Here is a 48,718-nt window from a genome sequence, read left to right on the forward strand (position 1 = left end):
GCGCCCCGTCCCAGCTGCGGCGCGGGACGGCGCTCGCACAGCGGTCGCACTGACCACCGTGGCGTTTCCAATACCAGAGGGGACGATTTCACGCATTATTGCCACCAGCTGCTTTGCGGGCTTGGATCAGCCAGGGAACGCTGCGTCGTAGACTGCGCGGAGCTCGGTGCTGTCGGCCCCGGTCACGCCGCAGCCGGTGATCGTTCCATCGACTGCGCCGACGAGGTAGCTCTGGCCAACCTCGAAAGGCACGCCCGAGAAGTCGGAGGTCACCGCATCGACTTGGGCTACTTCCACGCGGTCGGCGACGTCGCCGGTGAAGCGCTCCGTGACCTCCAACAAAATGGACTCGCCCTGGATCTGCAGCACCGTCGCGGCGAACGCCTGCTGCTGCGCCGCGACGGTCGCCGGCTCGAGCACGAGGCAGCTGCCGCTCGCGAGGCCTCCACCGCTGGGAGGCTGCAGCGTCTCGACGGTGGGTTCCTGGCCGCCGAGCACGAGGGGCGCGACGATTGCAGCGGCGATGGCGAGGCCGGCGGCGACACCGATTACCGGCCTCCACCGCCGAAAGTCGCGTCGCGGCGCCTCGGGGGTGACGGTCCTGGTGCTGGAAGACTCGTCGGTCATGATCTGCTCCATTCTGTGGTCGAGCCACGTCGGCGAGGCAGGGGGCAGCCCGCGGGCCGGATCGGCGGCGCGCAGCTGATCGCGCAGCGCACGGTCATCGTCGTGCATCTTCGCTCCCTTCGTCGTAAGTTATATGTCCGGTCGGGTTGCCGGATTTCACTAGCTCCTGCTTGAGTCGCGCCTTTGCACGGTGAAGTCGGATCGCCGCTGCGTTTGCGCTGATGCCGAGCACAACGGCAAGTTGCGGGCTCGTTAATTCGTCCCACGCCCACAGTCGCAGGATCTCGGCGTCGTTTCGGCGCAGGCCAGCAAGGGCTGCGGTCACGCGGGCCGCCTCGGCTGTGCCATCGACGGTGGATGCGGCGGGGCTCTCGTCCGCAGCGGCCGGTGGCGGGTCGATTGCGATGATGCGGCCGATGAGACGGGTGCGGCGACGCTCGGCACGTCGGGCGTTGCTGAGGCACTGCCGCGCGACGACGATCGCCCACGGCAGGGCGTCGTCGGGCACTTCGTCAAGGCGGCGCCAGCACACCAGCAGGGTGTCGCCGATCACGTCGTCGGCCGTCGCGGCGTCGGTACGGCGGTGCAGGTAGCGGCTCACCGGGTCGATGACGAGTGCGACGAGGTGGCGCATTCGCTTCTCGCGGTTGGTGTCGGTGTCCGTCACAACTCTCATACTGAGGTATGTCCGGCAGGGGCGCGGGGATTTCATACGGGGTTTTCTCGTGCCGTTCCACCTGTCGGCTTTCCGCCCCTGCTTATCCCAGTCGCGAAACGACCATCTTGATCAGCGGCCAGACACGTTCCACGGACTTGTGATTCACCCTCTCCGCGGCAGAATGCAGGGCCTGAAGCTCGGTGCCGATCGAGATGATATCGGCGACGGGCACCCTTCTGCTGAACATACCGAGCTCAAGTGAGCACTGAGACACCTCGACGTTGGGCTCCTTGCCGAGCACGTCACGGTAGGCCGCGGATGCCGTGGCCAGGAGTTGGGATTGCGGACGATACGGAAACTCCGGCGCGTCCAGGCCGTAGAGCTCACAGACGACACCACCGCCGGCGAGCGCCACGAGCGCTTGTACTCGCTCGATCAACTCGTGTTTCCTCGTGGTCAGGGCCGACGTGACCGTCGACATGATCCGTGCACCGTCAGCCGTCGGTCGCAACGTTCCGACATTGTTCGACGTTTCCACACGACCGGGGACGTGCAGATTCCAGCTGACCACCCCCTGCGGGATAAGCCGCAAAACGGTCATGAGCCGGAGTCCGGCGGCACGCGAAAATGCGACATTAGGACGTATCGCGTTCTTCAGTTCGACGCGAATGGCGGGGTCAGAAATCTGGTATTCACTCTTGAGATGTACATCGAGCTCGGCGATGAGAGCCTCGATCGAATCCGTGTCCGCGTCATTAAAGACGATGACAGCGGATGCATCGGCCGGGATCGCACTATTTTGAGCACCGCCAAACGGATCGGCAATGCGCACCTCATGCTCACCGGACAGCCTGTGGACCGCGCGGGCCAGCACCTGCAGAGCGTTCGCCCGCTCCAACTGAATGTCGAATTCGCAGTGACCACCATTGAGCCCGCGCACCTCCAGCGAGCGCGCGCGGGTCAAGGTATCCGGTATTGGTTCGAACTCCCCCGGGACATCGATTGTGAACGTCACGTCTCCGCTGCACCCCGCGAGGATCTCTTCGTCGGTTATCCAGTTGAAGTCAATCATGCGCCGCCCAGCGAGTTGCGTGACGTCGAACTGTCCGGCCCCCACCTTCCCCTTCTCTTCCATGGCTGTGAGTACTGCCTCCAGCGGCGGATGAGGAATGTCCGTCGATTCCAGCAGTGCGAGGATGTAGGACACTCCAATTCCGTTGTCCGCCCCCAGAGACGTTCCCGTTGCCGAGATGTACTCGCCGTCGACGACAAGGCTCAACGGTTGGTTCACGAAGTCGAAATCGACACCTTCGGCCTTTTCGCAGACCATATCCAGGTGGCCGTGCAAAATGAGCGGGGCTGCATTCTCCAGGCCTCCCTGCCCTGGCTTTTTAACGAGTACGCAGTGCAGGTCATCCTGGGTCGCCTCGAGTCCGAGCGTTCGCGCGAAATCCACGACCCAGTTGGCGACCTGTTCCTCGTTCCCTGACCCTCGCGGGATGCTCGTGAGCACTTCGAAGAATTGGAATACCTCGCGCGGTTCGAGGTCTCTGAGCACGCCAGAGTTGGTCGCTTCTATGACGTCCACTGCAGACATATGTGATCCCTCTCGTTTGTTACTTGACAATGCTTGATTTGTTGCGCGACATGGTGAGGGCAACTACCCCGATGATGACCGCGCCATAGACCAAGCTCTGTGCCTGGGCGTCGATGCCGACGGCGGTCGTCGCGATAGGAACCAGGGCAACGGTCAACGCTCCGAAAATTACTGTGAGCGGATTGACGACACCTCCGGAGATTGACGTTCCTCCGATCAGAGCTGCGGCGATGGCGGGAAGCAGCAGGTCGCTGCCCAGCCCGGTGGGAGACGCAGACCCCGCCTGCGCGATGATCGCGATGCCGGCGAGTCCGGCGGCGAACCCCGAGAGAGCGAAGGCCAGCACCTTGAGGGACCGGGTTCGAACCGCAGAGAAGATCGCGGCCGACTCGTTCTTGCCGATGGCCGTCATTCCGCGGCCGATGCGGGTATAACGCAAAAGCACCCAAAGGGAGACCGCAAGAAGCACGCCCATCCAGAATGTCATCGGCACATTCGCGATTCCGCTTTCGTACAGCGCGTGAACGCCCTCCCCGTTGCTGGCGACGTAGACGGTCGTGCGGCCGCTGGCCACGAGCGCAACTGCTTGAAAGATTCCCAGCGTGCCGAGTGTCAGGGCGAAGGACGGTACCTGCGCGTAGGCGACGATCAAACCGTTCACGGCTCCGAAAGCGGTGGTGGCCAGGAGCACGATTACCGGCGATAATCCCGCTACGGGCCCGAGTGTGAGCGCGAGCAGGATTGCTCCCAGCAAGCCAATCGCGGCATTCGACAGGTCAATCGACCCGACGTTGAGCACCATTGCCTGCCCCAGTGCCAGCAAAAGAATAGGGGCCGACGACGACGCGATTATCGCCAGTCCTCCGCTCCCGATGAAGGCTGGCGTGAGGATGGCAACGACGACGAGTATCGCGAGGAAGATGACGATTGGGCCAATCGCATGCCAGCCTCCGATGCGCTTCACGGACGGCAACTTTCCGCGGGCAGGGACGGCGACCTTCGTTCTCTCGCTGTCAATCTTGGTCATCACAGCATCCTTTCGAGCAGGTCCAGGGTCGCGGGATTGTCGTGCCCGAGGTCGAAGACGCCGGAGATCCGGCCGTCTCGCATCACCACGATGTCGTCGGCGATGTCTAGCGCCTCATCGATCGTGTCGGGAATGAGGATGATCGCGGTTCCTTCATCGCATACCGACCGAATCTGCGCATTCACTGTTTCGGCCGCGCCCGGGTCGAGACCTCGAAGCGGATGGTCCAGCACGAGAGCCTTCAAATGCGCGGAGTTCAACCACTTGGCGAGGACGACCTTCTGCTGGTTGCCGCCGGAAAAGTCCTGCAGCATGTGCTCCGGCTCGCGAGGCCGAATGTCGAGCTTCTCAAACCACGCACGTGCCAGAGACAGCCTGCGTCGGGGAAGCTCGAACGGCCCGAGGGCTGCGGAGCCGGGATGCGTGAGCGTGATGTTTTGATCCGCCGGCATTTCCCCCACCATTCCCTCTGTCTTGCGCTCCGCGGGGACGTAGCCCACACCAAGAGCAACGGCCTTCTTGATGGACAACTGGCGTCCGGAATAGCCCGCGACCGAGACCGATCCGGAATCGAAGCCTTCCGCCCCGAATATCGCTCGCGCCACGGACTCGCGGCCAGAGCCGCTGGTACCCAGGATGGCCAGGATTCGTCCGGGATAGGCATCGATCGACACATCCGCGTAGGAGCCTGCCCGGGTGAGGTCGTGGATCGAGATGACTGGACTATTCGCCGGATCGATACTGCGCCGGCTTCGAACGGCAGCGTGAGTTTCCCGACCGACCATAAGACGGAATAGTTCCTCTTCGGTTACGTCATCGACGGCGCGGTCGGCGATCAATTCACCGTCACGCATGACGACGACGCGATCGCAAATCCGCATCACCTCGTCGAGTCGGTGCGAGACGAAGATCACCGAGCCGATGTCGCGAAGCTTGGAGATTTCCCTCTCCAGGATCGCGGTCTCCGTCCTCTCCAAAATCGCGGTCGGTTCGTCGAGGATCACCAGAGGAGTCGTGTGACTGGCAGCACTCACCCGGATTGCTCGTGCGATCTCGACCATCTGGCGATCAACGAACGACAGGTCGCTGACCCGCGTCTTCGGATTCAAGTGCGATCCGATCAGGTCGAGAGCCTGTGCCGCGTCCGCGTAGAGGCGTCGCCAGTTGTAGAGCCCCAGCCGGTTGACACCGCCCCGGCCGATTGGGGTGTTCACCTCAATATTTTCGGCAATAGTGAGGTTCGTGAATAGGGATTGCTCTTGGTGAACAACCCCGATCCCCACGCGCAGGGCATCAGCTGGCCCGCGGAACTGGACTTCGCGTCCGTTGACGGCGATTGTCCCTTCATCGTGCCGATAGTTGCCCGACAAGATCTTCAGCAGCGTGGACTTGCCCGCGCCGTTCTCGCCGATAAGTCCAATGACCTCACCGGATTGGATGCTCAGGGACACTCCACGTACGGCACGATTAGATCCGAAGCTTTTGGAGACATTGTTCAGGTGAAGCACTGCAGGAGTTGTGGTCACGTCGCTCACTTCGCCACCCGCAATCTGTCACGCTGCGACCATGCGGCGAACACGATGGCTGCGACCAGAATCGCACCGGTGACGGCCGACTGATAGCTCGACTCAACACCGGAGAGGATGAGTCCGTTGTTGAGGATCGTCAGGAGGAATACGCCCAATACGGTGCGCAGGATCCCCCCTTTTCCGCCGGCGAGGTGAGTTCCTCCGATGACAACTGCAGGGATGACGATGAAGAGCACCCCGGAGCCGACTGTGGGCGACCCGATGTCGAGTTGAACAGTGGCGAGGATACCGCCGAGCCCACTCAGCACAGCGGCGATGGCAAAGACGGCGACCTTCACAGGGAAAGCGGGAAGGCCCGCCGAGCGAACGATCGTCTCGCTGTTTCCAATGGCAAGGGTCACGCGGCCGATCCGGGTGCTGCGTAGAACGAGTATGCCCAGACCGATGACGAGCAGCGCCACCCAGAAGGAGTTAGGAAGACCAAAACTGATTCGCGAGGTCCAGCCCTTGAGTCCTTCATCCTCGAGACGGGGGAGAAGGTCGGTTCCATAGAGCATGGTGGCGATTCCTAGCCCGACGTACCACATCCCCAGAGTGACGATAAATGAGGGAACCTTCAGTGCGGTGAAGATGAGACCGCTGGCGACTCCGAGCAGGAGTGCCACGCCGAGGGCGATAACCCAAGCCCACGGACCCAGGTCCGCTCCCCCGCGCGAGTTATTACTCAGGAGTATCCAGGTCATCCCGGTTGCCCCCATGACTCCCTCCACGGACAAGTCGATAGAGCCGAGGAGAATAACTAAAGTCGCGCCCACGGCCACAATCAAGGGGATGGCGGACTGGGTGAGTACGTTCTGAATGTTGGACGCGGTCAGAAAACGTTCATTGAGCAGGGAAAACACACTGATAAGAACGGCGAGGGCCACGAGTAAACTCAGTGGTTCGGCGAGACCGCGAAACCGAGCGCGGCGCTCGATGCCGGACTCGCGGATCCTGATCGCGGTGGTGGTTATGCCACCCGCGCCCTGTTCCGACAAGACTTTGTGAACCATGAGAAATCTCCTCGTTGATACCGATCACATAATGGTTATGTACCTGATCCGGCCCTCGTCGATCAGACGAGGGCCGGATCAGGTGGCCGCAATGCTACGGCTTGGGCAGGACTTCGGGTCCACCGCCGCCGATCAGAGTTGCCGGCTCGGTGTCCCACGGGCCCTTCTCGACGAGCTGGTCGACGAAATCAGCTGCAGCGGTGGGGGTGTCGTACTTTAGGTAGTCGCCCAGGGTTTCGGGCGTCACACACTTGATGTCAAAAAAACTCGTGCGCTTTTCCTTGGGCAGTTCAGACGGAACGATTTCTCCGGTCGCTGCCAGGTAGGCCGTATACAGACCGATAGCGGAGGCCATGTAGCCGCGGTGGAAGGTCTCGCCGACGATGGCGTTGTTACCATAGCCTTTCTCCATCAGTGCCACCGTGTCGGGGTACAGGCCGTCAGAGGCGAACTTCACCTTGTCCAGCAAACCCGCGTCGTCGAAGGCCTGGATCGCACCGAGCTGCATGCCGTCGTCGGCGCTCCAGACACCATTGATCTGGTCTCCGTACTTTGCAATCAAGTCCTTGGCATTCTGATTCGCGAGCTGCGGGTCCCAATTCGAGGGCTGGTTCTCGAGAATCTTGATCCCGGGGTAGTTTTCACGCATTTCAGCCTCAAAGCCGGCAACACGCGTCTGGCTCGTTGTGCTGTCCTGGACGCCGGGGAACATGATGACGTTGCCCTTGCCGCCGAGCGCATCACCGATCGCCTGAGCGTTGCAGCGGCCCGAGTCCACGCCGGGGTGCTTCTGGAAGGCCACAAAATTGTCGCCCGAGTCCCAAGGCTCGAAGTTGTCCGGCTTGTTCCACCAGATCGACACGTAGCCGCCGGCACGCTTCACAGCGTCCACGATCGTCGGGGTGTCTGAGCTCGCGACGGTGTTGACGAACATCACGACCTTCTTGCCCTGCGCCAGAATTGCCTGAATCTTTGAGATTTCAGTCTGCGACGAGCCCTGCGAGTCGATGATCTCGAGTGGAATGTCCAGTTTTTTGGAAAGAGCCTTTGCCCCCTCGATATTGGCGATGAAGTAGGGGTTGGTGGTGTTGATGACGGAGGCGACGAGAACCAGGTCCTCCTTGGCAATGGGGCCAGAGGAAGAAGATCCGCCGGCTCCGCTCGCGGTCGACGTGCACCCGGCGAGTGCGAGCGCAGCGACAGCGGCGATGGCGGCGAATCGAACGAGCGCACCGCGATTGTGTTTCAGAGACATCTTTGACTCCTTGTTGGTGGGTGAGGCTTGGACTACGTCCCATGCATTTTTATTCAGTGAAGCATTTTTGATTCATTGTGAGGATAGAGGCGATGAGGTGCGCACACAAGAAAATTTCGCTTGATAGTTCACCTGTAACCGATTCGTTAGAATCGGGCGCCGACAAAGCGTGCGTCAGTGCAAGGTGCGGAAGAAATCACGGACGTCGGTCACATAGATTTCCGGTTCCTCCAAAGGAGCAAAGTGACCACCGCTCTGGTGAACCCGGTATTGCTGGAGGTTGAAGTATTTCTCCGTCCAGGTTTTCGGCGGCTTGTATATCTCGCCCGGGTAGATCGAGACAGCGGTCGGTACTCCTACGACCGGGAACCGGTTGTGACTCGGAGTCCACGGGTTTCCTCGGCATTCCCAGTAGTACCGGGAGGACGTTCCGCCCGTTCCGGTGAGAAAGTACACCGCGGCGGTCGTGATCAGGTCGTCCTTTGGCCAGACATTCTCAAATGCCTCTGTGCCGCTACCTCGTTCCGCGAGGCCCCAGAAGTACCGCTTTTCGGTGATCCAAGCCAGCTGGGCTGCAGGTGAGTCGGCGACGAGCGCCGCGAGCGTCTGTGGCTTCGTCAATTGGAGCTCACCGTAGCCGCTTTCATTCTCGACGAACAACTTTCCCCGATCGAACCAGCCGGATTCGTCAGCGGAGTACTCGCTCGCCGCCGGCAATCCCAAAGCAGAATCGAACACGATGCCCTCGGGTTGGTCGGGATGTTGTGCGAGATAGTGCGACATCTGCGCGGGAAAGTGCGTATAGACGCCGATGACATCGGACTCGTACTTGTGCCCGTGCTGTTGTGCGATCAGCGCACCCCAATCCCCTCCCGCGGTGGCGTAGCGGTCATACCCGAGGATCTGCTTCATGAGTACGTTCTCAAGATCAGCGGTCTTCCAGAAATTCCACCCTGTCTCTGTGAGCGGCGAGGAGAACCCGTAGCCGGGCAGGGAGATGAGAACCACATCGAAGGAGTCAGACTCCACGCCGCCGAATTTAACCGGATCCGTGAGAGGCTCGATGATCTTGCGGACGTCCCAGAAAGTCCACGGCCAGCCATGGTGGAGAAGCAGCGGCTTCGGATTGGTTCCCTTGCCACGTACATGGATGAAGTGCAGGGGAACGCCCATCACGTCTACCTTGAAGTGTGGGAGTTCGTTCATCTGACGCTCCACAGCGCGCCAGTCGTACTCATTGATCCAGTAGTCGATGAGGGTGCGATGGTACTCGGTATTGTAGCCATAGCGCCAGTCTTCGTTCCCAAAGTCCTGGGGGAATCGAGTCCGTTTCAGTCGCTCCATCATGTCGTCAAGATCCGCGTCGGGGATGCGGATCTCGTACGGACGAACATCAAACGAGTCCAACAAACTAGAACCTCCTTGTTCCGTGTCGCACACGCGGGGTATTTTTTATTCAGTAACTGCGTGTATATTCATTTTATATCTCATCCGGCGTTCATCTGTCAACGAATCGCGGCAGTCCGGAAGCTACGAGCGGACTGGGCCCAAGTATCGTCGTCCGGTTTGGACGAAGCACTAGACCGTTTCGGATGCAATCATCTCGAGAAAGAGAAGTGAACCATGGTCACTGCCCTCGACAAGTATGCGGATATGAAGCCCAACTGGGACTACCCAGTCATAATCGAGTCTCATATCAACGGCATTCGTACGAAAGAAATGAACCCGAACACCCCGATTTCCTATGACGAGATTGCGGAAGACGCAATTCGCTGCTGGGAAGCCGGGGCCGGTGCGATCCACGCCCACAACACCAGTTTCGACCTCATGGGCGAAGACGCGTATAAGGACTACATGCGCACATGGGACAAGGTGTTGCAGAAGCACCCTGACATCACCTGGTACCCCACGACCTGCAACAACCTCCGCCTCAAAGGCGACGAGAACGGCCTTCAGCACGTCCCCTTCCTCGTCGAGAAGGCAAACGTTCGGATTGCCTGTGTCGACACCGGGCTCACCCTATTCGCTACAGAAACGGATGCCGAGGGCTATCTCGTTGGCCCCGAATTCGGGTTCAACTACGAACGCGTTGGCAGTCAAATCAAGATGCTGCGTGCGCACGGCACTCCCATGGTCTTCGGCGTCTACGAACCAGGCCACCTTCGCCACGCCATGCACTACGTCAACAAGGGGCTCTCTACGCCGGGCTCCATGTGGGATTTCTACCTCATCGGGGATTACGGTCTCACTGCCACAGATCCCATCGGAACGAACGGCATGAAGCCAAGTCTTGAGAGCCTGTACTACTACCTCTGGATGATCGAGGAAGCGAAAGTCAAACACCCCTGGTACATCTCGATCTGGGGTCAGGGCGCCCTCGACGACACCTCGATCCTCCGCAGGGCGATCGAGCTCGGGGGCCACATCAAGACTGGACTGGAACTGTTTTATGATCCGGCTCGCAATCCGACAAACCTGGAGCTCCTGCAGCAGGCCCAGGAAATCGCCAGGGAAGTCGGCCGGCCTATTGCAACGCCGGAAGAGGCGAGGGCTTTGTACAACATTCGATGATGCACAACTGACGGGGGTATTTCGCGCCGCCCCCTGCGCTCGAATGCAAAACTATTTACGCACGAGCATCGTCAATATGGGTTATCTGCGGAAACGCCCATTCCGAGTGTCGCTGTTGGAGCCCGGTCACAAGCTCGTGCACGATTTCGTCGAGTGTCCCCTGGACTCCCTCGCCACGGACGCTCCCCAAACTCGAAGGCGACCAGTCAAGCTTCATTGCACCGTAGACCGCGTCGACAACTGGCCGCAGTCGCTCGGGTTTTTCCAGCACGATGCATGCGGTGAGCAGCCTGGCACTGCGCATGGCGCGCTGAGCGATTCCTACGACCTTCACCTGCCCTCGCGCGTTGACGCTATGGTCGCCCGCACAATATTCCCCGTCGACGGGACCGACTCGAGCGTCGAGGCCGAGGTCGCCCAAGACATCTCGAAAACAACCAGCTCCCGCTTCAAAGGCCGCAATGTGATCACGGTAGAACTTCAAGGGGGCCATGAGATCGATGATCAGGCACGTCTGGTCGTACGCCACTGCTCGTCCCCCCGCGAGGCGGATCACCGGATCAAAGCCGAACCCACGAGCCGCCGCGGAGGCTGCGGCGAATTCAGGCATCAAGCTTTCCCGTCGGCTGAATGCCACGGTGGGAATCGGGCGATAGGCCCTAATCCGAGCATGAGCGTTGTTGTCTCCTTCTTGCATCTCGCGGAGCACGCGTAAGGACTCATCGATGTCGTCTTGCGCTGTGTTGCCGACCCGACCCAGTGATAATTCCGGTACGCGAGTGAGCAACTTCTGGTTCACCTCCGTCATCACGTGCAGGACTCAAACTCTGAATCGGGGAAGAGGTGATCGATAGATTGTTCGATCAGCCGGCGGATGCGCTTCTGCACCGAGAGGTGCGTTCCATCAAGACCAACCTCAAGGGACTGGTGTGGGATCGCCATCCGTCGACCTCCTTGCCCCAGGGAACTGACCTAACCTAAACCCGGAGTCTAGAGTGAAATGGATATTCTTGCAACCGACGAATCTTGATACAATTACGTAACTGAGTGAGAGGAAAAGCTGTGGCTACTGACCTTGAACCGCGCCGGTTCATGACAAAGGTGGCGCGGATGTACTACACCCACGGCATTCGACAGATCGAGATCGCTTCGACCTTGGGAATATCGCAGGCCCGTGTCTCTCGGTTGCTTCAAGCCGCCGAGCACGCGAAAATCGTGCGAACGATTGTCGTCATCCCCGAGGGCCTGCACGCGGAGGTCGAAGAAGATCTCCAGAAGCGCTACGGCTTGTCTCAGGTTCACATCGTGGAGGCGCTGGATCCAAACGACGAGGCCGGCATCAATCGCGACCTCGGAGAGGCCGCCGCGCTCATCCTCTCGGCAATGCAGTTATCAGGGAAAACTATTGGCTTCACTTCATGGAGCCGGTCACTGCGTTCACTCGTGGCTACCCTCGAACCGTCGAAAAAAAAGAAGTCCGGTGCCACTCGCATCGTCGAGATGCTCGGGGACGTCGGCCCACCGCAGTCGCAGCATGATTCCACCCGTTCCACGCAGCGCTTTGCCGACCTGATCGGCGGGACTCCCCTGTTCATCCGCGCCCCTGGAGTTCTGTCTTCTGCGGAAGTGCGTGAAGCAATGATTAGCTACGACGCACACACCCGCGAAGCGATCGCGGCGTTGGATGAGTTGGATGTTGCCCTTGTCGGTATCGGTACCTGCAATATCGATGCACCGTTGGAACCGGGCGGCAACTTTTTCACAGTAGAACAATTCGCAATGGCAAAGTCGCTCGGCGCCGTCGGACAGATCAACCTCAGGTTCATCGACGCGGAGGGAATCCCGCTCGAAAGCGAGCTTGATTCCCTGGTGATCGGTGTGACCTTGGCCCAGCTTCCCGCTCAGGGCGGACGATTTGCCGTCGCTGGTGGAAGGTCGAAATACGAGGCTGTGCGCGCGGCCCTGCGCGGTCACTGGATCGACACCCTGATCACGGATATGGAAACGGCAGAGCGACTCCTGCAGGAGTAAACGCCGGTGAGCGGTGGCCCGCACCGCGAGTCGCCGCCGCCGTCACCGAATGCACGCTGTTAGAGCGGCGCTTCCAGTTTCGTCTTCAACGCCGCGAGGAACTCGGCCGCAACCGCGCCATCCAGGGCGCGGTGATCTGACGTCAGGGTCAATTCGGCGATCGGGCGCCAAGCCCCGCCATCCTCCGTCCAGACATTTCGTCGGATCGTGGCTCCAACCGCGAGGATCGCGGCCTGGGGCGCATTCACGATGGCATCGAAGCGGGTCACGCCGAGCATGCCGAGATTCGAAATCGTAAACGTGCCTCCGGTGATGTCGTCGCGCCCCAGTCCGCCGGAACGTGCACGGCCGACAATGTCGCGCCTGCGCTGAGCGATCTCTTCGAGATCCAACTGATCAGCGTTGTGAATAATCGGTACGGTCAGACCTTTCTCTGTGGCGACCGCTATTCCGACGTGAGCTCGGGGGAAAGATATGACCGCTTCGCCGTCGACGTGGACATTCACTGCCGGCACCACGGTCAGAGCATGCGCGGTTGCGCGAACAAGCACGTCAGTCACTGTCGCCCCCGGCACGACGACCTTGGCACGCGATGCCTCCGTCATGTCGACCTCCACCGTGAGGTGGAACACCGGCGCTTCCCACGCCGTGACCATGCGCCGCGCTGCGGTTCGACGCATGCCCTTCAGCTCGGTGCGCTGACCCTCGTCGAGATCGAGTGCTTGCGTCATCACGCCCGCGCTTCGGTCAAGACGGCGCTCGTCGAGGCGCCGGCACAGCCGTACTCGCGCATCTTTGCGATCGTCGCTTCGATCATCTGGCGCTTTCCTTCAGACAGGGCATCTTCGAGCTGGCGGTCACCGTGCGCCCAGGTCTCTTCAATACCGCGGCGAAAGGCATGGCGCAGATCGGTATCGGCGTTCAGCTTGTGCACACCAGCCGCGATCGCGGCGCTGATATCCGACTCCGGCACTCCCGACGCTCCGTGCAGAACGAGGGGAACACCCGTCACATCCCGAATACGCTGGATTCGTTCGATGTCCAGGGGCAGGGGGGCACCGGACGTGATGCCGTGCATCACGCCTGCCGAGATCGCCAGGAAGTCGACGCCGGTTTCCGCGACGAATCTTTCGGCTTCGTCGACGTTGGTGTAGTGCGCCGACCAGTCGATACCGTTGGATGCATCGGGAATGCTGCCCAGTTCGGCTTCCACCGGAATGCCGAATGAATGTGCGACCTGAACGACGTAGCGGGTAGTTTTCAAGTTTTCTTCGAACGGGAGGTGGGAGCCGTCGAACATGATCGAGTCAAATCCGAGACGCACGGCTTCGAAGACCTCGTCGTAGGTACCGTGGTCGAGGTGGATGACCGCATCCGCTCCCGTACCGTCGAGTTCATGACGGGTCATGCGGTACGCGGCCTCGAGGCCCAGGTGAGGAACGATCGCCCGCCCGACCTGCAGGAACACTGGTGATTGAGCGCGAATCGACGCTTCGATCAGTGCTTGCGTGGTCTCAGGGTTGTGCATATTGAAACCACCTACTGCATAGCCGCCTGCTCGGGCGCGGGCAACATAGTTTTCGGCTGTCTTCGTGGTCATCATGATCCTCTCGGTTGGTTCAGTTGCGAGACCAGCACGTCAGTGCGCGGCCAGTATCGGGACAGATTTTGGAACCGTCCCGTTAGTCGGGTGAGGCGGTGCCGGCGGCATCATGCGGGCGGAACGCACAGCGGCCTGCCAACCGCCGTAGAGCTGGTCGCGACGATCGCTGCTCATACGAGGCTCGAATACTCGCTCCGCGCGCCATGTCTCGCGCACGAGATCTTGCGCGTTCCACAGACCCATTTCTGCCCCGGCGATATAAGCGACTCCGAGAGCGGTGCGTTCGAGGCCCTCCGGCCGAACAACCGGCATGCCGAGGATGTCTGCTTGGAACTGGCACAGGAAGTTGTTGCAGACTGCTTTTCCATCTACCTTCAGTGACGTCACGTTCATACCGCCGGCGCGCAACGCGTCAAGATTGTCGCGCGTCTGGTACGCCATGGCTTCAAGCGCCGCGCGAACGATTTGGTCGATGCCCGTGTCAAGGGTCAATCCAAAAATTGATGCGCGGACGTCTTTGTCCCAGTACGGGTCGCAGAGGCCGGCGAATGCGGGAACAAAGTAGACGCCCTGGGTGTCTGTGACCCGTTCTGCGATGCGCTCCATCTCCGCTATGGATCCAACTGCGCGCATCTTGTCACGCAGCCAATGCAGTGTCTGCCCGCTGTGGAATACCACCCCTTCGACTTCGTAGCTGGTGAGCCCAGGAATGTTCATCGCCACGCTGGTGGTCATTCCGGGCAGGAGCAGAGGGCTGCTCCCGACATTGGCGACGAGCACGCCAGCGGTTCCGAATGTGTTCTTGACGGAACCCTCGTCGAAGCATCCCTGCCCAAAGAGCCCGGCCTGTTGATCAGCGATGATCGCCTGGATGGGTATGTAATGGCCGGCACCGCCGGGCAGAATGCCGGGGTCAAGGTAGCCAAAGTGCGAATTGGAGGGACGCACCTCGGGGAGAAGCTCCTGAGGGATTCCGTAGACGTCGCACAGTCGGTCGTCCCACACGAGTTCGTCGATGTTGAGCAGTGCCGTTCGCGACGCTGATGTCGCATCGGTGACGTGCTCACGCCCGCCCGTGAGGTTCCAGACAAGCCAGGTGTCGACTGTTCCGGCAGCGTAGGCGCCCGTGCCGGCAAGTGCTTTAAGTTCCGGAACATTCTCGATGAACCAGGCCAGTTTGGGGGCTGAGAAAAACGAGTCGTTCCGGAGCCCGGTGCGCGTGCGGATCTCGGCGTCGAGCCCCAGGTCTGACCAGCGCTGCACGATCTCATCGGTCTGATGCGAAGACCACATGATCGCGTTATGAACGGGGATGGAGGTGGAACGATTCCAGATCAGACAGGTCTCCCGGTGAGTTGTCACCCCGACCGTTGCGATATCGCGCGCCGTCAGGCCCGACCGGGCCATGACCTCGTCGATCGCTGCCCGCATCGCAGTCCACAGCTGGGCCGGATCAAGCTCGACCCAGCCGTGGTTGGGAAAAAGGGGCGTGAGTGAATTTGATGCCTCCGCGACGATCCGCCCGTCCGTATCGACGAGTACGGCCCGCGCGCTGCTCGACCCTTCGTCGAGCGCGAGTACATAGCGGCCTGTCATAGGTCTGCCCCGCTCTGGAGGGCGACGTCGTCGACGGTCAACCCACTTTCCCGTTCTCCGGATGTCACGCGAACGGGAATTTGCGCTGCGGGTCGGCCGGGGACTGCCAGGTGGCCGAGCCATTCAACGTAGCCCTCGATCTCATTCTGGATACGGTCTTCATCCCAGCCGTTGATCGCCGCCATGATCGTCGCGATCCGCTCGGCGCCCTCGATGCCGTGATCCGGTTCAAACGCCAGCAGGAGACGTCTCGCCATGACGTCTGTGAGAGTTCGGGCGAATTCTTCGGTGATGGCGAAGACCACTTCAGCAGCCAGAGCCCCCGACTTCTCGTCGACGATCTCAGCGAGACTGGAATCGTCACTCACGAGAGCCACTATGTTCGCTGCCCGCACTCCGTACAGACCGAGGAGGCGCTTCGCCACTAGAGGTGGCAGAGCGCCGTTCGCGATGAACGCCTTCGAGAACGTCTCATAGTTTGCGACTCGAGCACCAGGAAGTGGACTGGTCAGAGTGATTGTTTTGACCTTCTTGGCGCCCAGACTGCGAAGCGCCAGGTCGACGGCGTCTTCTGAGAGCTGCCGAAACGTCGTGAGCTTACCCCCGATGACGGAAAAGAGGCCCTCGACGCCGTCTTCAGCGTGGTCGTGGATGATGTGACTGCGCGGAATCTTCCATTCGGGCACACCGGGAGCGTAGGGCAGTGGTCGCACTCCGCTATACGTGTAAAGAACATCGTTGGTACTCAGTTTTGCGCCCGGTACCAGAGTGTTGACCTCGTTGAGAAGGTAGTCGATTTCCGATTGTTCTGCGCGAGCAGAGTCTGGCTCCTCGTCGTAGAGGTTGTCTGTGCACCCGATGAGGTATCTGCCCATCCACGGTATGACGAGGACCAGACGGCCATCGGCCTGCGACTCGTAGTACACGACGTCGCGCGGCGCCCCGGGGAAGGGCGCCACGACGATATGGCTGCCTTTGGAGCCGCCGATGAATCGGGGTGAGCTGACTCCCCCAAAATCAGCCAGCAGGCGGTCGACCCACGGTCCAGCGGCGTTCATGACCACGCGTCCGCGCACGGAATGACGTTCTCCCGTCATTGAATCGGTGTACTCGACGCCGGTCACTCGAGAATCGGACTTCAACAGCCCATCGACTCGGGAGTGGGTGACGATGTCGGCCCCGTCACTTTTAGCTGCTACCGCCAGTTCAACACAGAGGCGCTCAGCATATTCAACCTGACCGTCGATGAAGACCGCGGAACCGGTCAGTCCGGCAGGTTCCATCCCGGTGAAGCGGGACAGCACCGCGCGCTTCGTCAGAATGCTGTGGTTGGGTTGCTTCTTGTCCCACGAGAGTACGTCGTAGGCGATCATGCCGAGGCGGATCAACCACGACGGCCGCTTGTTGCGGGCATAGAAAGGCATGAGAAGCGGCACAGGCTTTACCAGGTGGGGAGCGAGCTTGAAGAGGCGCTCGCGCTCCTTCAGGGATTCGCGAACCAGGGCGAAGTCCTTATGCTCCAGGTATCGGAGACCCCCGTGAATGAGTCGCCCCGACCACGCGGACACGCCGCTGCAAATATCTTCCTGGTCGATGACAATCGTTCGCAAGCCTCGCGCAGCAGCGTCGCGCGCAATGCCGAGTCCATTAATGCCAGCACCCACGACGACGAGGTCGTAGGGTGCGCGGGTGTCGCCGGCGTTCGCTAAAGATGCACTCATGGCTCCTCCTCTTTCGTTGTTTTCGTTGAGGCCCGCGTTTAGTCGGTTTCGATCACAGCGAGGATGGTGCGGACCTCGACTGAGGAACCTTCCTCGACCAAGATCTCAACCAGGGTTCCCGTGGCAGGTGACTCGAGGGTTTCCTCAACCTTCTCCGCCTCGACCTCCGCCAGAGGTTCGTCTTCATCGACGTGGTCGCCCACCTTCTTGAGCCACTCGACGATTGCCCCTTCACTCATTCCCATTCCCCACTGGGGAAGCAACACATCTATACGCGCCATTTGGTTCCTCTTTCGTTATTAAACTGCGGCTGCGACCGGCTGAAGCGCCGGCAGGTCAACGACGCGCCGAATGGCGGCCGCAATGGTGGCTTTCGTCGGGTACATCTGCTTTTCGAGCGAGGGGCTAAAGGGAATTTGCATGTCCGGTGCCGTCACACGAATAATCGGGGCTTTGAGAGAATCAAAGATTTCTTCCGCGACGAGCGCACTGATCTCTGCCGCTGCACCGCAGGTGCGGTGCGCCGGCTCGGCTACCACCAAGCGCCCAGTCTTTGCCACCGACCGCAAAATGGCGTCACGGTCGAGTGGAACGAGCGTTCTCGGATCAATGACCTCGACGGACACGCCTTCCTGTGCGAGTTCTTCCGCTGCAGCCACGGCCTCTGGTACTGAGCTCGAGATAGCGACGACGGTGACGTCCGTTCCTTCCCGCGCCGTGCGTGCGACCCCAAGCGGAATCCAAAACTCGTTCTCGTCGACGTCCTCCTTTGCACTCCACAGGAGGCAGGCTTCGAAGCTGAGGATTGGGTCGTCGGAGTCGACCGCGGAGCGGAGCAGCCCTTTTGCGTCTGCGGGCGTGGCAGGGGCAATGATTTTCAGTCCGGGGACGTTCATGAACATCGGGTACGGACGGTCCGAGTGGTGCGCGCCGGTGTTCAGTCCGTAGAACATGGCGGAGCGGAAGACTACGGGCATCGAGGCCTGGCCGCCGAACATGTACCGGTTTTTCGCCACCTGGTTCACGAACTGGTCCATGGCCATATAAAGGAAGCTCGAGTAGGAGAGGTCGACTATCGGGCGCAGCCCGGTCATCGCAGCACCAGCGGCCGCGCCAACAATGCCCTCCTCGGAGATCGGGGTATTGCGAATGCGGTTCTTGCCATACCGCTGCAGAAAATCACCCTTATCGCTGCGGGATTTGCCGCCGCCGGTAGTGCCATAGACATTCGCTTCGACATCTTCGCCGATGATGATGACGCGCTCGTCGGCGTCCATGGCCTCGCGCTGGGCTGCGCCGATAGCACCCAAATAGCTCATCACAGTCATGCTGCGGACTCCTTGTCGGTGTAGAGGTCGTCGAAGGCGACCGAGAGATCGGGGTAGGGACTCGCGTCCGAGAACGCGACAGCCGCGTCGACCTCGGCGAGCGCAGTGGCCTGGAGGCCATCGAGCTCATCGTCAGAGAATCCGTGAGATGCCAGATAGTGACGAAAGAGGATGATGGGATCCTTCTTCAACCAGGCTTCGCGCTCACCTGCGTCTCGGTAGTCCGTGCCTAGTCTCAGCCCTTCGGAGTGTTCGTTGTACCGGTAGGTCATGACCTCTACCAGTGTGGGACCGTCCCCGGCGCGCGCCCGTGCTACCGCTTCGGAGACCGCGTCGTAGACAGCCAGAACATCCTGTCCTTCTTCAACTCTGATTCCGGGCATCCCGAATCCAGCGGCGCGTTCGGAAATGATGCCCGATGTTACTGTGTGTGCCGGAGTGCTGAGCGCGTATTGGTTGTTTTCGCACAGAAAGATCATCGGGAGGTCCCACACGCCGGCCATGTTCATCGACTCGTAGAGGACCCCCTGATTGGCGGCTCCATCGCCGAAGAAGGCGAGCGCTACTTTGCCGTTGTTCAGCACCTTCGACGACAGGGCTGCTCCATTGGCAATCGGGATGGACGACCCCACAATGCCGGACTCACCAAGACTTCCTACCGCGAAATCAGCGAGGTGGAGCGAGCCACCCTTGCCTTTACAGACGCCCGTCGCCTTGCCTGCAAGTTCAGCCATGAGAGGGCCGAGCGGTGAGCCTTTTCCGATGGGGTGCCCGTGGCTGCGGTGGTTTCCACTCATGTAGTCACCGGCACCGAGGGCCATCGTGGCGCCGACAACCTGCGCTTCTTGCCCGATGCTGGTGTGAACAGTGCCGGGAATGTGGCCGCGTTTCACCATCTTGGATGCGCGCTCATCGAACGCTCGGATTCTCAACATTCGCAGCTGCATTTCACGCAGGGTATCGCGTGCCAGTTCGGCCATTGGGAACCGCCTTTCTCTCGACTTCTTCGTCTGCGTTCACGAGTGAATATTCATTCGTGTTATGAAACTCTATGCTACGCATTTCTGTGTCCCACTGCAAGCGATTTTGATGGGACATCAGACCAACCGAGTTCATGCCGTACAGCCGCCGGAATGACATGGTCCACTCGGTCAAGAATGTAAGTGGGCTGGTCCGCTGCAGCAGTGCGCGCCACCGAGTCGAGGTCGGCGTCTCCGGTGAGCACGAGCGCGGAGTCCATCCGGGCATCCACGGCCATTTTCACATCTGTGTAGAGTCGATCTCCCGTCATAAGGCATTGCTCAGGCCGTAGCCCCAGGGTTGCCATCACCGTTTCCAGCATGATGACGCTGGGCTTACCGGCGTTGGCGACGCAGGACACACCGGTGCACGCCTCGATCGCCGCGACGATCGCCGCCGCGTCAGGTTCACCGCGGCCACCAGGAAACGGGCAATAGCGATCCAGGTTGGTCGCCACCAGGATCGCATCCCGCTTCCACAATGCGTCGAATGCGATTTGAAGCTTGGAATAGTCGAACCCTCGGTCATAGCTTGCCAAGACGATGTCTATCTCAGCGGGGTTAGACGACGTCGGGATTCCCGCATCCTGCAGCGCCGTGATCAGCGGTTGTTCAGCAATCGGGTAGACCGTTTTGCCGGGGTGTTCACGCCTGAGCCAGGCGACCATGCTCACCACTGAGTTGACAACCTCCTCGGGCGCAACCTGAATGCCGAGTTTCGTGAGTTTGGATACGTACATTGCCCGGTCGAGCGTTGGGTTGTTCGAGAGAAACACCACTCGACGTTTCGTCTCCCGGAGGTGCGTCAAAAGCTGGAGCGCTCCGGGAAGAAGCTCCTCGCCCAGATAGATGGTGCCGTCCAGGTCGAACAGGTAGGCGTCGTAGACCCGTTCGGGCAGCGCCCGCGGTGCGTCGTCATCCGTCTGCGCCGCGGGCAAGCTCAGGCTGGTCGCCGTCGTCTCACTCACGCCATCACTTCGATCCGGTCGTGGAAGAAGGAGCGGAACGCGGGATAGATCGCTGCGTATCGGCGGTAGAGCGCTTCGTAGTCGTCGGCCGCTTTCGGGTCGGGTTCATATCGAAACTCGGTGGCGCTCATGGCCTCGGCGGCGTGGCGGATGCTGGGAAAAAGTCCCGCCCCGAAGGCTGCGAGCATGCCGGCACCCAGACAGGTTGTCTCCCTCTGGCGCGACAAGACAACGGGCCGGCGCAGAACATCCGCGATTATCTGACACCAGAGCGGGCATTGCGAGCCGCCTCCCATAGCGACGAACTCTTCCACAGTGTCCCCCGTTGCTTGCTCAACCTGGTCTTGACTCAGCCGCAGTTCGAAGGCCACGCCCTCGAGGACGGCGCGATAGATGTGGGCGCGACGGTGCACGCCCTGAAGGCCCACCATGATGCCGCGGGCTTCATGGTCCCAGTACGGCGTGAGCGCTCCGTTCCAGTAGGGGACAACATACAGGCCGTCACTGCCGCGAGGCACGACCGCCGCTTCGGACTCGAGGGTCGCCTCGACCCCGCCGCCAAACTCCTCCGAACAATGAGTGAACGTATCGATGAACCAGGAGATCATGTACGTTCCGGCCCCCACGAAGGTCTCGTACGTGAAGCTGCCCGGTATCGTACCCAGCATCGCTCGATACGCCCTGTCGGGCTGGTACTGAGAGGAATACGTTCCAGAGATCAGGCCAGTGCCGATATTGAGGTATGCCCGCCCCGGCGCCGCGACCCCCGCGCCGAGGCCGGCGCACTGTCCGTCACCGGCTCCCGCGACGATGAGCGTGCCAGGGAGCAGACCGAGAAGCTCTGCGGCATCGACGGTGAGGCCTCCGATGACGTCTCCGGGAAAGTGCAGGGTCGACAGTTGAGAGCGGTCGAGACCGAGGTGTGTCAGAACGGCTGGGTCGTAGTCGCCGGTTCGAATGTCGACGAGGCCGGTCGGGTCCATACTTGCTGTCGAGGTCGCCCAGAGGTCGGTCATGCAGTGCACCAGATAGCCATGCACCTCGACGACGTGCGCCGTACGACGCAAATTCTCGGGTTCATGCTCGGCCATCCAGAGCAATTTATAGTACGAAACGGTTGTGTTCGGTGGCTTACCGGTGCGGTCGTGTATGTCGGCCGAACCAAACCGGTCCACTTGCTCGCCGGCCCGGGAATCGAGCCACAGCATCGCGGGTCGTACGGCTTCGCCATCGTCGTCGAGGCACACGAAACTCTCGCGCTGGTGGGTTACGGTCAGGGAAACAACACGGCTGAGGTCGAGGCCCGCGACGGCACTGCGCACCGCGCTTTGCATGGCTGTCCACCATTGGCGCGGATCTTGTTCGCCGCGCCCCGGCGCGGGGATACTCAAGTCAAGTTCGGCCCGCCCGCTGGCAACCTCGGCGCCATGCACGTTCCAGACACTCGCTTTCGCGCCGGTGGTTGAGCAGTCCACCGCGATGACCACGCGCTCATCGCTCATGACGTCGGCTCACTCTCCGCCTGAAAGGCCTGCTCAATCACCACGTCCACGTCGGCCGGCGTCCACCAACCGAGGAGGAAGAGCAGGTCGATGACCGTGAAGCGGTCGCGCATGAAAAGGCAATTCGCGACAGCCCACCGCCAGATGTCCGGGGTGACCCATTCGACAAGGTCACCCGGCGTTGTGGGTGAGCCCGCAGCAAGCAGACCGGCAGACAACGACGCGGGCGTGGGGACCGTGGCAGCAATCGCGACGTCATCGGAGACCGCGTTGGCGACGAGGCCCTTCATACGCTCCGGGTCGGCGTTCCACGCCTTGATCTTGCGGGCGTAATCGGACCAGCATTCCTCACCGCGACCGCCGGTCTCGTCGCAGACATCGAACGCTCGTTTCACCTGCTGTTCGAGGTCGCTCGCAGCGGGGAAACGTACTGTGAACTCACCCTCGGCCACTCGGCGGCGCAAGAGGTCCCACGCTGCGGACGCAACCTGCGTTGCAACGCCAACCTGAGCTCCGTGGAGGCCGATCGGCAAATTGTGGGCGGCGGCATACATGTCGAGCATGTGCGAAACGACGTGTTCAACACCGGAGAGGCAGGCCGTGGTACCCGCAATCCCTGTGCCCATTCCACGAATGGCGAGCATCCGGGTCAGGTCGAGCACGGCTCCGGGGGCACCCTCGGCGAGGCCGTCCGCCCAGGTGGCGGGGTCGCCGGCGAACTCGAGCAGGAAATCCCTCGGGGTCAGCCGAAAACTGTTGTCGAAGCCCAAGCGGTTGGCGAGTTCCCAGTCAGCAGGAGCGGTGTAGAGCGAGAGTACCTCCCCAAAACCGGCAGTGTTCATGGCAACGGGTGCGTCTGCGATTGTCGTGGTGTCGGCGAGCACGACGTCGGGCCACCGGGATGGGATAGTGCGCTTCACCCCATTGCGCAGGACCACCGAGACGTTGTCGGTAAAGCCGTCGACGGATGCTGCGGTTTGCACGATCACGAGCGGGATTCCTCCCAAGCGATCGGTGGCCACTTTCCCGATGTCGGAAATAGTGCCACTACCGATCGCGACGGCGCAGTCATAACCTTTGATAGCAGCCGTCGCAGTTTCGAGCGCGTCTTCGTCGGCGTGCAGCTGACCCCCGTGGCCGAGCACGACAATCTCGATCGTGAACGCTTCGGCAAGGAGCTCGCACAGTTGCTGCTTCAGGTCACGGCCGTCGCGCAGGATGGCCGTCTCGTCGACCAGCACTGCGACTCGACGCGTTCCGGTCGGTCCATCGGCTACCAGGCTTTTCACCGCTGGGACTAAATCGAAGCTGGCTTGGGGCGAGATCACCAGGGCCCGGATACCGAGCGGAACCAGGTCGACAGCGTCGGCCGTTGAGGCGATGACCGCGCGGATCGCGTCGAGGTCTGTGGGATCGGTGATTGAGGCGAATGTACTCATGTGTGCCTTCTGCTCGACTTTCGGTCAGTGAGTACCGCGGCGGCGATAACGGCGCCAATAACCACGGGCTGGAGGTTGGCGGAGACGTTCAGAAGCGACATTCCGTTGTTCAGGACTCCGATGATGAGGAGTCCGACGAACGTGCCGAGGAGACTGCCCGACCCGCCAGAGAGGCTGGCACCGCCGATGACCACTACGGCGATAACGTTCAGGAGGTCAGCTGCGCCAGCGGTGGGCTGAGCGGAGTCAAGTCGTGATGTGACCAGGAGGCCTGCTACTGCCGCTAATAATCCGGCGATGGTATAGACCAAGATTTTGGCGCGGCGCACGGGAAGTCCGGAAAGTCGAGCCACCTCCTCATTTCCGCCGATCGCATAGAGCGCACGGCCCGACGGACGGAACTTGAGCCAGAATGCCGCGATGGCGAATATCGCGACGAGAATAACGCCCTCGATAGGGACGCCGAGAATGCTGGTAGCTGTGATCGCAATGAACCAGTCGGGAAACCCCGTGATGGGGTTGCCATTCGTGATGAACAACGCGAGGCCAGCCGCTGCGGACATAGTTGCCAGCGTTGCGATGAACGGTTGCAGTTTGCCGTAGGCGGTCAGGATGCCGTTGATGAGGCCGACGAGGGCGCCTACGATAAGGCCCGCGAGGAGCGCGACCTCGAAAGGCCAACCGGCCATTTTGTACATTGCGGCCATGGACATTGAGCTGAGCGCCAGCACGGAGCCAACGGAAAGGTCGATACCTCCCAGGAGGATGATCAGTAGCGCTCCGACCGACATGACGCCGACCGCTGAAACCTGGCTCAGGATATTGAGCAAGTTGCGAGGGGTCAGGAAGTACGGGGATAGGAATGAGAGTGCGACGAATATCACGATCAGGCCGATCAGAGGACCGGGAATTTGGCTCATTATTCGCCGGAACCGGCTCGTGTTGACGGACGCAGCAGACGCAGGCGCGACCTCGCCGTGGGCGGGAGAAGAGTCTGGCCGAGGCGGCGTGACGTTGCGGTCGATTATGGCCATGGTTCAGTTCTCCTGCGTTCTGATCGTCGTTTGATACTCTGCTTCGCCGTCGATCGGCGACTCAAGTGGGGATTCTTTTGGAACGTTGCTGAGCGCGAGGGCCATGACGGCTTCCGGTGTCGCGTCGGCGCGATCGAGAATCGCCCGTTGGAGGCCACCGGACATCACGAGCACGCGGTGCGACAGACCGAGTACTTCTTCGAGTTCTGATGAAACGACGATGACGCCGACACCGGTTTCGGCAAGAGCTCTGATGGTCTCGTAGATCGTCATCTTTGCTCCGACGTCGACCCCCCTGGTGGGCTCGTCGAGGATGAGTACTTTGGGCTCGTTCACCAGCCACTTCGCCAGCAGGACCTTCTGCTGATTTCCGCCGGAGAGAGAGCCCACGGGAATGTCCAGCCGTCCCCGAATATCCAGGAAGTCGCGCAGCTTGTTCGCGGTGGACGTCACCTTCTTCTTAGTGATAATTCCGGCTGAACTCAGCTCTTTTTCCCACGGAAGGGTGATGTTTTCGGCACCGGTTCGGTCTAGGTTGAGTCCTTGGCCCTTCCGGTCTTCGGGAACCATCGCGATCCCAGCGTCGATTCCCGACCGTGGGTTCCTGATATGAACGACCTCGCCGTGCACCTTGATTTCCCCGGCGTCGGCTTGATCCGCCCCGGCGATGGTTCGCACAACCTCGGTTCGGCCAGCTCCCACGAGTCCAGCGAAACCGAATATTTCGCCCCGGTGAACCTCGAAGTCGATGCCCGCGAATACTCCAGCTTTGCTCAATCCTGTGACGGAAAGTGCAACCTCGCTGGTAGCGGGCTGTGGCGCCCGGTGGGAAAAAATGAAGTCGCGGCCGACCATCGCCTTGACCATTTCTTCTTTCGTGATTTCACTTGCCGGCCAATTTCCGACCAACGCGCCGTCCCTGAGGCACACGATCGTATCCGCGACTTCTTTGATCTCTTCCAAGCGGTGGGAAATGTACACGATTCCTACGCCACGTTGTCTCAACGCTGCGATCTGAGCGAAAACATGTTGAGTTTCGGACTGACCGAGTGAAGCCGATGGCTCATCGAAAATGATGTATTTCGGTTCGCGGGAGAGGGCGCGTGCGATCTCGATTTCCTGCTGCGCCGCGATGGAAAGTCCGGCAACGGGGCGGCGCGGATCCGTCTGTGAACCGACAAGCTCGAGGTATTCCCTCGCCTCGTCGTTGATGCGATTTCGATCGATCACTCCTCGCCGACGAGGCAGCCTCCCGATAAAGATGTTCTCCGCTACCGACAGCTCCGGAACCATACGAATCTCTTGATGAATAAGCGCGACACCATTTTTTAAGGCATCTGAGGGCCGAGTAGGTTCGTAAGGAACGCCGTCAATGGTCATCGAACCGCCGTTGGCTTCAACTATGCCCGCGATAATCGACGACGTTGTCGACTTTCCGGCCCCGTTCTCGCCGATGAGTCCAATGACATTGCCGGGCCGGAGTGTAATGTCGACGCCCTTGAGTACCGGAACTCCCCAGTAGCTTTTGGAGAGCCCCGTGCAAATGAGACCCGAAGAATCTCCGTTTGCCTGGCCGTCGTGAGTTGTGTGTGCGAGTGTCTGTACCACTGTCATCCATTCATTGCGATCGCAATAGAACCGGTGGAAGACGGTCTAACGCGGTTAACGCGTCTTCCACCGGCAGCTGTTCGATTACTTGAAGTTAGGACCGTAGAACTTCGCGGGATCGTTGTCAGCGACGTTCTCACCGGTGACGAGCACCGTGTCCTGGTACTGGAGTTTGGGAATGTCTCCGCCGTTTCCCTCGGCAATCTTCACCGCGTCCTGGACCGACAGTTGCCCCATAAGGTACGGCTGCTGCGCCATTGTGGCCTGGGTGAGTCCGTCTGCGACTGCCGTGAACATCGTCGGGAATCCGTCGATACCGACGAAGACCAGGCCGGTGCGGCCTTCCTGCTGTGCCGCCTTAGCTGCGCCCAGGGCCATGGCGTCGCTTTCGCCGAAAATTGCTTTCAAGTTGGGGTTTGCCGTCAGGATATTCTGCGCGGCGGTGAATGCCTTGGTCTCGTCCCAACCGGCTGATTCTTGAGCGACGACTTTGACGTCGGGATAGTTTGCCAGTGCTTTTGCGCAGCCTTCGCTGCGCTGCAACTCCGCGGTGGAGCCAAGCGGGCCTTGGAGGATCGCTATGTCGCCGGCGCCGCCGAACTGGTCGAACATCCAGGTGCACAGCTTCTCGGCTGCCGCGACACTGTCCGTCGCGATGTAGGTCGCAAGTTTGCCGTTGCCAGACTCAGGCTTTTGGTCGACGGCAACGATCGGGATACCGGCGTCATTGGCCAGCTTGACGCCGGCTGCTGCTGACGTTGCATCTTGGGCGATGAAAATGATCACGTCGACCTGCTGGGTGATCAAATCCTGAACCTGGTTGACCTGCTGACCGGAATTGTTATTGGCGGAGAGCGTGACGAGTTTATAACCCGCTTCGTCTGCAGCCTGCTTCATTCCGTCCACGGCTGCGACGTAGAACAGTGACTTTTGGTCCGCGACTGCAATCCCAATCGTTTTGCCATTATCACTGCCGCTTCCGGAAGCGCCCGTCGGGGCGACAGTCGGGCTGCAGCCGGTAAAGAGTAGGGCGGCCGATAAAGCGGCTGCGGTGGCGATCATACGTTTTGGTCGAAATTTAATGCTCTGCATGCGTTTCTCCTTTGAAACTGTTCACGACTGGTTGCATATTTATTCAGTAGCTGATCGGCCATTCGGCCTTTGTCGAGTCTGGCACGCCCCCAAAGGTCTGTCAAGAACCTGCCCTGCTCCGAACCCATTGGCCTACCCGACTGAGCACGAAGGCCGGAAAGAATTCGACGGCGGCGCTGGGTCCAATGACCGCGTGCTGCTGTTCGAAGAAGTCGAGGATGATGATCGGCGAGCGTGGTCGGCGAGCGTGGTCGGCGAGCGTGGTCGGCGAACTAGGTCGGCGAACTTGGCAGATATCGCCGGCGGCCGCCGCCGGGATGAACGCGATTATTGCGGCCGATGCCGTAGCCGGGCGGATTGCCCAGCGCGACCGAGAGCGCTTGGCCGGGATCACGCCCCAGAGCGGCTGGCTGATCACCCCGCTGACGGTGAGCACGCCGTTGAAGATGAGAACGCCGCTGACCAACAGCCGGGTATTGCCGGGAAGGAAGACGCCTTCCTCCCAAAATACTGAGATTCGGGCGGAGCTCGTTACCAATTGTGGAAAGGAGTCCAGAATACTAAGCATGACGAATTTGTCTCGCGCCTCGCTGGTGAGCGGAGCATTTGTGCAACTGGCTGACGCGCTGGTGGGAGAGTACGACTCTGCTGATCTCCTGCGTACTTTGGTCGATCAGTGTGTTGTGTTGCTCGACGCCACGGCAGCGGGTCTTCTCCTGGCAGACCAGCAGGGCAATCTTCAGGTCATCGCCTCCACGAGTGAGGAAAGTCGTCGGGTCGAGGTGCTGCAACACGAGGCCGGCGCCGGTCCATGCGTTGACGCCTATCGTTCCGGCACGGTCGTCACCCTGAGCGATATTGCAATGGATGGTAACGACTATCCCGTTTTTCAGGCAGCAGCACTGGCCCAAGGTTTTCAATCCGTACACGCCATTCCGATGCGCTTTCGTCCAAATACAATCGGCGCACTGAACCTGTTTCGAAGTCACAAAGGTGCGTTGACTGATGAGGATGCGGTCATCGGGCAGGCCCTGGCCGACGTGGCGACCATCACTCTCCTTCACGAACGCACAGCTCGAAAAAACGCGACGGTGAATGCTCAGCTTCAACACGCACTGAACAGCCGAGTTTTCATCGAGCAGGCAAAGGGCGTCATCGCGGCACGCAACAACATCAATATGGATGAGGCCTTCAAGCGTCTCCGCGCGCACGCCCGTTCGCGCCAGGAGCCTATGCACAGAAGTGCCGCTGACGTGATCAACAATCTGATTCTGATCTAGACGGTGCATCCCTGCGGCGCCGGCTGACCCGGTGGTCGAAAGAATCGCCGGCGGGGAACCGCCCGAGCCGCCGCTACTCGGGAGAGACCACCAACCGACAGCTTGAACCGTTGCACCTCGTGCATACGATGAGCCACCGGTACCTCCTCGCTCACAGCCTCGATGCTGCCGACCTGCGCACCTTTCGCGTTGACCGCCTCAGCGAAGGCGCAGGTCACCGACAAGCCCAGCTACCCGCAGAAACCTCCAGCCGGAGACCTGCACGAATATGTGACGATGCACTTAGCAAGCGGATGGCGCCAGGTGACCGGGACCGTTCGCGTGCACGCTCCGCGCGCCACGGTCGCCCCTGGATCGAACCGCCTGGGGAACAGTCCCGCTTCTCGCAGTCCTTCGGGTGCCTTGAGCATGCGGGCACGTTTCCCGGCTCGGGAGGTCGAAGCCCCCGATTTGAAGGTGCAGACGCTTTGCTCAAAATTAGCGCAAAAAAATGGCCGGACCTGCGCAAACAGGCCCGGCCACATCCATCTAACAAATTTTGAGTTTACGCATCACACACGCACTAGCTGCCGTATTACTGGCTAGGTTCCAGCGCCATGATGGCGACCAGGACTACCCTTTTTTGATCGTGACGAGGGTGTCGTCGGGCACGTAGTAGTTGTCCGCAAAGTCAATCTTCGTGGTCGTCGGGGCGATCACGGCGCAGTTGGAAAGGCGAGAATCACGACCGAAACTGTTGTCGGTAATGGTCGCTCCCTTGATCGGACCGTGTGACTTTTCCGCAATGTTCACGGTGCAGGCTCCACCGTTAGCGAAGTTGTCGCTAAAAGTGAAGTTGGAGACCGGTCCCCGGTCCTGCGTGATCTGCACGGCAGCGCTGTGCGAATCGGTGAGCCGGTTGCCGGTTACGCTCACGTTGTTTCCAGCCTGAATCTGTATGCCATCGTCGTGACTGGGGGAACCGCCCTGATTCGGGTCATTGCTGTAATGCATGTGATCGTGGATCCAGGAATCCTGCAGACTCACGTTGCTTCCGGTGATGTGAATGCCATCGATGACGTTATTGATGTTCAAGCGTGTTGCCGTGAAGTTATAGCCGTAGATTCCATTGGCGTGGGGCGAAGCGGTGCTTGGGGACAGCTCGGTGTCGGTGACAACCAGGTTTCGGTGTCCGCCGAGGTTATTGATTAGCGCCCCTGGACCGTTCATGGTGCCACCCCGAATGATGGAATTCTTGATGGTCACATCGGGGGCGCTGATCTTGATCAGGCCGCGAACATCGAGGCCATCCAGCACTGTGCCCGGTTTGGTCACGTTGATGTCACCATTGTGCACGGTTAAAGCAGTTCCAGAGGGAACGCCCGTGTTGGAAGCACCGGGCGTTCCACTCGTCACCGGCGAAGGCTCCGGAGTGGGGCTCGGTACGGGAGCGGGTGTCGGCGCCGGAGTGGGCTCCGGTGTCGGCGCGGGAGTGGGCTCCGGTGCCGGCGCGGGAGTGGGCTCCGGTGTCGGCGCGGGAGTGGGCTCCGGTGCCGGTGCCGGTGCAGGTGCCGGTGCAGGTGCCGGGCTGCCGTCGGCGCGCTCAAAGCCGTCGACCGAAAGGTTCAGCGTGACGTCGGCGACGCTACTAACGGCGGTGACCGTGCCGTCCATCTCCGGCGTCACGGGAACCGTTATGGTCTTGGTTGGGCTGGTACCAGCCGGCGCGGTAAACGAGTACGCTTTGGAGCCCTCTGGACCAAGTGCAATTTTTACCTGAGTTTGCGAAGCGACCTCAGAGGTGAAGAACTTCACATCGACAGATTTCAGGCCGGACGGTACCGTACCCAAGTCGGTGGTGGCTCTTCCGCGCTCGGGAATCACAATTGATGCGCTCAGTGTCTCGGCGTTGCTGCTTTCAGCTTGAGCCGGACTGACGGCGAGACCGGACAGAGCGACGATGGAGACTGCCAGAACCGAAAGAGCGGCCTTCCGTGGAGCCGTGTGGGTGGAGACAATCGGGGTGGTACCAGTTGAAAATTGATTCGAAAAAGATGTGCGGGTATTTCTAAATGCCATTGGTTAGTTACGTATATTCTTTGTCGCGCACAAGTCCGGGAACGTGCGGTTGATCGGCCGTAGGGGGCCACAATGTACTCCATGAGCATTGCCCACTTAGGGTGCACACGCAAATCGAGTGAGGTCACTCACGCTGCCGCGACGAACACTCGGCACGCAAAAAAGCGGCCGGACCTGCGCTAACAGGGCCGACCGCTTGAAGTCTGCGAATTTAGCGTTTGCGCTTTTCACGCACGCGCATGCTGAGGTTGATCGGGCTGCCCTCGAAGCCGTAGATCTCGCGCAGGCGACGCTGAATGTAGCGGCGGTAGCCCGGGTCAAGAAATCCGGTGGTGAATACCACAAACGTCGGCGGGCGGCTCGAGGCCTGTGTACCGAACAGAATCCGAGGCTGCTTGCCGCTGCGCACGGGGTGCGGGTGGGCGGCAGCGAGCTCGGCCAGGAAGGCGTTGAACTTACCCGTGGCGATGCGGGTGTCCCACGATTCGAGCGCGAGCTCAAGCGCCGGAACCAGCTTTTCCATATGACGACCGGTTTTGGCCGAGATGTTCACGCGCGGGGCCCACGCCACGTGCGCCAGGTCCTGCTCGATCTCCCGCTCCAGGTATCGCCGACGGTCGTCGTCGATCTGGTCCCACTTGTTGAACGCCAGAACGAGTGCACGGCCCGACTCGATGACGAGGTCGATGACCCGAATATCCTGCTCGCTGATGACCTCGGTCACGTCGAGCAACACAACGGCAACCTCGGCCTTTTCCAAAGCAGCGCTGGTGCGCAGGGAGGCGTAGAAGTCGGCGCCCTGCGAGAGGTGCACACGACGGCGAATGCCGGCGGTGTCGACGAAACGCCACACCTTGCCGCCGAGCTCAACCTGCTCATCGACCGGGTCGCGGGTCGTGCCGGCGAGCTCGTTGACAACAACGCGCTCCTCCCCCACGACCTTATTGAGCAGGCTGGACTTGCCGACGTTCGGGCGACCGAGGATGGCCACGCGGCGCGGACCGCCGACCTCCTGCTTGGCAACGTTGGAAATTTCGGGCAGCACGAGCAGAATCGCATCGAGCAGGTCGGCAACACCACGACCGTGCAGGGCAGAAACCGGCCACGGCTGGCCGAGGCCGAGCGACCACAGGCTGGCCGCTTCGGGCTCCTGGCGCACGTCATCGACCTTGTTGGCGATCAGAAAGACCGGTTTGCCGCTCTTACGCAGCATGCGCACGACGGCCTCATCGGTCGAGGTCGGGCCCACGTTGGAGTCGACGACGAACATGACCAGGTCGGACAGGTCGATGGCGATCTCGGCCTGGGCAGCGACGGAGGCGTCGATGCCCTTGGCGTCGGGCTCCCATCCGCCGGTGTCGACGAGGCTGAACTTGCGCTCGTGCCATTCGCCCTTGTACGCGACACGGTCACGCGTCACACCGGGGGTATCCTCGACGACGGCCTCGCGGCGACCGAGGATACGGTTGACCAGCGCTGATTTTCCCACGTTCGGGCGCCCGACAATGGCGATCACCGGAACGGCCGGCAGGTACTGAATCGCGTCGGGGTCGTCGGTGACGGCCTGCAGTACGTCGAGGTCTTCCTCATCGAGGTCATAGTTGTCGAGGTCCGTGCGCAGCGCGACGGAACGCCGCGTGGCAAGTTCCTCATCGAGATTGGCGAGTCGTTCCGCCAGCTCGGTGTCGAGCGCTGCGCTCGTGTCGTCGTATTCGTTACTCATTCAAAGCCCGCTTCGTGCGTGTGTGGTAGACGTCGATGACCGCTTCAACGGTCTGCTCGAAGTCGAGATGGGTGGAGTCGACGGTTATCACACCGTCAGCCGCGCTCATGAAATCGACAACCTGTGAGTCAGCGCGATCACGTGATCGCAACTGTTCTGCCACGGTTTCAGCCGATTGGGTCGTTATTTCCGCAGAGCGTCTTCTCATTCTAGCCTCCTCGGATGCCGTGAGTAGAATGCGCACCTCGGCTTCCGGGGCCACGATGGTTGTGATGTCGCGTCCTTCGACGATGACTCCGGGTCGATCCACGTTCTCGGCGATGCTGCGAAACAGCTCGGTGAGCGCGCCTCGCACCGCGGGAAGGCGGGCGACAGCGCTGACCGCTGCACTGACCTCCGGTGAGCGGATGGCGTCGGTCACGTCGGTCTGCCCCACCGTGACGAAGTAGTCGTCTGGGTCGGTACCGATCGCATAGTCGAAGTCCTTGAGGAGCGCGGAGACGGCATCCGTTTGGGTGTTGTCGGTGTTGCGCTCAAGCCCCAGCCAGGCCAGCGCGCGGTAGGCGGCGCCGGTGTCGAGGTAGGCGAAGCCGAGACGACGTGCGACGGCACGGCTCACGCTCGATTTGCCGCTGCCGGCCGGCCCATCGATAGCGACGAGGGTAGGAAGGGTGTGACGTGCCATGTACGTTAACCAGCAATCCGCCAGCCGCGCGCGGCCAGCTCTTCGGTGAGGCGAGTGACGGCGCCGGGCAGTACAGAGATTTCGGCGAGACCGATCTGAGCGCCGGGCGAGTGTTCCAAGCGTAAGTCTTCGAGGTTGACTCCGAGCTCCCCGATGTCGTTGAGCAGGCGAGCGATCTGGCCGGGCTGGTCGTTGACCATGACGATCATCGAGGAGAACCGACGGTCCTGCCCGTGTTTGCCGGGCAGACGGGCCACTCCGATGTTTCCGCCGGCGAGTTCCTCGGCGACCTGGCGCTGCGCTCCGGGCGCGTCTGGATCTTCGAGGGCGTCGATGAACCGGTCGAGGTCGTCTCGGTAAGCCAGCAGCACATCACGCACCGGGCCGGCGTTGGCGCCGAGAATCTGCACCCACAGGTCGGGGTCGCTCGCCGCGACCCGGGTCACGTCGCGCAGGCCCTGCCCGGCCAGGTTGAGCGAAGAGTGCGCTGCCCCGGTGAGACGGCGGGCCATCAGGGTGGAGATGACCTGCGGCACGTGCGAAACCAGGGCGACGCCGAGGTCGTGCTCTTCCGGCGTCATCTCGACCAGGATCGCGCCGAGGTCGAGAATGAGATCGTCGATAGCACCGGCCTGCTGGTAACTGATCGCGTCGTGTGCGGCGACCACCCAGGGGCGGCCGATGAACAAATCAGCGCGGCCGGAGAGCGGGCCGCCCTTCTCCCGACCGGCGAGCGGATGCGACCCGATATAGCGGCTGATATCGGCTCCGCGCTCGCGCAGCTCGGCGAGCGGCGCGAGTTTGACACTCGCGACATCCGTCACGATCGCTCCCGGGTACGCCTCGAGCTCGCGGGCGACGATCTCGGCGGTGACGTCGGGAGGCACGCACACGACGATGAGTTGCGGCAGATCGCCCGGCTGCGCGGCGCGGCCGGCACCGTAGTCGATGGCGATGCGCAGGTTGGTCGGTGACGCGTCGGCGAGAATCGTCTCGATCTTGCGGTCCCGCAGGCCGAGGCCCACGCTGGTTCCGAGCAGGCCGACGCCGACGATGCGCACCGGACCGACGAGGCGGCTTTCAGCCATGGTGTATCCCCTACCGTTGCTGCTGCTAGTTCGCGTCAGGGCGCGCACTCGGCGCCTGGCGGGACACGGTGAGCAGTTGGCCGAGTTCTTCGCGGGTGAGTTCGCGCACGGCGCCCTGCTGCAGGGTACCCAGGTTCAGCGGCCCGAATTGGCGACGCACAAGGTCGACCACGGGGTGACCGACAGCATCGAGCATCCGTCGCACGATGCGGTTGCGGCCGGAGTGCAGGGTGAGCTCGACCATGCTGAACCCGCCGCCGGGAGGGCTCGTGAGGATGCGTGCCTTGTCGGCGTGGATGGGGCCGTCGTCGAGTTCGATGCCGGTTTGCAGCTGGCCGATGGTCTGCGGCGAGACGCGCCCCTCGACCTTGGCGATGTAGGTCTTGGAGACGCCGAAGGAGGGATGGGCGAGCACGTGCGCGAGGTCACCGTCGTTGGTGAGAATGAGCAGGCCGCTGGTTTGGGCGTCGAGCCGGCCCACGTTGAACAGGCGTTCGTCGAACTGGTCGGTGAATTCGCGCAGGTCAGGTCGCCCGCTTTCGTCCTGCATCGAGGAGACGACGCCGACCGGCTTGTTGAGCATGAGGTAACGGCGGGTGGTGTCGAGCTGCACGGCCACGTTGTCGACGGCGACCTGGTCGGTTTCGGGGTGCACGCGGCGGCCGAGCTCGGTGACGACCTTGCCGTTCACCCGCACCCGCCCGGAGGTGATGAGGTCTTCCGAGACGCGCCGGCTGGCGACGCCGGCCGAGGCAAGTACCTTCTGCAGGCGCACACCGTCAGCTGCTGCCTCTGGATTGAAGTTGGGGTCGCGGGGCGCTGCGTCGCTGGGCGTGTTGTCCTGGGTCAAAGTAGATCCTCGAATCCGTCGGTGCCGCCGTCGAGTAACGGCGATAGGTGGGGTAACTCGGCGAGCGAGTTGATTCCGAGCTGGGTGAGCAGCAAGTCTGTGGTGGCGTAAGTGATCGCGCCGGTTTCACTGTCGGTGAAGGCCTCGGTGATGAGGCCGCGACCGAGCAGGGTGCGCACGACAGAGTCGACGCTGACGGCGCGAATGCTCGCGACCTGCCCACGACTGATCGGTTGCTTGTACGCGATCACGGCGAGGGTTTCGAGTGCTGCCTGGCTGAGCCGGCTGGGATTCTGGGTCAGCACGAAGTCGGTCACGAGCTCGTCGTGCGTAGCGCGCACGTAAATGCGCCAACCGCCGGCGACCTCACGCAATTCAAAACCGCGTCGCACCGTGGAGGTACCGTCCGGTGCCGTGACGCCATCGAAATCGGCGACCAGTCGGGCAACGGATTGCGCCACCTCCGTAATCGGCCGCCCCACTGCGGTCGCGAGATGCACCAGGCCCTGTGGCTCATCGGCGATCATGAAAACGGCTTCGAGTTGGCGGTCGAGGACGTGGGATTCGTGCACAGCGAATGCTGCGGCATCCGTTACCCCGGCGCGCGACGGGGTGTCGGTGGCCTGGTTCTCCATATTGCCGACTTCAGTTGTCATAGTCGGCTCCGAGCGAAGCGAGATTTTCGTCAGACCACTCGCGCCCGTCAAGCGACCGGCTGCTCCAGCGCAGGATGAGCTCGCCGAGGGGCTCGATTTGGTCAAAAGAAAGGGCGCCGTGGCGATACAGCTCGAGCACCGCGAGAAAGCGGGCGATGATGACGCCCTTCAGGTCAACGCCAGCGGTGAGCGCCCGGAATGAAACCGGCTCCCCCGGCTGCAGCATGGCGACGACGTAGGCGGCCTCCTCGCGGATACTGACCAGCGGCGCGTGCAGGTGTTCCAGGCCTACAACGGGCAGCTCGCGCGGAGCGAGGGCAGCGGCGGCCAGCGCGGCGAAATCGGCGAGCGACAGCGTCCAGACCAGCTCCGGGGTCTTCTGACGGTACTTCTCCTCGAGCCGCACTGATCGTACGTGACGGCGGGTCTCAGTGTCGAGCTGGCCGGTGAACCAGGTCGCCGCTTCCTTGAAAGCGCGGTACTGCAGCAGGCGAGCGAACAGCAGGTCGCGGGCTTCGAGCAGGGCTACGTCTTCGGCGTCGACGAGTTCACCCTGAGGCAGCAGGCCGGCCACCTTGAGGTCGAGAAGCGTCGCGGCAACGACCAGAAACTCGGTGGCCTGGTCGAGTTCCTCGGCCGCGTCGAGGCCGCGCAGGTACGAGATGAACTCGTCGGTCACCTGGCTGAGCGAAATCTCGGTGATGTCGAGTTCGTGCCGGGTGATGAGTTTCAACAGCAGATCGAACGGGCCCTCAAAGTTGCCGAGGGCGACCGAAAACGCGGGCTTCTCGGCCGCGCTAGGCGACTGCGCCACGGTGGATCAGTTCGCGGGCCACCTGCAGGTAGGCCTTGGCGGCTGCGTGTTCGGGTGCGAAGTCGGTGATGGGTATCCCGGCCACGCTCGCGTCGGGAAATTTCACAGTGCGGCCGATGACGGTCTCCAGCACACTGTGGCCGAAGGCATCGACGACGCGCTCGAGGACCTCGCGGGAGTGCAGTGTACGCGAGTCGTACATGGTGGCGAGAATGCCGTCGAGTTCGATGGCGGGGTTGAGCCGGTCGCGCACCTTATCGATGGTCTCGATGAGCAGGGCGACGCCGCGCAGGGCAAAGAATTCACACTCGAGGGGAATCAGCACGCCGTGGCTGGCGGTGAGCGCGTTCACCGTGAGGATACCGAGCGAGGGCTGGCAGTCGATGAGGATGACGTCGTAATCGCTCGAAACCTTACGCAGCACACGGGCCAGAATCTGCTCGCGGGCGACCTCGTTGACCAGGTGCACCTCGGCGGCGGAAAGGTCGATGTTGGCCGGGATGACATCGAGTCCCTCGACCGAGGTCGGCTGGATAGCGTCTTTCGGGTCGACTTTGCCGTCGAGCAGCAGGTCGTAGATGGTGGTGACGTCGTGGGTGGGCACGCCGAGGCCGGCCGAGAGTGCGCCCTGCGGGTCGAAGTCGATGGCGAGCACGCGACGCCCGTAGCTGGCCAGGGCTGCGCCGAGGTTGATGGTCGTCGTGGTCTTACCGACGCCACCTTTTTGGTTGCAGAGGGAGATGATGCGGGCGGGACCGTGGCCGTTGAGCGGCTCCGGTTCGGCGAATTCGTGTTTTTCACGTCCCGTCGGACCTACCGGAGCGTCGTCGAAACCGGGTAGCGAAATTCGCTCGCTCAACTTACGCGTCACTGGCCCGTCCTTGATTTGTCCTGCACCCATCACTTGCTTGATTGTAGCGAGTGGAACGACGCGTCGCCGCAAGGATCGCCGCGCGGGCCGGTCTCGGTGGCTCGGCAGACAGCATCCGTCGCCGTCGTGGCGGGAGCGTGACCGTGATTATTTGAGCGATACGTTTCGAGACGCGAACCCGCCGAGGCTGCTTTTTACTAAGATATGTCCCGGATTCACGGCCACGTTGTTGATCGTGGCGCAGTAGCGTCCGCCGCCCTGATTGATCAGGGTGCCGATCTGTACCTCGGTCGAAGTCTTCAACACCCGGAATCGGCCCGACGAGTCGGCGTTACGGCTCGCGCTGGACAGATCATTGACGATACGCACCGGTTAGTTAATCTCGACGGGCACAGGGCACCGCCGGGACGCGACCACGCGTTGCGCACCGGGCTAACCGCGGGTAGCGTGACGGCACTGCTATCTTTCACCGACCAGAGGACGAATCATGAGCATGAAGAAATTGGGCGGCCTGCGGACACTCGCGATAGTGGCGGCCGTCGCGGCTCTGACCGCGGCCAACACGGGTGTCGCCATGGCCAGACCGGATGGCGGCCCCGCGATCCCGCTGAACAACGGTCAGGAAACGACTGGGGCAGACACTGGGGCGAGTGGTTTCTTTAGCTATGCCATCACCGGTGACCAACTGTGCTACACCATGACGGCGCGAAACCTGTCAGTGCCGGCTGTGGCGGGCCACGTCCATCTGGCGCCCCGTACTGTCGCCGGCCCGGTGGTCATCCCCCTCATTGTCGGCTCCGGCACCAGCTGGACGGTGCAGAGTTGCGCGACCGCCGACCCCGCCCTGCTCCAGGCCATCAGCGCCAACCCCCGCGCGTACTACATCAACGTGCACACACCTACCTTCCCTGGCGGCGAAATTCGCGGCCAACTGAAGTAACCACGAGGTGACTAGCGCGCCCGCGGATGGGCGGTCGTGTACATGTCACGAAGGGTGTCGACGGTCACCAGCGTGTAGATCTGGGTGGTGGCGACCGAAGAATGGCCGAGAAGTTCCTGCACCACGCGCACATCGGCGCCACCGGCGAGCAGGTGCGTCGCAAACGAGTGGCGCAGGGTGTGCGGCGACACGGGCACGGTGAGCCCAGCACGCTCAGCGGCAGCACGAATGATCAGCCAGGCGTTCTGCCGGCTCACTCTTTGTCCGCGCAGGCCGAGGAACAGCGCCGGTGTCGAGCGTCCACGCGCTGACAGTATCGGCCGGGCCCGCACAAGATAATCAGAGACGGCGGCGCGCGCAAAACTGCCGACCGGCACGATGCGCTGTTTGTCCCCCTTACCGGTGAGCCGCACCGAGTCAAACACCTCCACGAGCACGTCGTCGACATTGAGGTTGACCACCTCGCTCACCCGGGCTCCGGTCGCGTAGAGCAGTTCGAGCAGGGCCTTATCGCGCAGGCGCTGAACGTCGTCACCGTCGGTCGCCGCCAGCAGCGCGCTGACCTGTTCGATTGAGATGGCCTTCGGCAGGCGCAGGGCGAGTTTAGGCGGTTTGGTGTCGTACGCCACATCGGTTTCGACCACGCCCTCTTCGAGCAGAAAACGGTGGAACCCGCGCACGGTCGAGAGAACGCGGGCGATGGATGCTGCCGTCAACGGGGCTTCCGGGCGCAGGCCGAGATGCTGCACAAACGACGAGATGTGGCGCCGAGTGACCAATTGCAGGTCGGTGATCGGCCTGGGTGGGCCGTCGGGAGCATCAACCGCCAGCCACGCCGTGTACAGCCCCAGGTCGCGGCGGTAAGCGGCGACGGTGTTCACGGCGAGGCCGCGTTCGACCGCCACGTGCCGCAGGTAGGAATCCACCGCCGTCTCGACGGTCGTCATGCTCAGGACGTGATGTGCAGGCTGCGCGAACCACTGCTTTGCGGATGCCGCGGCCACGGCGAATCCGCGGGCGCAAGCGCGCTCCAGCCGCGTGAACGAGCCACCTGGGCGGCCAGAATGCCCACCATCAGGATCGGGTTGGAGACGCGCCTGGCCAGCACGGCGTCGACGCATGCGTCGAGCGATACCCAGCGTGGTTCGATATCGGCTTCTTCGTGGGTGCGGTCGAATGCGGCAATCGCCGAGACACCCCGAGCGAGATAGATCCGAATGGCTTCGTTGCTGCCCCCGGGCGTGGTGTAGAACTCGGTGAGCAACGCCCACTCGGTGGCGACGACATCCGCTTCTTCAGCCAGCTCGCGCTGGGCGCCGACGACGGCGTTCTCACCGGCAATGTCAAGCAGCCCGGCCGGTAGTTCCCAGCCGCGCAAGCCGGTCGGGTGCCGGTACTGCTTGATCAGCAGCACGCGGTCCTGCTCGTCGAGGGCCAGCACAGCGACCGCGCCAGGGTGGTCGATGTACTCGCGGGTGATGCTCGCTCCGTTGTAGTCGAACGAGTCGCGGCGCACGTTCCAGATGGCGCCGTCATAGACCACGTCGCTCGCTGAGACCTGCACCGGCATGACGTCGTCCTGCAGCACGTCGCCTTTCAGAAAATCGTCAGGCACTGAGCTCTTCCTTCACCTCGAACAAGCGGCTGGCCTCTTGGCGGTCGAGCGCAGCCTTGATCAGACCGCGAAACAGCGGATGCGCGTGGTTCGGCCGTGAGCGCAGCTCCGGGTGGGCCTGGGTTCCCACGTAGAACGGGTGCTCCTCGCGCTTGAGCTCGACGTACTCGACCAGATGGCGGTCCGGGCTGGTGCCGGAGAACCACAGGCCGGCCTGTGCGATCTGGTCGCGGAAGGCGTTGTTGACCTCATAGCGGTGGCGGTGACGTTCGGACGCTTCGTCGGCGCCGTACAGCTCGGCGACCAGAGAGCCTTCAGCAAGGGTGGCCGGGTAGAGGCCAAGGCGCATAGTTCCGCCGAGGTCGCCGCCGGCGATGATCTCCACCTGCTCTTCCATGGTCGCGATGACCGGAAACTCAGTGTCCGGGTCGAACTCGCTGGAGGAGGCTCCCGGCAGGTCGGCCTTGTTGCGGGCGTATTCGATGACCATGCACTGCAGGCCGAGGCACAGGCCGAGCACGGGGATGCCGTTTTCCCGCGCGAACTTGAGGGCACCGAGCTTGCCCTCGATGCCGCGGATACCGAAACCCCCTGGCACACAGATGCCGTCGAGTTCGCCGAGCAGCCGCGCGGCTCCCTCGTCGGTTTCGCAATCGTCGGAGCCGATCCAGACGATTTTGACCTTGCTCTGGTTGGCGAATCCGCCGGCTCGCAGCGCCTCGGTGACCGAGAGGTAGGCATCCGGCAGGTCGATGTACTTGCCGACCAGGCCGATGGTGACCTCGTGCTTGGGGTGGCGCACGGCCTCGAGCAGGTTCTTCCAGCCGGTCCAGTCCACAACGTCGGCGGTGAGGCCGAGGGCGTTGACGATGTACTTATCGAGGCCCTGGTCGTGCAGCATGGTGGGGATCTCGTAGATCGAGGCGACGTCGACGGCGTTGACCACGGCATCCTCGTCGACGTCGCACATGAGCGCGATCTTGCGCTTGTTCGACTCGGAGACGGGCCGGTCGCTGCGCAGCACGAGGGCGTCGGGCTGGATTCCGATGGATCGCAGGGTGGCGACGGAGTGTTGGGTGGGCTTGGTCTTCTGCTCGCCGGCTGCGCCGAGGAACGGCACGAGCGAGACGTGCACAAAGAACACGTTGCCGCGGCCGAGTTCGTGGCGCACCTGGCGGGCGGCCTCGAGGAACGGCTGGGATTCGATGTCTCCGACCGTGCCGCCGACCTCGGTGATGATCACGTCGGGGCGCACCTCGTCTCTGGCCTGCAGGCGCATGCGCCGCTTGATCTCATCGGTGATGTGCGGAATGACCTGCACCGTGTCGCCGAGGTACTCGCCGCGGCGTTCCTTGGCGATGACCTGCGAGTAGATCTGCCCGGTCGTCACGTTGGCTGACTGGCCGAGGTTGATGTCGAGAAAACGTTCGTAGTGCCCGATGTCGAGATCGGTTTCGGCGCCGTCATCGGTGACGAAGACCTCACCGTGCTGGAACGGATTCATCGTTCCCGGGTCGACGTTGAGGTAGGGGTCGAGCTTTTGCATGACGACGCGCAGGCCGCGTGCCGTGAGCAGGTTACCGAGACTGGCCGCCGTCAAGCCCTTTCCGAGCGAGGAGACCACACCCCCGGTCACGAAGATGTGCTTCACGGTACCGTCTGAATTGCCCGGACCGCCGATGCGCGTGTTGTCTGAACCGCGTGTATTTATATTTTCCACCACGGGCTTCAATGCTATCACCTGATTTTGATCGCTTATCTGTCAGAGGTGCGGGAGCCGGACTGCGCAAGGGCGAGCAGTTCCCTGGCATGTTCAAGACCGCTCTTCGAGTCGGGCAGGCCAGAAAGCAGGCGGGCCATTTCGGCGGCACGGTCGTCGCCGCGCAGCTGGCGCACGCTCGAGGCGGTGACGGATCCATCGCTGTCTTTGACGACGCTGAGGTGGTTGCCGGCAAACGCAGCGACCTGAGCGAGATGGGTGACCACGATTACCTGCGCGGTTTCGGCGAGTCGCGCGAGTCGCCGACCGATTTCGATCGCGGCGGCTCCGCCCACACCGGCATCGATCTCATCGAAGACAAAGGTAGGCACCGGGTCGGTCGCGTTGATGACGACCTCGATGGCAAGCATCACCCGAGACAGTTCACCACCGGATGCCCCGCGCGCCAACGCCCGCGGCTCAGCGCCAGCGTGCGGCTGTAACAGCAGGCGCACGAGGTCGATACCAGTGACGGTGCATTCCAGACCGGCTTCAACCTCCACGAGCAGCACGGCGTCCGGCATCGCCAGCGCGCCGAGCTCGGCGGTCACCCGAATTCCGAGTTGCACCGCGGCCGCCTGGCGCAACGTTGTCAGGGCAGCGGCGAGATGGGTGACGAGCTTTCGGTCGGCATCCGCTTCGGCGCTGAGCTGCCCGATGCGGTCAGAGTCGGAATCAAGTTCGAGCAGCCGGGCACTGCCGGTATCGAGGAATCCGATGGCTTCCTCGAGGCCGCCCGGGTATTTGCGGGCGAGAATGCCGAGTGTGGCCCGCCTCTCCTGCACGATTTCGAGTTCGCGGGCGCCATCGGCGTCGAGGCCGGCAAGGTAGCTCGAGAGCTCGGCGGCGATGTCGGCAACGACGAAACCAGCGTTGGCGATGGCGGTGACGAGCGGCGGCAGGGCCACGTCGTGGGCGGCGACCCGATCAAGGGCGCGCCGGGCGGCTTCGAGCAGGGCGACGACATCGGGCGCGTCGTCGGGGTTGTCTTCGGCGGAGACGAACTGGCGGGCCTGCTCTCCGGCCAGGCGTAGTTCTTCGAGGTTGCCGAGGCGTTCGGCGCGTTCACCCAACTCGGCGTCCTCGCCGGGTTGCGGGGCAACCGTTTCAATCTCGGTCAGCGCGGCGCGCAGTTCGTCGGCCTCGCGGGCTCGCAAATCTCGTTCGGTGACGAGCCGGTCGAGATCGACCTGATTGGCCTGCCAGCGGTGGAAGGCATGCTGGTAGTCGCCGAGCACTGCGGCGAGTTCGGGGCCGGCGAAACGGTCGAGGGCGTCACGCTGGGCGGCCGCGGAGCGCAGGCGCACCTGATCGCTCTGGCCGTGCACGACGACGAGGTCGTTGCGCAGGTCACCGAGCACGCTCGCCGGAGCGCCACGTCCGCCGACCATCGCGCGGCTGCGTCCCTCACTCGAGACGGAGCGTCCAAGGATGAGTTCGGGTCCATCGAGGTCTCCCCCAGCGTCACGGACCCGGTCGGCAACCGCGCTGGTGGGGTCGATGACCCAGCGACCTTGCACAAAACTCTGCGGCTGGCCCTGACGCACGGTTCCGGCATCCGCGCGATCGCCGAGCAGCAGTCCGAGCGCGGTGACCACCATGGTCTTGCCGGCACCGGTTTCTCCGGTCACGGCGGTGAAACCGGGACCGAGCGGCAGCGTCGCCTCGGCGATGACGCCGAGGTCGCGAATGAACAGCTCGTCGATCACTCGCGGCCGACCGGACCGCGCCAGCCAGTGACCGGCAGGTTGAATTTGTTGACCAGGCGATCGGTGAAGGGGCCGATGTGCAGGCGGGCCAGGCGCACGGGAACATCCGAGCGGCGGACGATCACACGGGCGCCGCTAGGAAGATCCTGGGTACGGCGACCGTCAGCGCAGAGCACTGCGCGGGCACCGGTGCGCGACAGCACCTCGACGGCCAGTGACGACTCCGGCCCGACCACGAGCGGCCTCGCGAACAGTGCGTGCGCGCTGAGCGGAACCAACAACAGCGCTTCCACGCCGGGCCAGACGACGGGGCCGCCGGCCGAGAACGAGTACGCGGTCGAGCCGGTCGGGGTGGAGAGCACGACGCCGTCGCAGCCGAAGGATGACAGCGGGCGTCCGTCGACCTCGACGACGACCTCAATCATGCGTTCGCGACTGGCTTTTTCGACAGTGACCTCGTTCAGCGCCCAGGTCTCGTAAACGACCTCGTCAGCCACCTTGACCCGCACCGACAGGGCAAGCCGTTCCTCGACCTCGTAGTCGCCCTTGAGCGCGCGGCGCACGGCCTCGCCGAGGTCGTCCCGCTCACTTTCGGCGAGAAAACCGACGTGACCGAGATTGATGCCAAGCAGCGGTGCCGAGCATCCACGCACGAGTTCAGCCGAACGCAAAATGGTACCGTCTCCGCCGAGCACGATGACAAGTTCAAGGTCGGACGTTCGCACCGTGTCACCGAGAATCGCGATATGACCGTTCAGCTCCGGGCAGGCGGCCAGAAGGTCAGCGCGTTCGTCCATGGCGAGCACCGGCACCGCCCCGGAGGCCAGAAGCTGCTTGCACACCGTCGAGGCGGCTTCGACGGAGTCAGCGCGGCCGGTATGAGCGACGATGAGAAAATATCGCGGGGTGTCGCTCAACTCCTCACGCTCCAACCAGTGCTTCGATTCGGTCCATCCATTCTGTCGGATTCGTGCCGGTCTTGGCGCTCATCCAGCACAGATACTCGTGGTTTCCGGCTGCCCCAATGATGGGCGAGGCGATGACTCCACAGGTTCTCAGGCCGAGGTCCCAACCGGCCCAGAGTACACCGGCCACGGAGTCGCTTCGGAGGCCCCTATCGTGCACGATGCCCTCACGGATACCGCCGCGGCCTACCTCGAACTGCGGTTTGATCAGTAGCACGAAGTCGGCGCCCGCCGCGGCTGTGGCCACGAGAGCCGGCAACACGGTGGTGAGCGAGATGAACGACAGGTCGGCCACGACGAGGTCGGGTCGGGTGTCGATTCCGGATGCCCCGGCGAGGGTTTCCGGGGTTGCATAGCGGATGTTGTACCCCTCGACCAGCTTCAGCCGCGGCTCGGTCTTCAGTTGCGCAGCAAGCTGGCCGTGGCCGACATCGGCGGCAATGACCGAGGCAGCGCCACGTTCGAGCAGTACCTGGCTGAAACCGCCGGTACTCGCCCCCGCGTCGAGCGCCGTGCGGCCGGTAACGGTGAGGTTGAAGGCATCGAGTGCAGCGTTGAGTTTGTGGGCACCCCGGCTGACGTAGTGGTCGGTCGCGGCCACTTCGAGAACCGCGTCCGCTGAGACTTTTGTGCTGGCCTTCACGACGGGGACACCGTTCACCGTGACGAGTCCGTCGGCGATAAGTTTGGCCGCTACGGTTCGGGAGCGAACCAGCCCACGATCGGCCAGGGCGGCGTCCAGGCGGGAGTCGGGCATCCGTTCTGGAAGCCCGTCACGCGGGTCGGCATTTTTCAGTTCAGATTCAGCGTGGTGCTCAGGCATGGGTGTGTCTGTTTCATGATCGTGGGGGGCATCAGCGCCGGTCATGCCCGGCCCGCCGGGTCGGTATCAGCGTCTTCGAGTTCATTGCGCAGCTGCTCGTGTAGCGCACTGAACGCTTCGGCGCGCTGCGCGAGCGGCCGGGCCTCGATGCCAGCCAGCTGCGGCGCGAGATCGACCACTTCTTCTTCGGGCATAACGGGCTCGGGGTTCACAGTGTCTAGGCTACTGCGCGAGATACAGTCGCTCCGGAACGTTGAGCCCGTAGATCGCGCGTCCGGATCGGTAGATCGCGGCGCACGCGGCGCGCAGCAGGTTGATTCCGCCGTCGCCTTCCTTGACGATTTGCACGTCGTTGCCGTTGATGCGCACGCTTGCTCCATTCACCGTGGCGGTCGAGCCGTCCTTGGAGAACACCGTCTCGGGGTACGGCTCGTGCAACTGTTGCAGGTTTTCAATGATGAACGTCGGCCGGGAGTCTTTGTCGGCGGCGAGGGCCTGTTTGGCCCGGTCGATGCCGGTGAGCACGAGCACGGCGGGGATTCCGGCCCGATTGGCGCCCAGAATATCGGTGTCGAGTCGGTCACCGATGAAGAGTGCATTCTGCGCACCGAAGCGCCGCGTGGCCTCCAGAAAGATGGCCGTTTCGGGTTTGCCAGCTACGAGTGGGAGTCGACCAACGGCCGTGTGCACGGCGGAGACGAGAGTGCCGTTGCCGGGGGCGATACCGCGGGCGACCGGAATGGTCCAGTCGGTGTTGGTGGCGATCCAAGGAATGCCCGTGCCCACTCCGTCGGCGTTGAGCGCGAACGCCGCCTCGGCGAGGTGCACCCAGCCGAGCTCTGGCGAGAAGCCCTGAATCACGGCGGCGGGCTTGTCGTCTGCCGATCGGGTCACGACGAACCCGGCCTTCCGGACCTCGTCGACGAGCCCGTCGCCACCAATGACGAGGATGCTCGCGCCGGGTTCCACCTGCTCTGCCAGTAGCCGTACCGCCGCCTGGGGTGAGGTGACAACATCCGCTGCCGCCACGCTCAACCCGAGCTGGGTGAGATGGTCCGCTACCGACTGGTCGGTGCGCGCGGCATTGTTGGTGATGTACCCCACGCGAATGGTCTCGGCGGCACGGTTCAGGCTCTCGACGGCAAAGGGAATCGCCGCGGGGCCGGTGTACACCACACCGTCAAGGTCTGCCAGAAGTACGTCTACACCGGCCAGCGGTGTTGCCAATTCAGGCTTTCGGCGATGTAACATCCGGCTCCGTCTCGTCATCAGTTTCAACCGTGTCCCCAGCTTCAGCAACGGCGTTGTCGTTGACGTCGCCGACCTCAGCGTGGTCATCGTCGCCGTTATTTTCTTCGTCAGCGACGAAGGACGCGAGGGCGTCGTCTTCGTCTTCTTCCATCTCTTCGATCTCGATGGTCTCGTCATCGTCACCGGAGGCTCCGAGGGCGGCATCGGCGCGCGAAGCCCGTTCGAGCCACTCGTCGGCTTCGTTCTCCCTGCCGAGCTCGGTCAGCACTTCCGCGTAGGCGGCGAACAGCTCAGGGCTGTAGGAGAAGGCCGTGTTGGGATTGAGCTGCGGAATTTCGAGTTCGACGAGTGCGGCATCTGTTTCGCCGAGGTCGAGGCGTGCACCGGACATGGCGATGGCCAGGCCCACCTGGACAGATGGCGACAAAGTGGCACGGTCGACCGAACGACCCAGCTCGAGGGCACGGTCGGGACGACCGACGCCACGTTCACTGTCGACCATAAGGGGGAGCTGATCGTTGGAGCCCGAAATGCGACGGTAGGTGCGCAGCTCGCGCAGGGCCAGGGCAAAATCGCCCGTGGCATACGCGGTGATCGCCAGGCTTTCGCGCACCACACCGATGCGACCAGCCCGACGGGCAGCGCTCATCACGTGCAGGTGGGCGAGCTGGGGATCTTCATCGATGACGCGGGCGGCCATGGCCAGGTGGCGCCCGACGGTCTCGGCATTCTCCTTCGTCAGGGTTTTGAGCTCGTTACGGGCGATGCGGTCCAGGTCGTTAGCCGAGATGTCGTCGGGAAGTTCCGGGTCGTCGTGGCGCGGACGCACCGAACGCAGCTCACGCTGCATGCGCTGCTCCTCCGTCATCTCCTCTTCGACGACGCGGGCATCGCGGTCGTTACGCGCCGGCGCACCGTCGCGGGTCCACAGTTTCTTGCCGGCATCGACACGCGGGGCGCCGGCACGGTTCGGCGAACCGCCGCGCTGGGTCCACGGCTTGCTGTCACTGTCCGAACGCGGACGGTCGCTGCTGGGTCGTTCCGAGTTGCCGCGGTACGGGGCGCGATCATTGCCACCGGACGGGCGGTCGGAGTTGCCCCGGTACGGAGGACGCTCACCCTGCGCCGGACGATCCGAGTTGCCGCGGTACGGGGCGCGATCATTGCCGCCAGACGGGCGGTCGGAGTTGCCCCGGTACGGAGGACGCTCACCCTGCGACGGACGATCCGAGTTGCCCCGGTACGGAGCGCGATCGCTACCACCGGACGGACGATCAGAATTACCCCGGTACGGAGGACGCTCACCCTGCGCCGGACGATCCGAGTTGCCCCGGTACGGAGCGCGATCGCTACCACCGGACGGACGATCAGAATTACCCCGGTACGGAGGACGCTCACCCTGCGACGGACGATCCGAATTCCCCCGGTACGGAGCGCGATCGTTACCACCCGACGGGCGATCAGAATTGCCCCGGTACGGCGACCGCTCACCCTGCGCCGGACGATCAGAATTACCCCGGTACGGAGCGCGGTCATTACCACCCGACGGGCGATCAGAATTGCCCCGGTACGGAGGACGCTCACCCTGCGCCGGACGGTCCGAGTTGCCCCGGTACGGAGGACGCTCACCCTGCGACGGACGATCAGAATTACCCCGGTACGGAGCCCGGTCATTACCACCGTATGCGGGACGATCAGAATTACCCCGGTACGGCGGTCGCTCGCCCCCCTGGGCGGGACGTTCGTTGTTACCGCGATACGGAGGACGTTCACCATCGCGCTGCGGGCGATCGGAGTTGGCGCGGTACGGCGGCTTGGCGCCATCGCGACCACTTGAAGGTCGCCCGTTCGAGGGCCGGCCGCTCTGGTTCGAACGACGGTCATCCTGACCGTTGTTACGGGAATCGCCGTCGCGGGGTCCTGAAGGGCTCACTGTATCTCCTGTGTAATTAGTCCGGCATTTCGACAGACGTCTCAAGCCTAAGCCTTTACGCAAGACCTCGCTGAGTGCCCCATCCTAAGCGGATGCTTCCTGCAACGTAATGCAACGTGGGCGTGGAATGAATTGCACCAAGTGTGAGGCATCAAATGTGTTCATGTTGTGGGCGGGTGGTGGGATATTCGCGGGGTGTCGAGTTTTCGGGGTGTTCCGGCAGGCCCCGCACGTTCTTCGCGGGGCCTGCCGGAACACCCCGAATGTTTGAGCTGAGGAGCGAGTATCCCGCCACCCCGCCCTGCCCTGGACTACCCGAGCTGTGCCTTCGTGAGGCGTGGGTTAACGCAGAACAACCACCCGGGGTGGTTGTTAACGCAGAAAAGCCATCCCGTGAGGGATGGCTTTTCTGGTGTTTCTAAGTTAAGTCCGGCGGTGTCC

47 protein-coding genes are annotated in these 48,718 nt (G+C 62.4%); 5 read left to right on the forward strand and 42 right to left on the reverse strand.

Annotated elements, in window-relative coordinates:
- Window positions 1-126: 126 nt before the first annotated feature.
- From E3T38_RS07185 to E3T38_RS07220, 8 genes are all read right to left on the reverse strand, one after another.
- Window positions 127-735: a hypothetical protein gene (locus E3T38_RS07185; RefSeq protein WP_134547466.1), complete on the reverse strand. Its 609-nt coding sequence runs from the start codon at window positions 733-735 to the stop codon at window positions 127-129.
- Complete coding sequence (locus E3T38_RS07190; RefSeq protein ID WP_198417323.1) at window positions 722-1,294, reverse strand: RNA polymerase sigma factor; 573 nt, start codon at window positions 1,292-1,294, stop codon at window positions 722-724. Before E3T38_RS07190 ends, E3T38_RS07185 begins: the two co-directional genes overlap by 14 nt.
- Before the next feature lie 91 nt (window positions 1,295-1,385).
- Window positions 1,386-2,882 (reverse strand): beta-Ala-His dipeptidase, encoded by a 1,497-nt coding sequence (pepD, locus tag E3T38_RS07195; RefSeq protein WP_134547470.1) that lies wholly within the window; start codon window positions 2,880-2,882, stop codon window positions 1,386-1,388.
- A gap of 19 nt (window positions 2,883-2,901) precedes the next feature.
- On the reverse strand, window positions 2,902-3,909 hold the full coding sequence (locus E3T38_RS07200; protein ID WP_134547472.1) for an ABC transporter permease: 1,008 nt from the start codon (window positions 3,907-3,909) through the stop codon (window positions 2,902-2,904).
- The gene (locus tag E3T38_RS07205) at window positions 3,909-5,435 is read right to left on the reverse strand and encodes a sugar ABC transporter ATP-binding protein (RefSeq protein ID WP_134547474.1); all 1,527 of its coding nucleotides are present in this window, start codon (window positions 5,433-5,435) and stop codon (window positions 3,909-3,911) included. The genes E3T38_RS07200 and E3T38_RS07205 overlap by 1 nt, the downstream gene beginning before the upstream one ends.
- A gap of 5 nt (window positions 5,436-5,440) precedes the next feature.
- Window positions 5,441-6,490 carry an ABC transporter permease gene (locus E3T38_RS07210; RefSeq protein ID WP_134547476.1) on the reverse strand — a complete coding sequence of 350 codons (1,050 nt, stop codon included), beginning with the start codon at window positions 6,488-6,490 and terminating at the stop codon, window positions 5,441-5,443.
- A gap of 94 nt (window positions 6,491-6,584) precedes the next feature.
- Entirely contained in the window at window positions 6,585-7,745 is a 1,161-nt protein-coding gene (locus E3T38_RS07215; protein ID WP_134547478.1) for a sugar ABC transporter substrate-binding protein, read from the reverse strand.
- Between the two features lie 174 nt (window positions 7,746-7,919).
- Entirely contained in the window at window positions 7,920-9,155 is a 1,236-nt protein-coding gene (locus tag E3T38_RS07220) for an epoxide hydrolase family protein (protein ID WP_134547480.1), read from the reverse strand.
- Window positions 9,156-9,368: 213 nt separating this feature from the next.
- On the opposite strand from E3T38_RS07220, the gene E3T38_RS07225 reads away from it, so the two are divergent.
- Window positions 9,369-10,316 (forward strand): 3-keto-5-aminohexanoate cleavage protein, encoded by a 948-nt coding sequence (locus E3T38_RS07225; protein WP_134547482.1) that lies wholly within the window; start codon window positions 9,369-9,371, stop codon window positions 10,314-10,316.
- A 55-nt stretch (window positions 10,317-10,371) separates the two neighbouring features.
- Here E3T38_RS07225 and E3T38_RS07230 read toward each other — a convergent pair whose 3' ends face one another.
- Together E3T38_RS07230 and E3T38_RS17305 are read right to left on the reverse strand one after the other, a co-directional pair.
- A complete protein-coding gene (locus E3T38_RS07230) occupies window positions 10,372-10,845 on the reverse strand; it encodes a hypothetical protein (protein WP_134547484.1) in 474 nt (157 codons plus the stop codon).
- A 278-nt stretch (window positions 10,846-11,123) separates the two neighbouring features.
- Window positions 11,124-11,258, reverse strand: a complete 135-nt coding sequence (locus E3T38_RS17305; RefSeq protein ID WP_255452736.1) for a hypothetical protein — start codon at window positions 11,256-11,258, stop codon at window positions 11,124-11,126.
- 120 nt (window positions 11,259-11,378) lie between these two features.
- On the opposite strand from E3T38_RS17305, the gene E3T38_RS07235 reads away from it, so the two are divergent.
- Window positions 11,379-12,347: a sugar-binding transcriptional regulator gene (locus tag E3T38_RS07235; RefSeq protein ID WP_134547486.1), complete on the forward strand. Its 969-nt coding sequence runs from the start codon at window positions 11,379-11,381 to the stop codon at window positions 12,345-12,347.
- Between the two features lie 59 nt (window positions 12,348-12,406).
- On the opposite strand, the gene E3T38_RS07240 is transcribed toward E3T38_RS07235, so the two are convergent.
- The 14 genes from E3T38_RS07240 to E3T38_RS07305 form a co-directional block, all read right to left on the reverse strand.
- Window positions 12,407-13,078, reverse strand: coding sequence for a 2-oxo acid dehydrogenase subunit E2 (locus E3T38_RS07240; RefSeq protein WP_134547541.1), 672 nt, complete (start codon window positions 13,076-13,078; stop codon window positions 12,407-12,409).
- On the reverse strand, window positions 13,078-13,947 hold the full coding sequence (locus E3T38_RS07245; protein ID WP_134547488.1) for a class II fructose-bisphosphate aldolase: 870 nt from the start codon (window positions 13,945-13,947) through the stop codon (window positions 13,078-13,080). Before E3T38_RS07245 ends, E3T38_RS07240 begins: the two co-directional genes overlap by 1 nt.
- A gap of 39 nt (window positions 13,948-13,986) precedes the next feature.
- Window positions 13,987-15,546 carry a glycerol kinase GlpK gene (locus tag E3T38_RS07250; protein ID WP_166805463.1) on the reverse strand — a complete coding sequence of 520 codons (1,560 nt, stop codon included), beginning with the start codon at window positions 15,544-15,546 and terminating at the stop codon, window positions 13,987-13,989.
- The gene (glpD, locus tag E3T38_RS07255; protein WP_134547492.1) at window positions 15,543-17,267 is read right to left on the reverse strand and encodes a glycerol-3-phosphate dehydrogenase; all 1,725 of its coding nucleotides are present in this window, start codon (window positions 17,265-17,267) and stop codon (window positions 15,543-15,545) included. Before glpD ends, E3T38_RS07250 begins: the two co-directional genes overlap by 4 nt.
- A 38-nt stretch (window positions 17,268-17,305) precedes the next feature.
- Window positions 17,306-17,548: a biotin/lipoyl-containing protein gene (locus E3T38_RS07260; RefSeq protein WP_104126184.1), complete on the reverse strand. Its 243-nt coding sequence runs from the start codon at window positions 17,546-17,548 to the stop codon at window positions 17,306-17,308.
- An 18-nt stretch (window positions 17,549-17,566) separates the two neighbouring features.
- Window positions 17,567-18,595: an alpha-ketoacid dehydrogenase subunit beta gene (locus tag E3T38_RS07265; RefSeq protein WP_134547494.1), complete on the reverse strand. Its 1,029-nt coding sequence runs from the start codon at window positions 18,593-18,595 to the stop codon at window positions 17,567-17,569.
- Entirely contained in the window at window positions 18,592-19,575 is a 984-nt protein-coding gene (locus E3T38_RS07270) for a thiamine pyrophosphate-dependent dehydrogenase E1 component subunit alpha (protein WP_198417326.1), read from the reverse strand. The genes E3T38_RS07265 and E3T38_RS07270 overlap by 4 nt, the downstream gene beginning before the upstream one ends.
- A 74-nt stretch (window positions 19,576-19,649) precedes the next feature.
- On the reverse strand, window positions 19,650-20,582 hold the full coding sequence (locus tag E3T38_RS07275; RefSeq protein WP_241984351.1) for an HAD-IIA family hydrolase: 933 nt from the start codon (window positions 20,580-20,582) through the stop codon (window positions 19,650-19,652).
- Window positions 20,579-22,084, reverse strand: a complete 1,506-nt coding sequence (locus tag E3T38_RS07280; RefSeq protein ID WP_134547496.1) for an FGGY-family carbohydrate kinase — start codon at window positions 22,082-22,084, stop codon at window positions 20,579-20,581. The genes E3T38_RS07275 and E3T38_RS07280 overlap by 4 nt, the downstream gene beginning before the upstream one ends.
- Complete coding sequence (locus tag E3T38_RS07285) at window positions 22,081-23,523, reverse strand: iron-containing alcohol dehydrogenase (protein ID WP_134547498.1); 1,443 nt, start codon at window positions 23,521-23,523, stop codon at window positions 22,081-22,083. The genes E3T38_RS07280 and E3T38_RS07285 overlap by 4 nt, the downstream gene beginning before the upstream one ends.
- Window positions 23,520-24,557 (reverse strand): ABC transporter permease, encoded by a 1,038-nt coding sequence (locus E3T38_RS07290; RefSeq protein ID WP_134547500.1) that lies wholly within the window; start codon window positions 24,555-24,557, stop codon window positions 23,520-23,522. Before E3T38_RS07290 ends, E3T38_RS07285 begins: the two co-directional genes overlap by 4 nt.
- A gap of 3 nt (window positions 24,558-24,560) precedes the next feature.
- Window positions 24,561-26,171 (reverse strand): sugar ABC transporter ATP-binding protein, encoded by a 1,611-nt coding sequence (locus E3T38_RS07295; RefSeq protein WP_134547502.1) that lies wholly within the window; start codon window positions 26,169-26,171, stop codon window positions 24,561-24,563.
- 78 nt (window positions 26,172-26,249) lie between these two features.
- Window positions 26,250-27,257: a substrate-binding domain-containing protein gene (locus tag E3T38_RS07300; protein WP_134547504.1), complete on the reverse strand. Its 1,008-nt coding sequence runs from the start codon at window positions 27,255-27,257 to the stop codon at window positions 26,250-26,252.
- A 100-nt stretch (window positions 27,258-27,357) separates the two neighbouring features.
- Window positions 27,358-27,825 carry a hypothetical protein gene (locus E3T38_RS07305; protein WP_134547506.1) on the reverse strand — a complete coding sequence of 156 codons (468 nt, stop codon included), beginning with the start codon at window positions 27,823-27,825 and terminating at the stop codon, window positions 27,358-27,360.
- Between E3T38_RS07305 and E3T38_RS07310 the strand changes: the two genes are divergently transcribed.
- Window positions 27,824-28,537 carry a GAF and ANTAR domain-containing protein gene (locus E3T38_RS07310; protein ID WP_134547508.1) on the forward strand — a complete coding sequence of 238 codons (714 nt, stop codon included), beginning with the start codon at window positions 27,824-27,826 and terminating at the stop codon, window positions 28,535-28,537. The two genes, E3T38_RS07305 and E3T38_RS07310, sit on opposite strands and share 2 nt — an antisense overlap.
- Window positions 28,538-28,560: 23 nt before the next feature.
- Window positions 28,561-29,079, forward strand: a complete 519-nt coding sequence (locus tag E3T38_RS17455; protein ID WP_370449004.1) for a WYL domain-containing protein — start codon at window positions 28,561-28,563, stop codon at window positions 29,077-29,079.
- A 70-nt stretch (window positions 29,080-29,149) separates the two neighbouring features.
- On the opposite strand, the gene E3T38_RS16885 is transcribed toward E3T38_RS17455, so the two are convergent.
- The 9 genes from E3T38_RS16885 to E3T38_RS07360 form a co-directional block, all read right to left on the reverse strand.
- A complete protein-coding gene (locus E3T38_RS16885) occupies window positions 29,150-30,331 on the reverse strand; it encodes a right-handed parallel beta-helix repeat-containing protein (RefSeq protein WP_194088092.1) in 1,182 nt (393 codons plus the stop codon).
- Between the two features lie 475 nt (window positions 30,332-30,806).
- Entirely contained in the window at window positions 30,807-32,318 is a 1,512-nt protein-coding gene (der, locus tag E3T38_RS07325) for a ribosome biogenesis GTPase Der (RefSeq protein WP_104126024.1), read from the reverse strand.
- Window positions 32,311-33,003 (reverse strand): (d)CMP kinase, encoded by a 693-nt coding sequence (cmk, locus tag E3T38_RS07330; RefSeq protein WP_134547509.1) that lies wholly within the window; start codon window positions 33,001-33,003, stop codon window positions 32,311-32,313. The genes der and cmk overlap by 8 nt, the downstream gene beginning before the upstream one ends.
- Window positions 33,004-33,008: 5 nt before the next feature.
- Entirely contained in the window at window positions 33,009-34,091 is a 1,083-nt protein-coding gene (locus E3T38_RS07335; protein WP_134547511.1) for a prephenate dehydrogenase, read from the reverse strand.
- Between the two features lie 25 nt (window positions 34,092-34,116).
- On the reverse strand, window positions 34,117-34,866 hold the full coding sequence (locus E3T38_RS07340; RefSeq protein WP_241984355.1) for a pseudouridine synthase: 750 nt from the start codon (window positions 34,864-34,866) through the stop codon (window positions 34,117-34,119).
- Window positions 34,867-34,937: 71 nt separating this feature from the next.
- Window positions 34,938-35,597: an SMC-Scp complex subunit ScpB gene (locus E3T38_RS07345; protein WP_134547515.1), complete on the reverse strand. Its 660-nt coding sequence runs from the start codon at window positions 35,595-35,597 to the stop codon at window positions 34,938-34,940.
- The gene (locus E3T38_RS07350; protein WP_134547517.1) at window positions 35,587-36,411 is read right to left on the reverse strand and encodes a ScpA family protein; all 825 of its coding nucleotides are present in this window, start codon (window positions 36,409-36,411) and stop codon (window positions 35,587-35,589) included. Before E3T38_RS07350 ends, E3T38_RS07345 begins: the two co-directional genes overlap by 11 nt.
- Window positions 36,395-37,312 (reverse strand): ParA family protein, encoded by a 918-nt coding sequence (locus tag E3T38_RS07355; protein WP_134547549.1) that lies wholly within the window; start codon window positions 37,310-37,312, stop codon window positions 36,395-36,397. Before E3T38_RS07355 ends, E3T38_RS07350 begins: the two co-directional genes overlap by 17 nt.
- Window positions 37,313-37,429: 117 nt before the next feature.
- Window positions 37,430-37,651: a hypothetical protein gene (locus E3T38_RS07360; RefSeq protein ID WP_134547519.1), complete on the reverse strand. Its 222-nt coding sequence runs from the start codon at window positions 37,649-37,651 to the stop codon at window positions 37,430-37,432.
- Window positions 37,652-37,769: 118 nt separating this feature from the next.
- Here E3T38_RS07360 and E3T38_RS07365 point away from each other — a divergent pair, with 118 nt between their 5' ends.
- Window positions 37,770-38,222, forward strand: a complete 453-nt coding sequence (locus E3T38_RS07365; RefSeq protein ID WP_241984353.1) for a CHRD domain-containing protein — start codon at window positions 37,770-37,772, stop codon at window positions 38,220-38,222.
- A gap of 11 nt (window positions 38,223-38,233) precedes the next feature.
- Here E3T38_RS07365 and xerD read toward each other — a convergent pair whose 3' ends face one another.
- The 9 genes from xerD to E3T38_RS07405 form a co-directional block, all read right to left on the reverse strand.
- On the reverse strand, window positions 38,234-39,169 hold the full coding sequence (gene xerD / locus E3T38_RS07370) for a site-specific tyrosine recombinase XerD (protein WP_134547521.1): 936 nt from the start codon (window positions 39,167-39,169) through the stop codon (window positions 38,234-38,236).
- Between the two features lie 2 nt (window positions 39,170-39,171).
- Window positions 39,172-39,792: an NUDIX hydrolase gene (locus E3T38_RS07375; protein ID WP_134547552.1), complete on the reverse strand. Its 621-nt coding sequence runs from the start codon at window positions 39,790-39,792 to the stop codon at window positions 39,172-39,174.
- 37 nt (window positions 39,793-39,829) lie between these two features.
- Window positions 39,830-41,518 (reverse strand): CTP synthase, encoded by a 1,689-nt coding sequence (locus E3T38_RS07380; RefSeq protein ID WP_241984356.1) that lies wholly within the window; start codon window positions 41,516-41,518, stop codon window positions 39,830-39,832.
- Window positions 41,519-41,592: 74 nt separating this feature from the next.
- The gene (gene recN, locus E3T38_RS07385) at window positions 41,593-43,305 is read right to left on the reverse strand and encodes a DNA repair protein RecN (protein WP_134547525.1); all 1,713 of its coding nucleotides are present in this window, start codon (window positions 43,303-43,305) and stop codon (window positions 41,593-41,595) included.
- The gene (locus E3T38_RS07390; protein WP_134547527.1) at window positions 43,302-44,222 is read right to left on the reverse strand and encodes an NAD kinase; all 921 of its coding nucleotides are present in this window, start codon (window positions 44,220-44,222) and stop codon (window positions 43,302-43,304) included. Before E3T38_RS07390 ends, recN begins: the two co-directional genes overlap by 4 nt.
- 4 nt (window positions 44,223-44,226) lie before the next feature.
- Window positions 44,227-45,027 carry a TlyA family RNA methyltransferase gene (locus tag E3T38_RS07395; protein WP_134547554.1) on the reverse strand — a complete coding sequence of 267 codons (801 nt, stop codon included), beginning with the start codon at window positions 45,025-45,027 and terminating at the stop codon, window positions 44,227-44,229.
- A 107-nt stretch (window positions 45,028-45,134) separates the two neighbouring features.
- Window positions 45,135-45,305, reverse strand: a complete 171-nt coding sequence (locus E3T38_RS16685) for a hypothetical protein (protein ID WP_166805460.1) — start codon at window positions 45,303-45,305, stop codon at window positions 45,135-45,137.
- Between the two features lie 10 nt (window positions 45,306-45,315).
- Window positions 45,316-46,344 (reverse strand): HAD-IIA family hydrolase, encoded by a 1,029-nt coding sequence (locus tag E3T38_RS07400; RefSeq protein ID WP_134547529.1) that lies wholly within the window; start codon window positions 46,342-46,344, stop codon window positions 45,316-45,318.
- The gene (locus E3T38_RS07405) at window positions 46,322-47,212 is read right to left on the reverse strand and encodes a hypothetical protein (protein WP_134547531.1); all 891 of its coding nucleotides are present in this window, start codon (window positions 47,210-47,212) and stop codon (window positions 46,322-46,324) included. Before E3T38_RS07405 ends, E3T38_RS07400 begins: the two co-directional genes overlap by 23 nt.
- Window positions 47,213-48,718: the final 1,506 nt, after the last annotated feature.

Origin of the sequence: Cryobacterium sp. Hb1, from assembly GCF_004403585.1 — a bacterium.
Taxonomy (GTDB): Bacteria; Actinomycetota; Actinomycetes; order Actinomycetales; family Microbacteriaceae; genus Cryobacterium; species Cryobacterium lyxosi.

Coding starts and splice junctions, on each gene's coding strand:
- cmk (WP_134547509.1), bottom strand. CDS start 33,003: ATGGCACGTCACACCCTTCCTACCCTCGTCGCTATCGATGGGCCGGCC.
- E3T38_RS07290 (WP_134547500.1), bottom strand. CDS start 24,557: ATGGCCATAATCGACCGCAACGTCACGCCGCCTCGGCCAGACTCTTCT.
- E3T38_RS07395 (WP_134547554.1), bottom strand. CDS start 45,027: ATGCCCGACTCCCGCCTGGACGCCGCCCTGGCCGATCGTGGGCTGGTT.
- E3T38_RS07300 (WP_134547504.1), bottom strand. CDS start 27,257: ATGCAGAGCATTAAATTTCGACCAAAACGTATGATCGCCACCGCAGCC.
- E3T38_RS07250 (WP_166805463.1), bottom strand. CDS start 15,546: ATGACAGGCCGCTATGTACTCGCGCTCGACGAAGGGTCGAGCAGCGCG.
- E3T38_RS07200 (WP_134547472.1), bottom strand. CDS start 3,909: ATGACCAAGATTGACAGCGAGAGAACGAAGGTCGCCGTCCCTGCCCGC.
- E3T38_RS07355 (WP_134547549.1), bottom strand. CDS start 37,312: ATGGGTGCAGGACAAATCAAGGACGGGCCAGTGACGCGTAAGTTGAGC.
- E3T38_RS07245 (WP_134547488.1), bottom strand. CDS start 13,947: ATGACCACGAAGACAGCCGAAAACTATGTTGCCCGCGCCCGAGCAGGC.
- E3T38_RS07335 (WP_134547511.1), bottom strand. CDS start 34,091: ATGGCTGAAAGCCGCCTCGTCGGTCCGGTGCGCATCGTCGGCGTCGGC.
- E3T38_RS07260 (WP_104126184.1), bottom strand. CDS start 17,548: ATGGCGCGTATAGATGTGTTGCTTCCCCAGTGGGGAATGGGAATGAGT.
- E3T38_RS07270 (WP_198417326.1), bottom strand. CDS start 19,575: ATGGCCGAACTGGCACGCGATACCCTGCGTGAAATGCAGCTGCGAATG.
- E3T38_RS07305 (WP_134547506.1), bottom strand. CDS start 27,825: ATGCTTAGTATTCTGGACTCCTTTCCACAATTGGTAACGAGCTCCGCC.
- E3T38_RS07310 (WP_134547508.1), top strand. CDS start 27,824: ATGACGAATTTGTCTCGCGCCTCGCTGGTGAGCGGAGCATTTGTGCAA.
- pepD (WP_134547470.1), bottom strand. CDS start 2,882: ATGTCTGCAGTGGACGTCATAGAAGCGACCAACTCTGGCGTGCTCAGA.
- E3T38_RS07280 (WP_134547496.1), bottom strand. CDS start 22,084: ATGAGCGATGAGCGCGTGGTCATCGCGGTGGACTGCTCAACCACCGGC.
- E3T38_RS07265 (WP_134547494.1), bottom strand. CDS start 18,595: ATGACTGTGATGAGCTATTTGGGTGCTATCGGCGCAGCCCAGCGCGAG.
- E3T38_RS07365 (WP_241984353.1), top strand. CDS start 37,770: ATGAGCATGAAGAAATTGGGCGGCCTGCGGACACTCGCGATAGTGGCG.
- E3T38_RS07185 (WP_134547466.1), bottom strand. CDS start 735: ATGCACGACGATGACCGTGCGCTGCGCGATCAGCTGCGCGCCGCCGAT.
- E3T38_RS07375 (WP_134547552.1), bottom strand. CDS start 39,792: ATGCCGGTGCAGGTCTCAGCGAGCGACGTGGTCTATGACGGCGCCATC.
- E3T38_RS07295 (WP_134547502.1), bottom strand. CDS start 26,171: ATGACAGTGGTACAGACACTCGCACACACAACTCACGACGGCCAGGCA.
- E3T38_RS07210 (WP_134547476.1), bottom strand. CDS start 6,490: ATGGTTCACAAAGTCTTGTCGGAACAGGGCGCGGGTGGCATAACCACC.
- E3T38_RS07405 (WP_134547531.1), bottom strand. CDS start 47,212: ATGACGGAGGAGCAGCGCATGCAGCGTGAGCTGCGTTCGGTGCGTCCG.
- E3T38_RS07215 (WP_134547478.1), bottom strand. CDS start 7,745: ATGTCTCTGAAACACAATCGCGGTGCGCTCGTTCGATTCGCCGCCATC.
- der (WP_104126024.1), bottom strand. CDS start 32,318: ATGAGTAACGAATACGACGACACGAGCGCAGCGCTCGACACCGAGCTG.
- E3T38_RS07345 (WP_134547515.1), bottom strand. CDS start 35,597: ATGACAACTGAAGTCGGCAATATGGAGAACCAGGCCACCGACACCCCG.
- E3T38_RS07225 (WP_134547482.1), top strand. CDS start 9,369: ATGGTCACTGCCCTCGACAAGTATGCGGATATGAAGCCCAACTGGGAC.
- glpD (WP_134547492.1), bottom strand. CDS start 17,267: ATGAGTGCATCTTTAGCGAACGCCGGCGACACCCGCGCACCCTACGAC.
- E3T38_RS17305 (WP_255452736.1), bottom strand. CDS start 11,258: ATGGCGATCCCACACCAGTCCCTTGAGGTTGGTCTTGATGGAACGCAC.
- E3T38_RS07240 (WP_134547541.1), bottom strand. CDS start 13,078: ATGACGCAAGCACTCGATCTCGACGAGGGTCAGCGCACCGAGCTGAAG.
- E3T38_RS07285 (WP_134547498.1), bottom strand. CDS start 23,523: ATGAGTACATTCGCCTCAATCACCGATCCCACAGACCTCGACGCGATC.
- E3T38_RS07400 (WP_134547529.1), bottom strand. CDS start 46,344: ATGTTACATCGCCGAAAGCCTGAATTGGCAACACCGCTGGCCGGTGTA.
- xerD (WP_134547521.1), bottom strand. CDS start 39,169: ATGACGACCGTCGAGACGGCGGTGGATTCCTACCTGCGGCACGTGGCG.